Source organism: Pseudovibrio sp. W74 (genome assembly GCF_001623085.1).
Lineage (GTDB): Bacteria > Pseudomonadota > Alphaproteobacteria > Rhizobiales > Stappiaceae > Pseudovibrio.
This window is the reverse complement of sequence record NZ_LMCJ01000003.1, coordinates 57,672-105,007: the sequence shown is the minus strand read 5'-3', so window position 1 is coordinate 105,007 and position 47,336 is coordinate 57,672. Positions and strand designations below refer to the sequence as shown.

General features: G+C 51.9%; 43 protein-coding genes (1 of these 43 only partly in view). 20 read left to right on the top strand and 23 right to left on the bottom strand.

Features of this window, described 5'->3' with window-relative positions; translation table 11 throughout:
* Positions 1 to 511: alpha/beta hydrolase (locus PsW74_RS29225; RefSeq protein ID WP_208987804.1), on the top strand; the 511-nt coding region annotated here is incomplete at its 5' end.
* Between the two features lie 69 nt (positions 512 to 580).
* Positions 581 to 1,450: a thioesterase family protein gene (locus PsW74_RS02845; protein WP_057464956.1), complete on the top strand. Its 870-nt coding sequence runs from the start codon at positions 581 to 583 to the stop codon at positions 1,448 to 1,450.
* A gap of 62 nt (positions 1,451 to 1,512) precedes the next feature.
* Here PsW74_RS02845 and PsW74_RS02840 read toward each other — a convergent pair whose 3' ends face one another.
* The 3 genes from PsW74_RS02840 to PsW74_RS02830 form a co-directional block, all read right to left on the bottom strand.
* A complete protein-coding gene (locus tag PsW74_RS02840; protein WP_063287332.1) occupies positions 1,513 to 2,037 on the bottom strand; it encodes a hypothetical protein in 525 nt (174 codons plus the stop codon).
* Positions 2,038 to 2,180: 143 nt separating this feature from the next.
* Complete coding sequence (locus tag PsW74_RS02835; RefSeq protein ID WP_063287331.1) at positions 2,181 to 2,804, bottom strand: 2-hydroxychromene-2-carboxylate isomerase; 624 nt, start codon at positions 2,802 to 2,804, stop codon at positions 2,181 to 2,183.
* Between the two features lie 300 nt (positions 2,805 to 3,104).
* Complete coding sequence (locus PsW74_RS02830) at positions 3,105 to 3,497, bottom strand: DUF4440 domain-containing protein (RefSeq protein WP_057464953.1); 393 nt, start codon at positions 3,495 to 3,497, stop codon at positions 3,105 to 3,107.
* A 350-nt stretch (positions 3,498 to 3,847) separates the two neighbouring features.
* Between PsW74_RS02830 and PsW74_RS02825 the strand changes: the two genes are divergently transcribed.
* Together PsW74_RS02825 and pdeM are read left to right on the top strand one after the other, a co-directional pair.
* Complete coding sequence (locus PsW74_RS02825; protein ID WP_063287330.1) at positions 3,848 to 6,376, top strand: ligase-associated DNA damage response DEXH box helicase; 2,529 nt, start codon at positions 3,848 to 3,850, stop codon at positions 6,374 to 6,376.
* Between the two features lie 68 nt (positions 6,377 to 6,444).
* Positions 6,445 to 7,116 carry a ligase-associated DNA damage response endonuclease PdeM gene (gene pdeM / locus PsW74_RS02820; protein WP_193775923.1) on the top strand — a complete coding sequence of 224 codons (672 nt, stop codon included), beginning with the start codon at positions 6,445 to 6,447 and terminating at the stop codon, positions 7,114 to 7,116.
* Positions 7,117 to 7,181: 65 nt separating this feature from the next.
* Here pdeM and PsW74_RS02815 read toward each other — a convergent pair whose 3' ends face one another.
* The 3 genes from PsW74_RS02815 to PsW74_RS02805 form a co-directional block, all read right to left on the bottom strand.
* On the bottom strand, positions 7,182 to 7,967 hold the full coding sequence (locus PsW74_RS02815; RefSeq protein WP_063287329.1) for a TIGR02186 family protein: 786 nt from the start codon (positions 7,965 to 7,967) through the stop codon (positions 7,182 to 7,184).
* Positions 7,964 to 8,893, bottom strand: a complete 930-nt coding sequence (locus PsW74_RS02810; protein WP_057465030.1) for a sulfite exporter TauE/SafE family protein — start codon at positions 8,891 to 8,893, stop codon at positions 7,964 to 7,966. Before PsW74_RS02810 ends, PsW74_RS02815 begins: the two co-directional genes overlap by 4 nt.
* Positions 8,894 to 9,050: 157 nt before the next feature.
* Positions 9,051 to 13,637, bottom strand: coding sequence for a peptidoglycan-binding protein (locus PsW74_RS02805; protein WP_063287328.1), 4,587 nt, complete (start codon positions 13,635 to 13,637; stop codon positions 9,051 to 9,053).
* A gap of 477 nt (positions 13,638 to 14,114) precedes the next feature.
* Here PsW74_RS02805 and PsW74_RS02800 point away from each other — a divergent pair, with 477 nt between their 5' ends.
* On the top strand, positions 14,115 to 14,561 hold the full coding sequence (locus tag PsW74_RS02800) for a MerR family DNA-binding transcriptional regulator (protein WP_057464950.1): 447 nt from the start codon (positions 14,115 to 14,117) through the stop codon (positions 14,559 to 14,561).
* 139 nt (positions 14,562 to 14,700) lie between these two features.
* Here the strand turns inward: PsW74_RS02800 and PsW74_RS02795 are convergent, their stop codons facing one another.
* Positions 14,701 to 15,009, bottom strand: a complete 309-nt coding sequence (locus PsW74_RS02795) for an antibiotic biosynthesis monooxygenase (protein ID WP_063287327.1) — start codon at positions 15,007 to 15,009, stop codon at positions 14,701 to 14,703.
* Positions 15,010 to 15,038: 29 nt separating this feature from the next.
* The gene (locus PsW74_RS02790; RefSeq protein WP_063287326.1) at positions 15,039 to 15,359 is read right to left on the bottom strand and encodes an NIPSNAP family protein; all 321 of its coding nucleotides are present in this window, start codon (positions 15,357 to 15,359) and stop codon (positions 15,039 to 15,041) included.
* A 135-nt stretch (positions 15,360 to 15,494) separates the two neighbouring features.
* Here PsW74_RS02790 and PsW74_RS02785 point away from each other — a divergent pair, with 135 nt between their 5' ends.
* From PsW74_RS02785 to PsW74_RS02760, 6 genes are all read left to right on the top strand, one after another.
* Positions 15,495 to 16,175, top strand: coding sequence for a winged helix-turn-helix domain-containing protein (locus PsW74_RS02785; protein WP_063287449.1), 681 nt, complete (start codon positions 15,495 to 15,497; stop codon positions 16,173 to 16,175).
* Positions 16,176 to 16,420: 245 nt separating this feature from the next.
* Positions 16,421 to 18,217, top strand: a complete 1,797-nt coding sequence (locus PsW74_RS02780) for an acyl-CoA dehydrogenase C-terminal domain-containing protein (RefSeq protein ID WP_063287325.1) — start codon at positions 16,421 to 16,423, stop codon at positions 18,215 to 18,217.
* Positions 18,218 to 18,317: 100 nt separating this feature from the next.
* Complete coding sequence (locus PsW74_RS02775) at positions 18,318 to 18,956, top strand: glutathione S-transferase (RefSeq protein WP_057464945.1); 639 nt, start codon at positions 18,318 to 18,320, stop codon at positions 18,954 to 18,956.
* Between the two features lie 21 nt (positions 18,957 to 18,977).
* Positions 18,978 to 20,186, top strand: a complete 1,209-nt coding sequence (locus PsW74_RS02770) for an acetyl-CoA C-acetyltransferase (protein WP_063287324.1) — start codon at positions 18,978 to 18,980, stop codon at positions 20,184 to 20,186.
* 14 nt (positions 20,187 to 20,200) lie between these two features.
* The gene (locus PsW74_RS02765) at positions 20,201 to 22,414 is read left to right on the top strand and encodes a 3-hydroxyacyl-CoA dehydrogenase NAD-binding domain-containing protein (protein ID WP_063287323.1); all 2,214 of its coding nucleotides are present in this window, start codon (positions 20,201 to 20,203) and stop codon (positions 22,412 to 22,414) included.
* A 164-nt stretch (positions 22,415 to 22,578) separates the two neighbouring features.
* Complete coding sequence (locus tag PsW74_RS02760; RefSeq protein WP_063287322.1) at positions 22,579 to 24,087, top strand: DUF1963 domain-containing protein; 1,509 nt, start codon at positions 22,579 to 22,581, stop codon at positions 24,085 to 24,087.
* 56 nt (positions 24,088 to 24,143) lie between these two features.
* On the opposite strand, the gene PsW74_RS02755 is transcribed toward PsW74_RS02760, so the two are convergent.
* Entirely contained in the window at positions 24,144 to 24,653 is a 510-nt protein-coding gene (locus PsW74_RS02755) for a GNAT family N-acetyltransferase (protein WP_063287321.1), read from the bottom strand.
* Positions 24,654 to 24,770: 117 nt separating this feature from the next.
* Here PsW74_RS02755 and PsW74_RS02750 point away from each other — a divergent pair, with 117 nt between their 5' ends.
* Positions 24,771 to 25,577: a hypothetical protein gene (locus PsW74_RS02750; protein WP_063287320.1), complete on the top strand. Its 807-nt coding sequence runs from the start codon at positions 24,771 to 24,773 to the stop codon at positions 25,575 to 25,577.
* Between the two features lie 9 nt (positions 25,578 to 25,586).
* Here PsW74_RS02750 and PsW74_RS02745 read toward each other — a convergent pair whose 3' ends face one another.
* The gene (locus PsW74_RS02745; protein WP_208987803.1) at positions 25,587 to 26,954 is read right to left on the bottom strand and encodes a GNAT family N-acetyltransferase; all 1,368 of its coding nucleotides are present in this window, start codon (positions 26,952 to 26,954) and stop codon (positions 25,587 to 25,589) included.
* A 192-nt stretch (positions 26,955 to 27,146) separates the two neighbouring features.
* Between PsW74_RS02745 and PsW74_RS02740 the strand changes: the two genes are divergently transcribed.
* On the top strand, positions 27,147 to 27,419 hold the full coding sequence (locus PsW74_RS02740; protein ID WP_057464942.1) for a DUF6460 domain-containing protein: 273 nt from the start codon (positions 27,147 to 27,149) through the stop codon (positions 27,417 to 27,419).
* 26 nt (positions 27,420 to 27,445) lie between these two features.
* Here the strand turns inward: PsW74_RS02740 and PsW74_RS02735 are convergent, their stop codons facing one another.
* Positions 27,446 to 28,009, bottom strand: coding sequence for a TetR/AcrR family transcriptional regulator (locus PsW74_RS02735; RefSeq protein WP_057464941.1), 564 nt, complete (start codon positions 28,007 to 28,009; stop codon positions 27,446 to 27,448).
* Between the two features lie 157 nt (positions 28,010 to 28,166).
* Positions 28,167 to 29,006 (bottom strand): histone deacetylase, encoded by an 840-nt coding sequence (locus tag PsW74_RS02730; protein ID WP_063287319.1) that lies wholly within the window; start codon positions 29,004 to 29,006, stop codon positions 28,167 to 28,169.
* Between the two features lie 282 nt (positions 29,007 to 29,288).
* Between PsW74_RS02730 and PsW74_RS02725 the strand changes: the two genes are divergently transcribed.
* Positions 29,289 to 30,620, top strand: coding sequence for an MATE family efflux transporter (locus PsW74_RS02725; RefSeq protein ID WP_063287318.1), 1,332 nt, complete (start codon positions 29,289 to 29,291; stop codon positions 30,618 to 30,620).
* A gap of 73 nt (positions 30,621 to 30,693) precedes the next feature.
* On the opposite strand, the gene PsW74_RS02720 is transcribed toward PsW74_RS02725, so the two are convergent.
* The 4 genes from PsW74_RS02720 to PsW74_RS02705 all read right to left on the bottom strand — a co-directional run bounded on the left by PsW74_RS02720 (position 30,694) and on the right by PsW74_RS02705 (position 34,121).
* Complete coding sequence (locus PsW74_RS02720) at positions 30,694 to 31,731, bottom strand: NAD(P)-dependent alcohol dehydrogenase (RefSeq protein WP_063287317.1); 1,038 nt, start codon at positions 31,729 to 31,731, stop codon at positions 30,694 to 30,696.
* Between the two features lie 127 nt (positions 31,732 to 31,858).
* Complete coding sequence (gene wrbA / locus PsW74_RS02715) at positions 31,859 to 32,458, bottom strand: NAD(P)H:quinone oxidoreductase (RefSeq protein ID WP_063287316.1); 600 nt, start codon at positions 32,456 to 32,458, stop codon at positions 31,859 to 31,861.
* Between the two features lie 214 nt (positions 32,459 to 32,672).
* Positions 32,673 to 33,779 carry a quinone-dependent dihydroorotate dehydrogenase gene (locus tag PsW74_RS02710; protein WP_063287315.1) on the bottom strand — a complete coding sequence of 369 codons (1,107 nt, stop codon included), beginning with the start codon at positions 33,777 to 33,779 and terminating at the stop codon, positions 32,673 to 32,675.
* Entirely contained in the window at positions 33,780 to 34,121 is a 342-nt protein-coding gene (locus PsW74_RS02705; RefSeq protein WP_063287314.1) for a DUF952 domain-containing protein, read from the bottom strand. It lies immediately after the preceding gene.
* A gap of 212 nt (positions 34,122 to 34,333) precedes the next feature.
* Here PsW74_RS02705 and PsW74_RS02700 point away from each other — a divergent pair, with 212 nt between their 5' ends.
* The 3 genes from PsW74_RS02700 to PsW74_RS02690 are packed head-to-tail and all read left to right on the top strand — an operon-like array spanning position 34,334 to position 37,096.
* The gene (locus tag PsW74_RS02700) at positions 34,334 to 34,978 is read left to right on the top strand and encodes a helix-turn-helix transcriptional regulator (protein ID WP_063287313.1); all 645 of its coding nucleotides are present in this window, start codon (positions 34,334 to 34,336) and stop codon (positions 34,976 to 34,978) included.
* A 15-nt stretch (positions 34,979 to 34,993) separates the two neighbouring features.
* The gene (locus PsW74_RS02695) at positions 34,994 to 35,890 is read left to right on the top strand and encodes a thermonuclease family protein (RefSeq protein ID WP_063287312.1); all 897 of its coding nucleotides are present in this window, start codon (positions 34,994 to 34,996) and stop codon (positions 35,888 to 35,890) included.
* 36 nt (positions 35,891 to 35,926) lie between these two features.
* Complete coding sequence (locus PsW74_RS02690) at positions 35,927 to 37,096, top strand: calcium:proton antiporter (protein WP_063287311.1); 1,170 nt, start codon at positions 35,927 to 35,929, stop codon at positions 37,094 to 37,096.
* Here the strand turns inward: PsW74_RS02690 and PsW74_RS02685 are convergent.
* The gene (locus PsW74_RS02685) at positions 37,034 to 37,810 is read right to left on the bottom strand and encodes an SGNH/GDSL hydrolase family protein (RefSeq protein ID WP_082830455.1); all 777 of its coding nucleotides are present in this window, start codon (positions 37,808 to 37,810) and stop codon (positions 37,034 to 37,036) included. The two genes, PsW74_RS02690 and PsW74_RS02685, sit on opposite strands and share 63 nt — an antisense overlap.
* Positions 37,811 to 37,844: 34 nt before the next feature.
* Positions 37,845 to 39,506 (bottom strand): lysine--tRNA ligase, encoded by a 1,662-nt coding sequence (locus PsW74_RS02680; RefSeq protein ID WP_063287309.1) that lies wholly within the window; start codon positions 39,504 to 39,506, stop codon positions 37,845 to 37,847.
* 266 nt (positions 39,507 to 39,772) lie between these two features.
* On the opposite strand from PsW74_RS02680, the gene PsW74_RS02675 reads away from it, so the two are divergent.
* Complete coding sequence (locus PsW74_RS02675; protein WP_057465028.1) at positions 39,773 to 40,186, top strand: tellurite resistance TerB family protein; 414 nt, start codon at positions 39,773 to 39,775, stop codon at positions 40,184 to 40,186.
* 78 nt (positions 40,187 to 40,264) lie between these two features.
* On the opposite strand, the gene apaG is transcribed toward PsW74_RS02675, so the two are convergent.
* The 4 genes from apaG to PsW74_RS02655 all read right to left on the bottom strand — a co-directional run bounded on the left by apaG (position 40,265) and on the right by PsW74_RS02655 (position 43,724).
* Positions 40,265 to 40,657 carry a Co2+/Mg2+ efflux protein ApaG gene (gene apaG, locus PsW74_RS02670; RefSeq protein WP_057465027.1) on the bottom strand — a complete coding sequence of 131 codons (393 nt, stop codon included), beginning with the start codon at positions 40,655 to 40,657 and terminating at the stop codon, positions 40,265 to 40,267.
* Between the two features lie 108 nt (positions 40,658 to 40,765).
* Positions 40,766 to 41,392 (bottom strand): CDP-alcohol phosphatidyltransferase family protein, encoded by a 627-nt coding sequence (locus PsW74_RS02665; RefSeq protein ID WP_057464930.1) that lies wholly within the window; start codon positions 41,390 to 41,392, stop codon positions 40,766 to 40,768.
* Positions 41,393 to 41,545: 153 nt separating this feature from the next.
* Positions 41,546 to 42,346: an ion transporter gene (locus PsW74_RS02660; protein WP_063287308.1), complete on the bottom strand. Its 801-nt coding sequence runs from the start codon at positions 42,344 to 42,346 to the stop codon at positions 41,546 to 41,548.
* A 559-nt stretch (positions 42,347 to 42,905) separates the two neighbouring features.
* On the bottom strand, positions 42,906 to 43,724 hold the full coding sequence (locus tag PsW74_RS02655; RefSeq protein ID WP_063287447.1) for an ion transporter: 819 nt from the start codon (positions 43,722 to 43,724) through the stop codon (positions 42,906 to 42,908).
* A gap of 266 nt (positions 43,725 to 43,990) precedes the next feature.
* On the opposite strand from PsW74_RS02655, the gene PsW74_RS02650 reads away from it, so the two are divergent.
* On the top strand, positions 43,991 to 44,434 hold the full coding sequence (locus PsW74_RS02650) for a DUF1810 domain-containing protein (RefSeq protein ID WP_057464927.1): 444 nt from the start codon (positions 43,991 to 43,993) through the stop codon (positions 44,432 to 44,434).
* Here PsW74_RS02650 and PsW74_RS02645 read toward each other — a convergent pair.
* Positions 44,431 to 46,383, bottom strand: coding sequence for a glycosyltransferase (locus PsW74_RS02645; protein WP_208980480.1), 1,953 nt, complete (start codon positions 46,381 to 46,383; stop codon positions 44,431 to 44,433). The genes PsW74_RS02650 and PsW74_RS02645 overlap by 4 nt on opposite strands.
* A gap of 361 nt (positions 46,384 to 46,744) precedes the next feature.
* Here PsW74_RS02645 and PsW74_RS02640 point away from each other — a divergent pair, with 361 nt between their 5' ends.
* Positions 46,745 to 47,336, top strand: partial view of a transporter substrate-binding domain-containing protein gene (locus tag PsW74_RS02640; protein ID WP_063287306.1) — the 5' portion only. 281 nt of this gene lie beyond the right edge of the window; only the first 592 of its 873 coding nucleotides appear in the window; the start codon lies at positions 46,745 to 46,747; the stop codon falls past the right edge of the window.

The window sequence follows — 47,336 nt, the reverse complement described above, 5'->3', positions numbered from 1 at the left end:
AGGCGCGAGCCAATATGGCTGGGATGCCTTTGCTCTGACCGGGGAAAGTGCGGGTGCGACATTGGCCCTGACGACCGCCCTTCGCCTGCGTGACAAGCATGGGATGATCCCCTTTAAGGCGTTGGTTTTGTTATCAGGTTGGTATGACATCGGACTAACTCCATCTGCCCGCCTTTGGGGTGAAGAGGTGCTTTTTCCGACAACCCGTGATCTTCAGATGTTCAGGAGGCATTTTCTGCTTGGAGAGGAAAACGCGGAAGATCCAGCGGTTTCTCCTTTGTATGCCCGGCTGGAAGGATTGCCACCAACACTGCTAAGTGTAGGTACAGAAGATCCACTACTGGATGATACTTGTTTTCTCGCGTCCAGGTTGAAATCTGCTGAAGTGGAGACTTCACTTGAGGTTTATCCCCATGGATGTCATGTTTTTCAAAGTTTTGATCTTGCTCTTGCCAAGCTGAGCACCCAAAGGATAGATAGTTTTTTTCGGACGAAATTCGGTTCGACCTGACCTAATTATTAATAATTAGTGGGTTATCGCAGTAGCGCTTATGGACCGAGGCTGCACAAAGGGTTGGATATGGCAAGCTTAGAAACACTTCTCTCGTTTGTGAATACATGGGAATGCGACGAGAACGACCATTTGAACGTGCAGTTTTACTTCTCCAAATTTGAAGAAGCTGACCGTCAATTCAGAATGATGACCGGATTTAGCGAAGCACTGGTTGGTGCGCGCCGTGTTCGGCACGTGCGTTACCATGCAGAGCTGGTTGCTGCATCCCTGATTACCGTGAAGTCTTATGTGGCCTTTGACGGGCCGCACATGCTCTCTGTTGTGCATGAAATGATTGAAGGCTCCACCGGGGAAATATGTGCGACTGCCATCGACGGATATACGCCAAATCCTAGTTCTGCAAAGCAGTTGCGGGCGCGCTTCAAAGATGTTGAGGAGAATATCTCCAAGCCAGCGGTTCCACGTGGCATCTCTCCAAGCCCGTTCTCTGGCAAACCAACCATTGATGATTTGCTCAAGAGCGGTGCGCAGATTACTGGCCGCTCAACAGTTCTGCCACGGAATCTGAATGCTGAACAGAAAGCTGAAGACGCATTTGCACTTGCCTGCTTCTCTGATGCAGCGGCGCATGTGTGGGAGCGGACTCCGATGAACACGGCGTGGTTGGATGAGAATGAATATGGCCGGGTTGCGCTGGAGCAGAAGCTTTCCTGGATCAGCCCGCTGAAGCTGGGGGATATGGGTTTGGTGATTTCTACGCTGACCAGCGTTCAGGAAAACACCTTCACAATCCGCCATCATCTGTTTGAATCTCGTACCAAGCGTTTGGCGGCGGTGTGTGATCAGGTGTCTATCAGCATGGATCTGAACAGCCGTAAGACTGTTCCTCTGACAGCAGATTTCCGCACAGCACTGGTGGCCTTACAAACACAGTAAGCTTTGCGATCAACGCGTTAAGAACCGCCTTCCTTTGAAGGCGGTTTTTTTATGCCCGCTTGTTACTGCGCTGGCTGTTCGTTTTCGCCCTTCTGGAAATCGTCTTTCATTTCTTCGACAACAGAGAAGAAACGGCGCATGGCGTTTTCGGTAAACTCCAGTGCTTCTTCCAGTTGTTGCTCTTCTTCGTCGCCGAACCAGCCTTCTTCCTGTTGTTTGGCGATGGAGAGGTCGAGGCCTGCTTTGGGTTTGATGGCGGCGATGCTGGCGTCTTCGGTCAGAGTAGCAAGTGCTTCGGAGATGCGTCTAAGTTCTTGACGCATCTTGTTGTTTTCTGCTTCCAGACGGGTGATTTCGTCCTCGTAGACCATGATGCCGTCAAGGGAAGGCTGGCAGACGAGTTTTTCGGCCTTGGTGGCGCAGAGTGAAACTATCCCCGTGCGGGTGTCGAGGCGGATCAGTCCTTTATCCGTCTGCTGCATTTCAAAGCGAACGGGAACATCCTGCTCACTTTGGGCAAATGCGCTTTGTCCACTCAGCGCAAAGGTGACCGCAAGGATTCCACTGGCCAGATAAGACTGTTTCACGATTTCTTCCCATCTCTGTTTCAAATCAACGACTTAAAGCCTCTGGAGATTGCAGAGCCATACCTGCTTGCAGATATGGCTTTCAGTTTAGCAGCAATCAGAGCGCCTTGACCATCCGATCAGACATAGGCATGAAATGGGAACTACTCGAGGCTTTGATAAGGGCCGCGACCACTTTTCAACGCATCTTCCAGAAGGTCGAGGCGGTCTTGTCCCCAAAATGGCTCAGAGTTGAGCAGATAGGTTGGTGAACCGACCGCATTTGCCGTTTCAGCCATGCGGGAGTTGACTGTGTAAGCTTCCAGCATCTCATCAGACTTTCCAGCCGCGATGAGGTTATCCGCGTCCAGACCGAGCTCATTCAGGATGGCTGTGAGGACGTTTTCATCGGCTGCGTTGAGGTCTTTTTGCCAGACCGCTTCAAAGACTTTCTGGGAATAAGTGCCAACCGGGCCGCCCTGCTCCTGCAGACGAATTGCGATGGAATCTGCCAGCGCGATGTCCGCCGGGAAATGGGCTGGCTTGTAGTTCATTGAAACGCTGCGCTTTTCTGCCCAGCGCTGAAGCTCAATAAACCGATACTTCTGGCGGGCCGGATGGCGTTTGCCCAGAGGCAAACCGCCTGTCAGCGGGAACAAGACAGCGAGATTGACTGGCCGAAAGGTCACTGTGACATCATAGTTTTCCGCGATGCGCAGAAATTCCTGATGGCCCAGATACGCCCATGGCGACAGGTGCGTATAGAAGTAATCGATCTGTGCAGTCATGATTGTTCCCCAATGTATACACTCAGCCTATCCTGTTGCAAAAACAGATAGATTTCAATGAGAAAGCCCTGTGCTGGCGTTCACAAAAACGCGCAGACCGTATGAGCAGCTGTAGAGTTTTGTTTTTACGGCTGTTTATCTGAAAACCGGTCATATTGGAGCGAGACACACATCAGAAATCAGCTTTGCGTTCTTATGTGCGTTGGTTTGCGTTAAAGGCGTTTTTTGTGCGTTGGTTACAAAAAAGCCCCCAAACTTCGCAGTCGGGAGCTTCATTCTTCATTGCTGAGCCGAATTCAATCAGGCAGGCTCGTTCACAATGCTTGCGATCTTCCACCGACCTTCGATGTTGATAAGCAGGTAGTGGCAAGTGAAATCGAAGACTGCTTCGCCTTCGTCATCTTCCTGCTGCCAGTCGAGGCTGACGCTCGCGGTGGAGCCGGAGATGTGAGAGGACACCACTTCGTAGATGGAAGAGGTTACATAATGCTCGCGGTGCACTTCCAAGAGTGCTTCGATGTTCTCGCAAAGCTCAGCCTTGTCGTTGAAGACATGGCCTTCTTCCAGCTGCCAGATTACACAGGGAAATGCAAAGCAATCTGCAATCAGCCCGGCGTCATAATCCTCATAGGCATCTGCATAGCTATCAAACAACTCGGAGAGCATTAGTTCTGTTTCGTCCTGAACACTCATAGTGACTGCCCCTTTTCCCAGCTTATTGATGTGCCAGCATTTTTCACGAAGGTAAGGCTTCTGGAGCCCGTTTTCCCTTATATGCCGTGGATAGGGCTCAGTTTGCCAGTCCTTTTTTCAGAAGGAAACAAATTTCATGGGTATTTTCCGCTTTTTATGCCGATATCCCGACCACCTCACAGAATAAATCTCATGGTTTGACACCAATGGGTTGAGTGAGATCGGTTTATCCCCCTCCCTTCTCCTCTTTGCTAAAATGTTCTTGGTTTGCCCCATTTCTGATTGGCACATGTGATCATTGGTGGCAAAGTGCGCTCAACTGTTTTCAGGATCGGACCTTTTCGTCGTTTATGACAGACACCTCTCACCTTCCCTCAGTCTTTGATAACTGGTTTGGCAGCCGTGGTTGGGCTCCGCGTGCTCACCAGCTGGAGCTGTTCGACAAGGTGACCGCTGGCAACTCCGCCCTTCTGATTGCTCCAACCGGTGGCGGTAAGACACTGGCGGGTTTTTTGCCGTCACTGGTGGACCTGCATCACAAACGTCAGGCGGACAAGCGCAAGGCCGGAGAAGCGAAGGCTGCCGGGACAGGTGGTCTGCACACACTTTACATGTCTCCCCTTAAAGCTCTGGCGACGGATATTCACCGGAACCTTGAGGTGCCAATTGAGGAGATGGGGCTCTCCATCAAGCTGGAGACCCGTTCCGGCGATACGCCCAGCCACAAGAAGCAGCGGCAAAAACGTCTTCCACCAGACATTTTGCTGACCACGCCGGAACAGATCTCACTTCTGCTTTCTGACAAGAACGCCGAGCGGCTGTTTGCTGATCTGCACTATGTCATTTTGGATGAGTTGCACGAGCTGGTGACCTCTAAGCGCGGAGATCTGCTCGCTCTGGCTCTGACCCGTTTGCGCAAGCTGGCACCTAACCTGCGCTGTATCGGGCTTTCGGCCACCATTGCGCACCCTGATGATCTGCGTGCCTATCTGGTGGAACAACCTTTATCGCAACAGGTTCGCCATGCTGAAATTGTGCAGGCCAAAGGTGGGGCCAAGCCTCATATCAGCATCCTGGAGACGCAGGAAAGGCTACCGTGGTCTGGCCATTCCTGCATCTACGCCCTGCCGGAGATCTATGAGGAGATTAAAGACCACACCACCACACTGGTGTTTGTAAACACGCGCTCGCAGGCGGAGCGGTTGTTTCAGGAACTTTGGCGCATCAATGAAGATACGCTGCCTATTGCGCTTCACCATGGCTCGCTGGATGTGGGACAACGCCGCAAGGTGGAAGCCCATATGGCGGCGGGTCAGCTTAAAGCCGTAGTGTGTACCTCCTCGCTGGATCTGGGTATCGACTGGGGTGATATCGATCTGGTGATCAATGTGGGCGCTCCCAAAGGGGCAAGCCGACTGGCACAACGGATAGGCCGCGCCAATCACCGCATGAATGAAGCCTCCAAGGCCATTTTGGTACCCTCCAACCGGTTTGAGGTGTTGGAATGTCAGGCAGCGCTGGAAGCCTCTGAAGCAGGAGAGCAAGACACCCCTCCTCTTCGCGAGGGCGGACTGGATGTTTTGGCTCAGCACATCATGTGCGTTGCCTGTGCTGCACCGTTTGAGCCTGAGCAGCTTTATGAAGAGGTGATCAGCAGTCAATCCTACAGGCATCTGGATTATGATCTGTTTGTGAAGGCCGTGGAGTTTGTGGCAACAGGTGGCTATGCGCTGAAAGCCTATGACAGATACGCCAAGTTGCGCCCGACCGAAGAGGGGTTGTTTCGCGTTTCCCACCCGCAATTTGCCCAGCAATATCGTCTCAACTCCGGCACAATTTTAGATGCGGCAACGCTTAAAGTGCGTCAGGTGAAACCACGAGGAACCAACAGCAAGCGGCCTCTTGGGTTTGGCGGCAAGATGCTGGGAGAGATTGAAGAGTGGTTTATTGAACAGCTTGCTGTAGGTGACACCTTTGTGTTTGCCGGTCAGGTGTTGAAGTTTGAGGGCCTTAAGGAGAGCGAGGCCTATGTGTCCCGCAGTGCTTCGCAAGACCCGAAGATCCCGAGTTATCAGGGCGGCAAGTTTCCGCTCAGCACCTATCTTGCTGAGGGTGTACGCAACTTTGCTTCTGATCCTAACAGTTGGTCTTCTTTGCCAGGTCAGGTTCGTGAATGGTTGGAATTACAAAAAGAGAAATCACAGTTACCAGATTATGAACGTCTTCTGGTAGAGACCTTTCCGCGGAACGATAAGCACTACCTTGTGTGCTACCCGTTTGAAGGCAGATTGGCTCACCAAACGCTGGGAATGCTGCTGACACGCCGTCTTGAGCGCGCTGGCCTGCATCCTCTGGGGTTTGTGGCAACTGAGTATTCACTGGCCCTGTGGGGGCTGACAGATTTGGGCGCTGCCATAAAAAGCGGGCGCTTGAAGCTGGATGACCTATTTGAAGAAGATATGCTTGGTGATGACCTTGAAGCGTGGCTTGCTGAAAGTAGTTTGATGAAACGAACCTTTAGAAATTGCGCTATGATCTCAGGTCTCGTAGAACGACGGCACCCTGGCAAAGAGAAAACCGGGCGGCAGATAACTATAAATACGGATCTTATTTATAACGTACTGCACGAACACGAGCCCGATCACCTGCTTTTACAAGCAACCTGGACGGATGCCGCTACAGGACTTCTGGATATCTCTCGTTTAGGTCACTTTCTTTCTCGTATCGACAAAAGAATCACGCATAGTGCTTTGGGTCGCGTTTCTCCTTTGGCTATTCCGGTTCTTCTTGAAATTGGGAAAGAGCCTATCTTTGGAAGTGCGACAGAAGAGCTGCTGGCGGACGCAGCAGATGATTTATTACTGGAGGCCCAATTGTGAGACTTAACAGTCAGTTGCAGCCACGAGTAGAACCGAGTTATCGTCAACCTATTCCTGTATGCCACGACTTGTCTCTCGCAAGAGAACTTGTTGGCCTTCACGACAGTGGAGCCTTGTGGTGGCCAGATGAGCGGACCCTTGTGGTTTCCGATCTCCATCTGGAAAAAGCAGCCAGCATTGCCGAGAGCAAGGGCCTGATGCTGCCTCCTTATGATACAGCTGCCACACTGGAAAAGCTCTCCGCCCTGATCGATCTGTTCGATCCGCGCCGCGTGATCTGTCTTGGTGACAGTTTCCATGACTGCGAAAGCTCCGAGCGCATGCCTGCGGCGTATCTCGCCATGCTGGCAACCATGCAGCTGGGACGGGAGTGGATCTGGATCACTGGCAACCACGACCCTGAGATTGCCCGGCACATTTGCGGTGAGCGCTATCAAGAGCTCTCCATCAAATCCCTTAGCTTCCGGCATGAGCCGAATGAAGAGGCCGAGCGCGGCGAGATTTGCGGGCACTTGCACCCAGCCGCCAAAGTGCGCAGGATGGGCCGTACCATTCGCAGAGCCTGCTTTGCGACCAACGGCAACCGCCTTGTGTTGCCAGCCTTTGGTGCGCTGACAGGTGGCCTGAATGTGATGGACAGAGCTTTTTCTGATGTGTTTGCCGAGAAGCGGTTCTCGGTGTTCATGCTGGGCAACGGGCGATTGTTCCCATTCACTGCCTCCAAGCTCCTCAGCGAATAATAAAAAAGGGCCTTCTGATTTGAGGGCCTTTTCTTTTGTCTACCATCGATGGACGCTTTCACTTCCTAATCTTTCTTGAAGATCACGCCTGCGAGCCATCCGGTGAACAGGGCCAGAATAATGGCCAGTGCGCCGTAGACTGCCGGATGTTGCCGGGACAGGTTGAACGTCACCTGCTCAAAGCCTGTTTTCGCCACGGTCAGGACTTGCTCCTGCTGGTCCAGCAATACGCCTCCGCTGAAGAGGAAGGTCGTGACCTTGTAGTCCCCTGTCGGGATGGTGGCTGGCAGGTCCACGGTGGTGGAGAACAGGGTCGGGCTCAGGAAGTTGATGGACTTGGACATCTGCGAATAAAGGCCGTGCTGGACACGGGAGCGCAGAAACGCTGCCTTGAACGCATTGCGCTCTAACGCTGGCGCACGGGTGCCCAGGGCTGCAAGCGGCAGGTGTTCCAAACCAATGCGGTACTGTTTGAGCCAGTCGTCTGATGCGATGTTGCGCAGGTCATCCGTTGCATGGACGGCGTAGAAACTTGGGACAGCGATGTAGGTCTGTGAGGTGGCGTTGATCCAAAGGCCGACGATACGGTCCTTACGCCATGTGGTGACGCGTTCCAGCGGGCCTTCCACAACGACGACCACATCCTGATTGCCGGTTCTGGAGACGGTTTCTGCGTCTCTGGCGATCTCTCCGTAAACGAGGATCTGCGTTCCGGTGAAGTTGGAGGTGATGGCCACGTGAGAGGACGAGACGGCAGAAACGAGCTTTTCAGCCAGAGCGGGTGCGCCAGAGATGAGTGCCAGAAAGAGGACTGTCAGCAGTGTTGTGAGTGAGTGGAGCGCTCGTCTCATTTGACTGGCTCCTCAATCACGCTGACGGAATAGAGGTCTTCCGGTTCCACAATCAGATTGAACGCAAAGCGCAGGCCGACGAGCAGCACCAGCAAGCCGAGGCCGAGGCGCAGGTGCTCACCGCGCATGCCCTGCCCCACCTGAGCGCCGAACTGAGCGCCAATCACACCGCCGATCATAAGCGTCAGGGCGAGCACGATATCAACGGACTGGGTGTTGATGGCATGCAGGAACGTTGCCACGGCCATGGTGCCGAGGATTTGCAGCAGTGAGGTGCCAATGACGATATTGGCCGGTACGCGCAGCAGGTAGATAAGCGCAGGTACCATCATGAAGCCGCCGCCGATGCCGAGAACTGAGCCGAGGAAACCAATGGAGCTGCCGATACCGAAGATCGGGATGACGCTCACATAGAGTTTGGACCGGCGGAAACGGACCTTGAACGGCAGGCCATGCACCCAGTTGTGTTGTCCGGGTTTGCGGCCAGCAGGTGCTTTCCCGCTTTTGCGGCGCATGATGGCCTTCATGGATTCACCCAGCATCAACACGCCGATGGTGCCGAGGAAGGTGACGTAGGCCAGCGAGATCACCAGATCCAACTGCCCGAGGCTGCGCAGGATGCCGAAGATCCAGACGCCGATGGCCGAGCCGACGATACCTGAACACAGCAGAACTCCGGCGAGTTTGAAGTCAATGCCCGCTTTGCGCCAGTACGACAGAACGCCGGAAGCCGAAGAGGCAACGATCTGTGTGGTGACGGTTGCAACAGAGACCGCTGGCGGAATTCCGGAGAAAATGAGCAGTGGCGTGAGCAGGAAGCCGCCACCAATGCCGAAAAGCCCTGAGAGGAACCCGACGGTTCCGCCCATGGCGAAGATCATAAAGACATTAATCGGTAGTTCTGCAATGGGTAGATAGATCTGCAAAATGGCACCGCGGGTCACTCAGGTGACCTGACAGTGCGCCCCGAGTCACCTTTTATCCAACAACATTGTAGAGTGTTAAGCGCCATTCCAGACGCTCTGTCAATCTACGCGGAGCAGCAAGTGCAAATCTAACCAGAAATCCCCTAGTAACGTGAAATTATATGGTCTGAGAGGCCAGCGCCGTCATCAGACGCCGGTCAGGTTCACCCGTTGCTTCCATTCCCAAACGCGCTTGCAAACTCTTGATCGCGCGCCGTGTATTAGGTCCCATTACACCATCTGGGTTGCCTGGATCATACCCCATATCGAGCAAGGCTTGCTGTATTTTTTTCACAGATGGAGAACCAGCTTGTGAAACTGTGGTTTTCGGCTTGCCGGACCACTTGGTGTCGATCATGACTTTGTTGGCGGCAGGATCAACCGGCTTCATCTGATAGGTCGCAACTGCTTCCAGAGCCTGTCCATGCTGGCGCTTGGTCAGACTGGCGGCGACTTCGTCGCGTTTTCCGGCGGCGTCATCGTCGCCTTGCAGGGCTGCGAGGGCGAACCACTTGTAGCTTTCCACCAGATCCTGCTTCATGCCAAGGCCACGCGCTGCGAGGATGGCAAGGTTGAACTTGCTGTCTGCTACGCCATGGTCAGCAGCGATGCGGAACCATTTGACGGCGGAGGTGTAATCCGGTTTGCCATCGATGCCTTCTACATAGAGAACAGCGAGGTTGTGCATGGCTTTGATGTTGCCTTGCGCGGCTGCCAGAGAATACCAGTCCCGTGCCTGTGCCAGATCTTTCTCAACACCGCGGCCTTTTTCATAGAAGCTGCCGAGGCGGTATTGCGCTGGCGCCAACCCTTGCGCTGCCGCTTTGCGGTACCAGTCCGCTGCTGCACCCAGATTGGCGGGAACCAGATTGCCTTCGGTGTAGCGGCGTGCGACTTCGAACTGGGCTGCGGCTTCGCCAGTGGTGGCGGCTGTGCGCAGATCAATCGGGCCGATTGCATATGGCAGATCGTAGGCGGACTGTTTTGGAGCAACCTGTTGAACTGGTTGCTGCGGAATGATTGGTGTCACCTGCTCGCCAAACCCAGAAGCGGTTGCCTGTGTGATTGGAACGCTTGCCGTTGTGATCGGATCAGCGGCCACATTGGAGGCAACTTTTTGAGCTGGCTGTGCTTTGCTATTTCCCCCGCCAATGTCGGTTGCCTGACCAAAGATCAATTCTTTGGTTGGTTCGGACGGTGCGGTGGCGGAGCCAGACTGCCAGATGCTTGTGGAACTGACGGGTGAAGGTAACTCTGCCCCAGAGGGCATGGAGGATACACGGCTGACAACATCAGGCGCTGCAATTGCGTCTACACCACCGCTCAGCAGGGAGGAGTTGTCTTTGCCTGGCATTGGTGCATCTGGCGCCATGATGCTTGGCATTGTGTCAGATCCTGCAGTGTCAACGCCGTCTGAACTGGAGAACAGACCTGTGTCGAACACCCGCAACGCGCCGATGGTCAGAAGAAGAGCTGCAGCTGCCAGCATGATTGCACGGCGGCGGTTGGATTTGCTTTCCTTCTTCTTGCCTTTTGTTTCTGTTTCAACTTTGCCCAACTCAACAGGTGCAGCAGACAGATTGATCGGCTCTTTCACCGCAGTCTCTGTCTCGCTTACGATGTCTTCTGAGCTTAAAGAAATAGGCTCTTCGGCTACCTGAAGTTTGCTGAGAACCTCAGCCGTTGCAGCTGCCTTTTTGGCGCGCAGGTTTTCAGGAACCTCAACATGTTTGGTCCGGTTCGGGCTGATGTAATCACGCAGACGGCGTGCCCGTTCTGGTGCTTTGCTCGTGCCGGATGCAGGCTTTTCGTCTTCCTGCTTGGCTGTCTTCGCTTCTTTGGCAGCCGCTTTTGCAGCGCGGCGGGCCGCTGCTATGAAGTCTGCTTTACGGTTACGCGGACCTTCCGGTTCAGCTGCAGCAGCCTGTTCCGCTGAGTTTCCTTTGCGCCCCATATTGAAGGCGCCCAGAATGCTGCTGATCTGCGTGTCGCCAACCAGTTTCTGGTGTTCGTTGGAAATCTCTGTGTTGCCAATGGCGTTACGGATGCTTTCCAGATTTTCCAGACGATGGGAAATGGTGCCCAGCACATCGCGCACATCTTGCAGCGCATGCTGGTCTACATCGTCTTTCTGGCCGGATGCTTCCAGCAGGGACTGCAGGTCGAGACGCAGCGCAGAAATGGCAGCTTCAACAGCCTCCCCCTGCTCGGCGCCATTGCCCAGAGCCAGATTGTCCGTTGCAGCCTTTACTGCATCCTGTGCGATCTGCTGCGCCTTATCCACCATGTCGGTGTGAAGGCCTTTGATCTCTTGCTCGATGGTGCCGAAGCTGTTTTCCAGATTGCCGATCGCGCCAAACTGGGTCTGAGACATATCCAGCTTTTGAGAGAGATTTGCAATCTGCTGTTCCAGACGATCAATCTCAACATCTGAAGACAGGCCAGACGGGCTGGAGATGGTTGCAGCCAGCTCCTGCAATTGGGATTCAATATCGCCTGTGGTTGCCAATGCACCGATGTGGCCACGTAGTTCTGCGATCTCAGCGCGGATCATGGACATTGCTTTGTCGGAGGAACCGGCATGCGCACTGTCTTCAACCATCTGGGTCAGCGTCATTACACGCTGTTCAAGACGGGCAAGAGCCGCACTTTCGTTCTCGTTCAAAGCAACCTCGAAGGAGGTTTCCGTCAGGCGGACTTCAATGTCATCCACTTTGTTGCAGAGATGGTCGAGGCGACCTTCGATGGACGAGAAAGCCTGATCGAAGCCTGTTGTGGCTTCCGGACTTTTCTCCATGCGATCCAGCTTCTGACCGATATCAGAAAGGCGATCTTCCAAGCGGTTCAGCTGATCGTTGTTGCCTGCTTTTTCCGGGCCTTCAGCCAGAATGTTGGAGATGGAGTCCAAACGGCCATGCAGACGGTCAATCACTTCGCCATCTGGCATGCGTGTTTCAACGCTGCTGAGGCGAGACTGGATATCACGTTGAATTGCGGAGAAGTGGTCCAGTTCATCCATACGGGCTGTCAGGAACCGGATGCGCTGATCCACATCATGGATCATGCGGCCTGAATCCAGACGATCAATAACTTGTCTCAGCTGAGCAACTTCATCGCGGACAACTTCCAGGCCAGCGGTACCGGAGCGAAGCAAAACATCTTCCAGACGGTCGCCCATGGAGGACAGACGGTTTTCCAGCGAGTTGAGCTGATCAACACGAGGCAGCTGGCGGATTTGGTTTTCCACCTCGGCCATCCGCTCAGACAGGCTCTCGTAAATCGCCGGATCAACATTCTTTTCTGCCAGTTCCTGCAAGCGAGACTGGATGGATGAATGCGCCATGCCCAGAGCATTGAGGCTGTCCTCAATGTCAGAGCGGGACAGCGCAGACTTCATCTGCTCCAGTTCGTGGCGCAGTTCTTTGAGCAGCAGGCCGTTGCCCTCTTCATCGCGCAGGCGCCCAATAATCTCGGAGAGCTGCGAGCGATTGTCAGAGGTACGATCCATCATTTCGTCACGCAGGCTGTTGAGCTGTGTCTGCATGCCATCATGCAATTGCTCAAAGCGCGCTTCATCCGGCTCGCGCAACGTATCAAGCTGACTGGCCAGTTGCTTGAAGTGGCCGTCAATCATTGTGTTGAGCTCAGAATATTCCGCAGTTTGTGCTGGCTGCGGTGCTGCTGGTCTCTGGCTCTGCCGTGCTTCCACACCGTGCGGCATTGCACCTGCGTTGAAGCGAGGCTCCATCTGCGTGACCGGCGGACGAGCATAATCTTGCGCGGCGGGTGCCCAGTTCTGCTCCATAGGAGCTGGTTTTGGCTCTTGTATAGGCGCAGCATTTTCAGCTTTTGGCGGAACACCCTTCCCTTTTTCATTTTCGTTATGAGCAAGGGAGTTCAAGCGTTCATCCAGGGCGTTCAAGGCATCAAGCACAGAGCTGATGCGCTTTACCTTGGAATTCTCCGCGTTTGGATCTTCGTCCTGTCTGGCCACGGGTGCGGCCCATTCCTGCTTTTCCGGCTGCATAGGGGCAGCAGGATGAGCGGATGGCTGGTGCGCACGCGGCTGCATTGGTGCAGGCTCAGCGTATTGCTGGGCACGGCGCTGCGGCGCATAAGCTTCAGGAGCCTGTGGTAAAGGAGCCTGTTCCTGTCTGCGCATAACTGGCGGGCGCGGATGCAGGAGCGGATCACGAGAAATACCAGCGCGTGCATACAGGTGCTGGTCGGCAGACGGATCGTACTGATCCTCATAGGCATGTGGGCTTGTTGACTGGTCGAGACCGGATCTCAGGTCAGAGCGGTGCCATGGATCACGATTTTGGGGATCACGAACTTGGGTGTCACGAGTATGTGGGTCGCGAGCATGAGGATCACGCGCATGCATATGTTGATCACGTGCACGCGGCTGTGGTTCTGCATGAGCGAGGGGTGTACGGCCTTCAGACTGCATCAGGCGGCTTAGTGCCTGCGCAACTTCGTTCATCGCCGCTTCCTGAGACGTGGGATGAGGTTGTCCGTAAGGTTGCTGCGCCGCTGCACCAAATTCATCAGAATAGGGAGAATGGGCCGCATGCCTTGCTGCTGCAGGATTATGTTGCGCCATTCCACTTTCCTCCAACCACTTAACGTGGTCTGCATCCAGCCCTTCACCAAAGGACTTGTCTGAAGCGGATTTTCCAAATTCTGGTTTATTCCAAGACATGCCTGAAGGGCCTCATAAAACTGTCCGGACCACGCCATGTCGTCTTTCCCTGCCCAAATCACATTATAAAAATAAACGTCAACCACTTTACGTGGTCTGTGAGTGGGTCAAGAAACGAATCACTTTGCGGTTTTGCACCGGTCTTAAAACTCGTAGGACTAGTTTTTTACTCGTTAGGGTAAATAGCGGGTTAATAGCTCGAATTCTGCGTGAAGAGCCCTTAAGGAATGTGAATTACGGCGGTTATCATGCAGATACCCTGCTATTTCAGGGAGTACCGAACAAACTCATGAAAATAATTCGTGTCCCGATTTACTCGAATTAAGGGTTATCAAGCCGCACACGCTGGACCTACGTGTTCTTGCCAATGTATAAACTTGATGGAAATTGCGCGGTGCATCATTTAGCATGTACTTAAGTACGGATGTCGTACATTAGAGGCAGTGTCGTGAGAGCAAAGAAGAACAGGTCAAGCAGATGAGCGAAGCCCTACATATCAATGAGATGATTGTTGATGTTGTTGCCAATGAGCTGGGTAAGGGAAAGAAGACACAGTTTACCATTGGCGACCTGGCAAAAGAATTTGATGTTACCCTCCGCACTCTTCGATTTTACGAGGACAAGGGCCTCCTGAATCCTAAGCGTGACGGGCTTAATCGCATTTACAACCGTCGGGATCGTGCGCGTTTAAAGTTGGTCTTGATGGGAAAACGTGTTGGTTTTTCTCTCACTGAAATCCGCAGTATGCTGGATCTTTATGATCTGCGTGACGGTCAGGTCACCCAGCTTGAGGTGGCGCTGAGCCGCTTTCAGGAGCAGATTAAAGTGCTTGAAGGTCAGCGCGCCAATATTGATGAAGCGATTGAAGACCTGCAGAGAACCGTCACGATTGTTGAAGGTATGCTGCGCGAAAAAAGAGGCTGATTTCCAGTCCGGTCAGGTGGGGCTTTTACCCCACCTTTTTGATTTATAGCCACTTATAGGCACCTGAATTTATTCATGAAGAATACGTTCAATATTTTTCACCTATAAAATACCGGCTTATCTCCCGAACTTTCTTAATTTAATTGTTATCCAAACCATAATCTCGCAAAACGCTTGCCACGCGGATGCGATACTTCTGGAAATATTCATTTTTTCCCAGTTGCTGCGCTTCCTGATGCTTTTCCTGAGTGCGCCAGCGCTTCACAGCTTCTTCGTCCTCAAAAAATGACAGTGACAAAATTTTCTCAGGATTGGTGAGACTCTGAAATCGCTCAACAGAGATAAACCCCGGGATTTTCTCCAGTTCAGGCTTAATTGAGGCAGCCACATCCAGATAACTGGCTTTGTGGTCTGCGAAGGGTTCAACTTCAAAAATAACGGCAATCATGCTGGGAACTTTCACGGCTTGTTTGGCGATTACGGCTTTGCATGCGGCGTGGATGCAAGAGTGAGAAACGTTCTGTCTTCTTTCAGGATGAACTTTTCTCTCATAGCGAACTCATAGTTTTCGCGCCCGAGCGGGTCATTTGCAAGAGTGGCTCTGTATTCTTCATAGTGAGCCAAGCTTTGCACATTGTAGATGCCATAGGCCAATGTGGTGGAACCTTCATGAGGGGCATAGTAGCCAATCAAGTCTGCCCCACAACGCGGGATCGCCTGCCCCCAATTGCGCGCGTATTGTTGGAATTCTGCCTTTTTCGTCGGGTCTATCTGGTAGCGGATGACACAGGTGAGCATCACAAATCTCCGGTTCAGTTCGTCAATGCCACCGGTGTAGCAAGCTGGTCTGCGCTATTGTTTCGATCGTGATCGAACTATCAATTTTGCGTGTGTGCTATAGTCATCGGGCAGAATTCAAGAATGGAGCCCCACATGAAAGAAGGTCCGAATATTGCCGGGATTGCCGCGCTCATTGGAGACCCGGCACGGGCGAACATGTTGCAGGCTCTTATGACCGGCGTGGCGTTGACGGCCAGTGAACTGGCTCAGGAGGCTGGTGTTACGCCTCAGACCTCCAGTTTTCATCTGGGACGGCTGGCGGAGGCCGGATTGATTACCCTGCGCAAACAGGGGCGGCACAAGTATTACAATCTGGCAGATGCTGATGTTGCAGCTTTGCTGGAAGCTATGAGCGGCATTGCCATGCGCTCTGGCATGACGCGTGTGCGGACCGGGCCGAAGGAGCCCGCCCTGCGCAAAGCCCGTATCTGCTACAACCATCTGGCCGGAGAGTATGGGGTCCAGGCCTATGACAGTCTGCTGGCGCGAGAGTTTTTGGTGGAAGATGGTGAGCAGCTTCATCTGACCGGAGATGGCCGATCCTTCCTGAATGAGCTGGGTGTGGCGCTACCGGACAAGGAGACCAAGCGGCGGCCCTTGTGCAAATCCTGTCTGGACTGGAGTGCACGGCGGTCGCATCTGGCAGGAATTGCGGGCACCTCCCTGCTCTCCTTCTTTCTGGAGCAAGGCTGGGCCAAGCGTGTGGACGGGAGCCGCATAATCGAGTTTTCCAAAAACGGCGATTCTCGCTTTCACGCCATATTTTCCCTTTAAAATTGAGGGGCAGACAAAGCTTACCCGTCACTTTCATAGTACCAGAGGCAGGGTCCACTAAGATTTCACAGGGAAGTTATCAGGTGCAAACCCGCAGGATTCCGCGGATACGTACCTACCCCTAAGAAATTACACTTGGGTATAACTTGCCGCAGGCGCGAGGGCGCTCTATATTCCGTCACAAGTTGACGTTTACGCAAACGTTAAAGCCATGCCTCTAGGGTTGGTCGGAAGGAAAAATTGCTATGCCGAGTTATAGTGCTCCCGTCGAAGACACTCTCTTTTTGCTCAAAGATGTTTTGGGTTACGAAAAACATTCCAACTTGCCCGGGTTCTCCGAGGCGACGCCGGATCTGGTTGAAGCCATCTTGAAAGAAGGCGCAAAGTTCTCTGAGGAGATCGTGCAGCCGCTGAACCATTCTGGCGATAAAGCTGGTTGTATCCGCCATGATGATGGCTCTGTGACAACGCCTCCAGGCTTTAAAGAAGCCTACAATGCGTATGTTGAAGCTGGTTGGGGTGGTCTGTCCGTTCCTGAGCAGTATGGTGGTCAGGGCCTTCCGTCCATCTTCTCCGGCATTGTGAATGAGTACATCTGTTCGGCGAATATGGCGTTTGCCATGTATCCGGGCCTGACAGCTGGCGCGATGGCTGCTCTGCATACGCATGCAAGTGACGAGATCAAGGACACTTACCTGCCTAAGATGGCAACGGGTGAGTGGACTGGCACCATGAACCTGACCGAGCCACATTGTGGTACGGATCTGGGCATGCTGCGCACCAAGGCTGTTCCGCAGGCGGATGGCTCCTACAAGATTACCGGCACAAAGATCTTCATCTCTGCAGGTGATAACGATCTTTCCGAGAACATCATTCACCTCGTTCTGGCTCGTATCGAAGGCGCTCCTGCCGGCACCAAGGGTATTTCCCTGTTTGTTGTGCCGAAGAAGTCGCTTGATGCAGATGGCAATCCGGGTGAAATGAACGGCGTTTCCTGTGGTTCCATTGAAGAGAAGATGGGCATCCACGGCAATGCGACCTGTGTCATGAACTATGACGACGCGACTGGCTTCCTCGTTGGTGAGGAAAACAAAGGCTTACGCGCCATGTTCGTGATGATGAACGAAGCGCGTCTTGGCGTTGGTATTCAGGGTCTGTCCCAGTCCGAAGTGGCTTACCAGAACGCAGTTATCTACGCGAAGGATCGCTTGCAGGGTCGTTCCCTGACCGGACCTAAGGCACCAGATAAGCCAGCTGACCCAATCATCGTGCACCCGGATGTGCGCCGCGTTTTGATGACCATCCGCTCCTTTAATGAGGCAGCGCGTGCTCTTTACATGTGGACTGGCCTGCATGGCGATGTCTCTCATCTTTCCGAGGATGAAGCTGAAAGACAGTCTTCTGACGACATCATGGGTCTCCTGACCCCAGTGATCAAAGGCGTTATCACTGATAAAGGCTTTGACAACGCTGTGATGGCTCAGCAGCTTTATGGTGGCCATGGTTACATTCAGGAATGGGGTATGGAGCAGTTCGTTCGCGACGCTCGTATCGCCATGATCTATGAAGGTGCCAACGGCATTCAGGCGCTTGATCTTGTTGGCCGTAAACTGCCAGCAAACGGTGGCCGCGCTATTCAGGCATGGTTCAAAGAAGTTGGCGCGTTCATCAAAGAGCATGAAGGCGACGAAGAGCTGACCGTTTACACCACAGCGCTGAAGCAGTCTTTGAAGGACCTTCAGGCCGCGACCATGTGGTTTATGCAGAACGCGATGAAGAACCCGGACAATGCGGGTGCCGGATCCAACGACTACATGCACCTGTTTGGCCTTGTTGCCCTTGGTTACATGTGGACCAAGATTGCGATTGCAGCAAAAGGTAAAATTGCTGAAGGCGCAAACGGCAAGGAAGACTGGCTGAACACCAAACTGACCCTTGGTACCTTCTTCATGGAGCGTATCATGCCGGAATCTTCTGCTCATCTGGCCCGCATCTCCACTGGTGCGGACACAATGATGAGCCTGGACGCAGAAGCGTTCTAATCACATTACCGTAACTCAAGGGCCCGGGACCTATCCCGGGCTCTTGTCCTGCCCTATTCTCAATCTGATATATTAAGCTGACAGATTTTAGGAGTGCGATATGGCGGAATATGAACTTCAGTGTTTTGCGCAAAGCGGCAATGCCTACAAGGTTGCGCTGATGCTGGAGCTTTCCCAGGCATCATGGACCCCGACTTGGGTTGATTTTTTCAATGGTGCGACCCGCGATCCTGAGTTCCGCAGTGAGCAGAACGAGATGGGGGAAATTCCCGTGCTGATCCACGGGGAAACACGGCTGACCCAGTCTGCCGTGATACTGGAATACCTTTCCCAGCAGCTTGGCACGTTTGGCTGGGAGAGCGAGGAAGAACGCCGGGAAATCCTGCGCTGGCTTTTCTGGGATAACCACAAGCTGACCAGCTATGTGGCGACCCTGCGCTATATGCGAGCCATGGTGAAGACCGGTGAAACCGATGTGACCCGCTTTTTTGAAGGCCGGACCATCGCCACTTTGAAGGTGCTGGACCAGCGCCTTGCGAACAGTGACTTCCTTGTTGGAAATCGCCCGACAATCGCAGACCTTTCGGTGTGCGGATACCTGTTTTGGCCAGAAGAGATTGGTGTGGACTTCGGCCCTTATTCAAATGTGAATGCATGGCTTGAGCGGATTAAGGCCCTGCCCCATTGGGTAGCCCCTTATGACCTGATGCCCGGCCACCCCTTGCCTACACCAGCCTGACCAATTTTTGCGGAGGACAATATGGCAGACGCCCTTATATTCGATCATGTGCGCACCCCACGCGGGCGCGGCAAGAAAGACGGCTCCTTGCATGAAGTTTCGACAGCGCGCCTTGCAGCGAACGCTCTTGAAGCCATCAGAGACCGTAATGAGCTTGATACGAAGCTTGTAGACGACGTTGTGCTTGGCTGTGTTGACCCAGTGGGTGATGCAGGCTCTGACATTGCACGTGCTGCTGTCTTCGCAGCAGACTATGACCGCTCAGTTCCTGGTATCCAGATCAACCGCTTTTGTGCGTCTGGTCTGGATGCTGTGAACATGGGTGCCTCCCAGATCATGTCCGGTCAGAACCAGCTGGTTATTTCTGGCGGTGTTGAAGCGATGAGCCGTGTAGGTCTTGGAGCTTCTGGTGGTCCTTGGCCTGCAGACCCGCAGGTGGCTATTCCTGCCTACTTCATGCCGCAGGGCGTTTCTGCTGACCTGATCTCCACCAAATATGGTTTCTCCCGTGATGACGTGGATGCTTACTCTGTAGAAAGCCAGCGCCGTGCAAAACAGGCATGGGATGAAGGCCGCTTCAAGAACTCAGTTGTCCCTGTACGCGACATCAATGGCCTGACCATTCTGGACCGTGACGAGCACATGCGTCCTGAAACAAACATGCAGTCTCTTGCTGGCCTGAACCCATCCTTTGAGATGATGGGCAGTATGGGTGGCTTTAACGCTGTTGGTATTCAGGCACATCCTGAGATCGAAAAGATTAACCACATGCACCATGCTGGTAACTCCTCCGGTATCGTGGATGGTGCTGCTGCTGTGCTGATGGGTACTAAAGAAGCTGGCGAGGCTTACGGCCTGAAAGCACGCGCACGCATTAAAGCGTTTGCAAACATTGGTTCTGATCCGGCACTCATGCTGACAGGCCCGGTTGATGTGACCGAGAAGCTTTTGAAAAACGCTGGCATGGAAATTGGTGACATTGACCTGTTTGAGCTGAACGAAGCCTTTGCTGCTGTTGTTCTGCGCTACATGCAGGCGTTTGAGATTGACCACGCCAACATGAACGTAAACGGTGGTGCAATTGCAATGGGTCACCCGCTTGGTGCAACCGGCGCAATGATCCTTGGTACAGTTCTTGATGAGCTGGAGCGCCAGGACAAAAACACTGCTCTTGTTACGCTGTGTATTGGTGCTGGCATGGGCACAGCAACCATCATTGAGCGCGTTTAAGGGGAGAGACGAACATGACTTACACACACTTTACCCTTGAAACCGATGCGGACGGCTTTGCAGTTCTGAAATGGGACTCGCCTGAAAAGCCGATGAACGTGTTTGACGAGTCCGTCATTAACGAGCTCGACAAAATCATCGACGACATCACCGCTGATGACGCCATCAAAGGTGTTGTGGTTGCGTCTGGCAAGAAAGCGTTTTCCGCTGGTGCTGACCTTTCCATGATTGGCAAAGCTCTTGCCGGCTTTAAAAAACGTCAGAGCGTTGATCCGGAAGGCGCTGCGAAAGAACTGTTTGAAGGCACTCGCAAGCTTTCTCTCGTGTTCCGTAAAATGGAAACCTCCGGCAAGCCATATGTGGCTGCGATCAACGGCGTTTCCATGGGCGGTGGCACTGAGCTGGCTCTGGCCTGCCATAAGCGTATCGGCGCTGAGGAAAGCCTGAAGATGGCTCTTCCTGAAGTGAAGGTTGGCCTGTTCCCAGGTGCTGGTGGCACTCAGCGTGTTATGCGCCTGGTTGGTGACCTTCAGGGCGGTCTGCAGTTTCTGCTGATGGGTCAGAACCTTGATGCGAAGAAGGCCATGCGCCTGAAGCTGATTGACGCTGTTGCGCCTGAAGCTGAGCTGGTTTCTGCTGCCAAGAAGATGCTGAGCGAAGGTGTTGACCCAGTTGCGCCTTGGGACAAGAAGGGCTTCAAAATCCCAACCGGTAAGGTTTACTCCCCATCCGGTATGCAGTTCTGGCCTGCTGCGAACGCGATTTACCGTCAGAACACCTACGACAACTACCCGGGCGCACGCTACATGCTGCACTCTGTTGTTGAAGGCCTGATGGTGCCAATGGACACTGGCCTGACCATTGAGAGCCGCTACTTTGCCCATGTTCTGCAGAGCAAGGAAGCTGCCGCTATGGTTCGCTCCTTGTTTGGTTCCATGCAGGAGCTGAACAAAGGGGCTCGCCGCCCTGCTGGTGTGCCTGAGACAAGCCTGAAGAAGGTTGGTGTTCTTGGTGCTGGCATGATGGGTGCAGGCATTGCTTATGTCACAGCAAAAGCTGGCCTTGAAGTTGTTCTGATCGACCAATCTCAGGAAGCTGCTGACAAAGGCAAAGCTTACTCTGAAGGCCTTTTGGACAAAGCTATCAAGCGCAGCAAGTCTACCCCTGAGAAAAAAGAGAAGCTGCTGAGCCTGATCACTGCGACGACTGACTACAACGCCCTGAGTGATGTGGATCTGGTAATCGAAGCTGTGTTCGAAGACCGTGAAGTGAAACGCGTTGTGACCGAGAAAGCAGAAGCAGCAATGCCAGCTTCCGCAGTTTACGCATCCAACACGTCTACTCTTCCGATCACCTCACTGGCAGAAGCGTCATCGCGTCCAGCTGACTTCATCGGCATTCACTTCTTCTCCCCAGTGGACAAGATGATGCTTGTTGAGATCATTTTGGGTGAGAAGACTGAGGACAAAGCAACAGCTGTTGCTCTGGACTACGTGAAGGCCATCAAGAAGACCCCGATTGTTGTGAATGACAGCCGAGGTTTTTACACCTCCCGCGTGGTCGGCACTTACGTTCGTGAAGGCATCATGATGCTTTCCGATGGTGTTCCGGCAGCGATGATCGAGAACGCTGGCAAAATGGCAGGCATGCCTGTTGGTCCGCTGTCTCTGGGTGATGAAGTTGCTCTGGACCTTGCCTGGAAGATTAAGGAAGCGACCAAGAAAGACCTTGGCGATGCTTATCCTACCAGCGGTTTTGACACCATTTTGGATGCAATGGTTGTTAAGAACGAGCGCTTTGGCCGTAAGAACACTAAGGGCTTTTACGACTACAAAGGTAAAGACAAGGCTCTGTGGCCTGGCATTACTGACATCACAGGTCCATCCAAGTCTGCCGATGAGTTTGACATTGAAGAACTGAAGGACCGTCTTTTAGGCATTCAGGCTCTTGAAACCGCACGCGTGTTTGAAGAGAACTGCCTGACGGACGTTCGTGAAGCAGACGTTGGCTCTATCCTCGGCTTCGGCTTTGCACCGTTCTCCGGTGGTACGCTGTCCTACATCGACGGCATTGGCACCAAAGAGTTTGTAGAGCGCTGTGACAAGCTGGCTGCAAAATGGGGCGACCGCTTCGCACCAAACAAACAGCTGCGCGCAATGGCAGACGCTGGCGAGACCTACTACGGTAAGTTCTCCCCTGCCGAGGCTGTCGCAGAAGCTGCAGAGTAAGACAGATTTGGCTGGGCTTTACTGCACAGCCGTCTGGTTTAAATTTGAAGCGCCGGTGGGAGAAATCTCATCGGCGTTTTTATTGGCTTACATCACGGAGTTCAGCTTGGAAACGTTTTCAGACAGTACCTTAACCGTTCTCTTTTCTGGTTGGAGTGCCAATAATGACCGTAACTGAGGACACATTTGAGAGTTTCGTAGCGCAAAATACGCATACTGCAATTGCGTTCGAACTCAGGTTGCCAAAAGGTAAAGCGACCAGCTTTTTCGGCGGAAAACCTCTGGCTTCGCCTAATTTTAAATGGCCGAATGATGATGGTAAGCTTGGGCAGTTCGCTGACATGTTTCTAGGGCAAGTTAACATTGGTGAGTTGCCTTGGCTTCCAGAAGGTATGGTCAGAAGCGGTATTCTCTACTTTTTCATCAACGTGAACGCCGCCGAAAACGGAGATGCAGATGCGGCTACAGTAGTTTATCATCCTGTAAGTGATAATCTGATCAAGCATGTTCCTCAGCGCAGCCCGCTCCACTCAAACGCAAGTAATTTCATGCACCACTCTCGCAAGCGTCACATCACCGGAGAGTTTGATGAAGGCTACCTGCGTAAAGTTGAATATGATCCTATTGCCTTCAATACGTTTCGGACTCCTGATTACTTTGAGATCGATGAGTTGCCAGACGGGACACATGAACGGCTTGATAGTTTCACAAAGAATTCACGATATGAAGCGTACTCGTTAGCTTTTGGAAAACAGAAAGCAGATCAGTATTTTTTTGGTAAGCCTGAAACTATTCGGCTGTCAGATTTATCGGCGGCTTACAACACCAAGCTTATGAGCTACACGAATGGTGCGGAGGATGTCTTAAATGATCACTTCTGTAAGGCATTTTGTTCTGATTGGCCGCAAAGATGGGGTTTAGTAGATATCTTTTGCCAAGAACTCGTTCACGAACTGCACTACCAGCCATTGTCACAAAAGCGCAAACGCATGAAATCCAGCCTTTTCGTGGAGTTTCATCAAGAAGTACTTTCCTGGCAGCAGCAAGCATTAATTTACCCTCCTCACGAACCCGTTGCTGAATACAAACAGAATGAGTTTCGCAGCTGGCTGATGGGACGCTTTGACGAGTTTGTTAGTCTGGAGGGTGTTAAGAAATCCTCAGCTGGCAAAGCTAAGCAAAATCCGTTGAGCAACTTCCTTAACTCAATCTTGGGCTTGGGCTCGTCGCACCCACCAAGAATGCAGTCATCAGCACAAAGTGACCAAATCAATCTACTGCGCCTCTTCGATGCCACCAATTCAAACTCGCTCAATGACATGATAAAAGCAGTCAGAAAAACGCTAGGCTCTTGCCTAGGAAGCAAGAGTAAAACCTTTAAGAGTCTTCTTGATGCAGAACGAGTTGGCTTTTCAGAACTGCCTTCAAGTTGCCTTTCAGCTTTCGAGCAAGTGATCAGAAGTAGAACACCGCATCAGATGTTTGGCATAGGAGCGGACTATCAAGGCCATGTTGAGACTGCTCTTTCAGAGAAAAAGCTTCTTCTTCTGCAACTTGAAGATAATAACACAATCGGTTTCTCTTATGGAGCCGGGAACATCCAACTCTGGATCTCACCCGAAGATCTGACCGCCGGAAATTGGGCAGGTGTAACCTTCACCGGTGCTTGTTAAGTCGTACTTGGGAGAGAACTGCTGTCTTAGGCGCTAATGCGTCTACAGTGTGGCAACTAAGCTAAACTACTATCAGATGCAAACTCATACACCTTCTCCTCTTCCCTCTCCTCAATCAGCTCAAACCCATGACGGAGGTAGAATGCGTTGGCGCGGCTTTGGGGGAGGACTTCGAGGCGGATGGGTTTGTTTTGGGCGGTGGCTTGTTGTTTCAGGATATTCAGGAGGTCTGCTCCAATACCTCGACCCTGGGCTTTTGGGTGGAAGTAGAGGCGTTCGAGGTAAAGGTGATCCTGTTTGTTCCAGAGGACGTACAAGCCGAGGACTTCGTTTTCTTCAATGATCTTCCAGGTTGAGGCCGGATCGAAGCTGTCTTTGAAATACTGCTGGTAAAGCGCATGATCGAACAGACCGTTGGCTTCCATATTGTCTTTCATAGCTTGCTGACGGATACCTGCAAGCAGGTCGAAATCAGCGGCGTTTGCAGGTTCTAAGCGCCATGAGGGGCGCTCTAAAAGAGCCTGCTGGTCCTTACCGTGTTTGCCAATCTCGTCCTGTTTCATCATATGCCCCATCCGGTGATGACATTACACCTGCCCCTTGCGATGTGCTGAAGGACACTCGCGAAGCCTGTCAAATCCTATACCAGAGGTTGATGATAATAATGTAGCAAAGATCTCGCGATGCCTATCAATACCCAGAGCCTCACTAATGTTCAGTCCACACATCCGTTGCAATCGGCAGCTGGTGCACAAAACGTGCAAAGCGCCAATAAAGCTGTCGAGGTTGGGCAGTCCTGGAAAGGAAGCCTCAACTGGCAATCAGGGGCGACGCCGCTTGAAGACAACTCCCACTTTCGCGATCACCTGACCAATCAAGCTGCTTTGCTACAGCCCACTGCGCACAGCTGCATGAACTGCAAGGAAGCTGTTCTGCTGATGGGGCTTAAGGCTTATGCGGACACACCGGAGAGCAACCGGGTCATTCGCGAGCTGGAAGACAATCTCAACTACGACATTGGCTACAATGAAATTCTGGATGAGGTTGTCGGGTATGACAACAGCGAGCCAGCAACCTCCTTTGAAGCGGGTGATGTGGTGTTCTTTTTTGCGGACACGCATGTGGCACTGGGAGCGGAAGACGGCAAGGTGCTGAGCCTGTGGTTTGGACCGGGCGATAGCAGCAACCTCCAGGAGGCTGGCCCGGAAGAGCTTTTTCAGCTGACAAAAGAAAATCCAGAGACTTACTATCAGGCAGCTAAAGGCTGGTTCAATGTGGAATCCGGCGATTATGAAATTGAACTCCAGTTTCTAGACGTTAAATCTCAGCTACAGGATGCGTTGGAAGAGAACGGAACACTCTCGGACACTCAGCGCTATGAGTTCAGAGATAAAATTGACGGACTGCTCCGACAAGCAGGCGCTGATCCCAACAATGCCTGGGAGTTCATTACCGTCGCCAAGCAGCCTCTGGAAGTCCTTGGGACGTAAAGACCAGTTTCACGCCTCACTTACTTCGAGAGAGCACTTTGGCGCATACTCATAGTAGTTTATGGAGCCTTCTGAATGGGTCACGCGAAAGCCGTAGCCCTGGTAGAAATCGTTAGCGCGGCTGATGCGGAGAGCGTCGAGGCGGATGGGTTTGTTTTGCTCATCCGCTTGATCCTTGATCTGTTGCAGGACCTTTGAGCCTATGCCGAGACCTTGCGCTTCAGGCAGCAGGTAGAACATGTCCAGATACAGATGATCGAGGTGGTTCAGGACCACATAAAAGCCGACTGTCTTGCCGCTCTTCTGGATCTTCCGGGTCTTCTCAGGTGCGTATTCGCTTAGGAATATCTCTCTGGCTTCGTCGTGATGAAACAGCCCATTGGCTTCCGCGCTTTCCTTCATTGCGGTGTAGCGAATGTGCTGGAGTTCTTCGAAGTCTTCCTGAGATGCGGATTGGAGTTGGAAGGCTGGTTCTGGGGTGAACTCGTAGTAGTTGTTAAAGTCCACGTTGTGCGTGAAGTTGAAGCCTTGCGCCAGATAGAACTTGTTGGAGTTGCTGATACGCAGCGCTCCAAGCCGGATTGGCTTGTTCAGCTGCGTAGCTTGTTCTTTGATGTTTGTAACAATCTGCCCACCGATACCCTGCCCTTGGGTTGTTGGGTGCAGGTAGATCATATCAAGATGGATGTAGTCCTGATATTCATGCACCGCTGTAAAGCCGAGCAACTCTTCGTTCTGCACAATCTTTAGCGTTGCCTCGGACTTGAAGTCTTCAAAGAAATGCCTGCGCGCAAGGGCATAGTCTGTGAGATTATTAGCTGCCCATTCGTCTTTCATCGCTTCATGGCGCAGGTCTGCGAGCTGTTCGATATCTTTGGGTTCAGCTCGTTTCAGAATGAAAGTTGGTGCGCCCTGCGGCATGCTTTCCAGCGGGAGTTCGTAGTAGTTGTCGAACTCTGCGCTGTGGGTGTGCTGGAAACCGTGGCGCTGGTAGAAGGCGTTGGCTTTGCTTTGTTTCAATGCACCGAGGCGGATTGGCTTTCTTTTTGAGAACGCATGCGCTTTGATCCGGGAGATCACGGCGGCTCCTATGCCACCTCCCTGGGCGCTTGGGTGGACGTAGAGGTGGTCGAGCCAGATGTAATCCTTGCGGTCCCGCAGTAAATAGAACCCCAAAATCTGTTGTCCTGAGACGAGTTTGAAGGTGTCTTCACAGACAAAGTTGTTCAGGAAACGTTCGCGCGCGCGGTCAGGGTCAAAACGGCCCAGCGCTTCAAGGCTTTCGCGCATGGACTGGACGCGGATGTTTACGAGGAGGTCTGCGTCTTCCGGTTCCGCAGCGTAGACAATAAACGGCACACCAATAACTTTCAGCAATAACCTGAGCGTACAATTTGGATTTGCATCTATGCAATATCCCTCAGGCTTCCTATATAGAAATCAATGTTAAGCAGTATGCACTAAACTTAGGACAGTCAAACTGCTTTGAGCTTTTATTGCAGTGCGTTTCCTTATCCGAAAAGCGGTTTTCAGCATTCGGGGGTACGCTTTGGTGTAGCGGAGATTTTGATGTCAAACGATAAGTTCAACCGTTTTCTTGGAGACTCGCCAGGGCGCGTTCTCATTCGGCTGATTTTTCTATCTTTGATTGTCGGGATTGTTTTGTCTGCGCTGGACTTTTCACCGCTGAGCCTGATTTATTCCGTGCAGGATTTCTTTGTCAGGATCTGGAATATGGGCTTCTCAGCGATTGAACGCTTTGGCTCCTACTTCTTCCTTGGAGCCATCGTCGTCGTGCCACTGTGGTTCATTACTCGCCTTATGAACTGGCGCGGGCGTTAACCGCGCCTGCTCCGGCGGAGAAACCACTACTGCATACAGATGTTGTGTATGTTGGTTGACAGGTTGTCGAAGATCTCCGGATCTTCGCTCGTGTTGCCAATCAAAACGGCAACTTCCAGTGCTGCAAGCACGAAATCGGATTTCACCAGCGCTTCTTCAGAGGACCAGCTGCCACTGTATTCCAACAGGTCCGCCAACCAGACACGGTTGCGGCGCGCGAAAGTCGCGGCAAGTTCCTGAAGCTCATCGGGCAGTTCTTCATCCTTGTCGCCCAGCACTGCTGAGAGGAACAGCTCACCACCGTCTGCCATGCCTGCCTGAAAGGCGGCAATGTAGGTATCCAGCGCTCTGCGAAAGTGAAGAGTTTGCGTGGCAGGGTCACCCAGGATCTGCAGGAAGCGGTCGATATACCTTTGCAGCACGGCATGCTCTACCCCCTTTTTGGAAGAGAACATTTTCGAGATATCCTGCTCGCTTGTTCCAGTACTGCTGGCAAGCTGGTCGACATCCAAGCCCAACAGCCCGCTTTCCCGGATCATGTAATCCGCAGTATCCAGTACAACGCTTCTATTGGTGACTACAACACCCATATGTGTCTCCTAGCCTTCCGAGGCATTTTATTTGCACTTTACGGAGGGGATACTGCGCATTTTTCATAAAATGGCAAGACACATTTACCTATTCAGTTCTTAATGGTGGAATATTACATTTAACTAAAATTTTATATAAATAGGACTTGTTTTTGAATCATAAGTACTTCGCTGCCACTCGGTACAGATTTGAATGCCGGTTAACCAATAGTCGAAGATTATACGAATAACCACCTCCCAGCACACCTGCAAGTGGAAGCCCCTCATTCCTTACCAGTTTAAAGACCAGTTCCTCTCGTTTTCGCAGTCCCTCATCAGAGAGTGCAAGACGCCCTAAACGGTCATCGTGATGAGGGTCGACGCCTGCATTGAAGAACACCAGGTCAGCTTTGAAACTGGTGAGAACCTGTTTGAGCGTGTCCTCCAGGATCTCAAGATATTCATCATCCTCCATGCCATCGGTCAGGGGTACATCCAGTGTGGAAGCTTTCTTGCGGACGGGGTAGTTCTTTTCTGAATGGAGGGAGAGAGTGAAGACGCTGGTGTCATGGGCGAAGATATCAGCAGTCCCGTCTCCCTGATGGACATCCAGATCAACAATGAGCACGCGGCGTACCATGCGCATGGCCTGTACCGCCCTCACTGCAACGGCCACATCGTTGAACACGCAAAATCCTGCTCCTTGTGCAATGCGGGCATGGTGCGACCCACCGGCAGTGTTGCAGGCGACGCCATGCTCCAGCGCCAGCATTGCCGTGAGTAGAGACCCACCTGTTGCGCATTGCGCACGGAAGGAAACGCTTTGGGTCATGGGAAAGCCGATCTCACGCGCGATGGCGTGAGGTACATTGCAGCTGAGAACCTGATCGACATAGTCTTTTGCATGCACCCGCAGCAGGTCTTGTCTGGAGATTGGCTCCGGCTCGTGGAAATCATAGAGAGCACCGTCTGGATCGGTTTGCTTCAACCACTGAGCTACTTCCGCATATTTGCGCATTGGAAACCGGTGGTTCTCCGGAATGTTTGCCGTGTAAGCAGGATGGTGCACGATTGGGAGCTTCACAGGGGCAGTACCTTCTTAGAATTCGCTTTTACTTTCTCGTTTCCTTATCCGAAAACCGGTTCCCACGTTTCGGAGATACATTCTTATCTATAGCAGTTCTGCGCAATATGGTATGGACAAACGCAGAACAAACAAATATGCAAATGATACTTTGATTATCCAATCCATTTTGAGCTGCTTGCTGGTGCTGCACTCGTGCGTTTGAAGGTTTCCCGCGTGTCTACAAGTTTCAAGGTGACGAACCGCTCTTTCCTTGCGCTCGCCGTGCCTATGACACTGGCGTATATCTCCACTCCTTTATTGGGGCTGGTTGATACCGCGGTGATTGGGCAGTTGCATGATGCTGCTCTTTTGGGTGGTCTGGCTGTTGGTACAATCCTTTTTGATGTGATTGGCGCCTTCTTCTACTTCTTGCGAGCCGGAACGACTGGCCTTGCCGCACAGGCTCTTGGTGCCAACAATGGCAATGAACTGCGTGCAGTGCTCGCCCGTGCCCTTTTGCTGGGTATTATTGGTGGCATTGTCGTCATCTTTTTACAGTGGCCGCTTCTGACGTTTGGCTTGCCCATTATTGGCGGGACGGATGCGGTGCAGGAAGCTGCGGCGACATACTTTGCGATCCGTGCGTTTTCAGCACCGTTTGTGCTTGCCAACTATTCCATTCTTGGTTGGTATCTGGGCCTCAGCAAAGCCGGTATCGGACTGCTCATTCAGACCTTCCTGAATGTCATCAATATGGTGCTTTCTGTTGTGTTTGTGCTTGGGTTTGACTGGGGCATTCCCGGTGTCGCTGTGGCAACCTTTATTGCCGAGATGCTGACATTTGGCCTTGGTCTTTTTCTGATCAAGCGCGAACTCCGCGGCGCAAGCCTGCCTTCGTTTTCTCAGATCATCATTTGGGAGAAACTGAAGCCGATGCTGGCGCTGAACCGGGACATCATGATCCGGTCCATGGTGATGCTGTTTGCCTTCGGCTTCTTTACCTCTCGCAGTGCTGCTCAGGGAGAAGTGGTGCTTGCCGCCAATGCTGTGCTTGAGAAATTCATTCTGATCGCAGCATTCTTTCTGGATGGTACGGCATCAGCTGCAGAACAGGTAATTGGGCAAGCAATCGGGGCTAAACAGAGGACTGCCTTCCGCAAAGCCCTGCGGCTCTCCATCGGCTGGGGCTTTGGGCTGTCCTTTGGTGCGGCAGTCGTGTTGTGGGTGGCTGGCGGACCGGTTATTGACCTGCTGACAACGCATACAGAGGTGCGAGAAACAGCACGTACCTATATGATCTGGGCTGTACTGACGCCGATCATTGGCACGCTGGCCTTCCAGATGGATGGCGTATTTATTGGCGCGACATGGTCTCAGGATATGCGGAACTCTGTTGTGGTCTCCACCATCCTGTTTCTTGCCAGCTATTACCTGCTTTATCCGCTCTACGGAAACCACGGCCTGTGGTTCTCATTGCTGGTGTTCTTCGGGGCGCGTGGTTTGACCCTTAGTTATCTGTGTGTGGTTCGCGAACGCCAGTATTTTGGAGCTCTCCAAAAGGCATAATTTCAGGACTTCCTCAGCTGAAAGCAGATTGTCTTGCCCGATATGCATACCCGGGCAAGACGCAAGTCACATGCTAGGTAATGTCGATGGTGACTTTGCCCATGTGCTGTGCCTGATCCATGTAGGCATAGGCCTCGTCGATCTGGGACATGGAGAAAGATTTGTCTATGAGCGGTTTGATCTGGTGCTTGGAGACAAACGCACACAGGTTCTCAAAATAAGCACGGGAGCCGACCAGAACACCCGACAGCGACGAGTTATTCAGGACAAGCTGGCTGATATTCTCAGGGGCGTGTGCCCAACCAGTCAGAACACCCACTTGTGTAATCAGGCCATGTGCGGCAACGGCACGTATGGATCGCTCCAGCGTTTCCTTACCGCCAAGGTCCAGAACCACATCAGCGCCATGTCCATCTGTCAGTTCTCTCAGTTCAACATCCCAATCTGGTGTTGTTTTATAGTTGATGGTGATGTCCGCTCCCATCTCCTTTGCTTTCTCCAGCTTTTCATCTGAGGAGCTGATTAGAACAACGCGGGCTCCAAACGCTTTGGCGAGTTGCAGAGCGAAGATGGCAACACCACCCGTGCCTTGTATCAGAACGGTATCTTCTGATCGCAAAGCCCTGTGTTGCTCAAAAAGGGCATGCCATGCTGTGACGCCAGCACAAGGGAGTGTCGCTGCTTCCTGAAAGCTCATATGGTCGGGGACATGCACGAGGGTATCCTGATGAAACTTCGCTTGCTCTCTTAAAACGCCCGGCTGATCAGCTGAGCTGATTGCGGAAGATAATGCGCTTGGCTGGAATGAGCCTTCGAGCCAGTCCTGAAAGAAGGTTGGCATGACACGGTCTCCAACAGACCATTTTGTGACTTGCTCACCTACAGCAATGACTTCCCCTGCCCCGTCGGACAAAGGCACAAGATCTGCTGGCATTTCACCGTACTGGCCTTTTCGGATCATCTGATCTCGTGCATTCAGGCTTGCGGACTGCAGAGCAATCTTCACTTCGAATGGTCCAAGCGGTTCTGCAGGGAACCTGTGGGAGCTGAATGTATTGCCGTTTAAAACGATGCCCTGATGATGATTTTGCTCGTGATTAGGAACGGTCATTGAATGATCTCTTAATGAAATATATGAGGCAGGCCTTGGCAGCCTTGAAGGTTTTGTTGAGTTGATGCGCCTGATCACACAACGCAGGCAACGTGCTGCTTGATGTGATCAGGCGTGGCACTTGCTTTTAGCTGGCGAGTTTGCTTGCAATTGTTGCGATGTGGCGCCCCTGGTCTCGGGCCAGTTTCAACTCATCCTCACTTGGCTGGCGAGAGCCATCCGGGCCAGCAATGGTGCTGGCGCCATATGGGGAACCGCCGCGCACTTCTGTAATATTGAAGAGTTCCGGACTTGAGTACGGCAGGCCAACAATCATCATGCCGTGGTGCGCCAGTGTCGACCAGAAGCTGGTGATGGTTGTCTCGTTACCACCGCCTGTTCCAGTGGATGTGAACACCGAGCCGACTTTACCAATCAGCTTGCCACCAGCCCATAACCCTCCGGTTTGATCCAGAAAGTTACGCATTTGCGATGCCATATTGCCAAAGCGCGTTGGGGTACCAAAGATGATGGCGTCATAATCTGCCAGCTCACCTGGTTGCGCGATCGGCGCCTTTTGATCAAGCTTGAAGTGACCGTTTACAGCAACTTCTTCCGGCACAAGTTCCGGCACGCGCTTTACAACCACAGTTGTTCCAGCGACATCTTCCGCCCCCTCACGGATGGCCTCTGCCATGGTTTCGATGTGGCCGTAGCTTGAATAATATAAAACGAGAACTTTGGTCATGGGTCTTCCTTCATGTTGCTCTTACAGTGAAGGTAAAGCACCGACATAAATGAACAATATCACATTAAATAGAATGTCTGTTCATTGTATATTGACAGTTGTAGAGATTTTCGTGCCACTCAGTGGACGGCGGATATCTTTGACTGGTGTTCTCACAGAGAAAAAGGCCAGACTTCCTGCGAAGCCCGGCCTCATTTATCGATAGGTGTGAGCCTCAATTCTCCAGCGATTTATCGGCCCAGATGTCATTGTCGATGCCGACAAGTTCCTGCAAGTTGGCAACCTTGCGGGCAGCAACGAGGCGGGACAGATGGTGGTTGATCTTCTTCACCAGCGTTTGTCCCTCATAAACCATGCCGGAATAAAGCTGGATCTGGTTTGCGCCTGCAAAGATCTTCGCTGCGGCTTTTTCTGGTGTGTCTACCCCACCGACACCAAAGAGCGGCAGATCTGGACCGACTGCGCGTCGGGTTTTCGCCAGTGCAATAGTGGCTCGTTCAAACAGCGGTGCGCCTGACAGTCCGCCTGCTTCTTTGGCCTGCAGCTGATCCTTCAGCGTGGCTGGACGGGCGATGGTGGTGTTGGAGACAATCATGCCATCGACTTTGCTGGCCAGAACGACTTCTGCGATTTCCTTGAGCGCCTCGTCGGTCACGTCTGGGGCGATTTTGAGCATGACGGGCACCTTACGGCCCAGGCGGTCTTCTTGCTCGTTGCGCGCTTCCATAATGGCGGTGAGCAGATGCCCCAGTGCATCCTTCTCCTGCAAGTCCCGCAGGCCGGGTGTGTTAGGAGAGGAAATATTGGCCGTCAGGTAATCCGCCAGTTCTGCAAAGCGCTTTACACCCAGAACATAGTCCGCAACACGATCCTCTGAAAGCTTGTTGGCCCCAACGTTGATACCGAGCACTCCCGGTGTGCGGCCTACTTTGCGGATGCGCTCGTAGACGAGATCGTGGCCGTCATTGTTGAAGCCATAACGATTGATAACGGCGCGATCTGCACTCAGGCGGAAATTCCTAGGCTTTGGATTACCTTCCTGCGGCAGAGGGGTGACCGTTCCCACTTCAACATGGCCAAAGCCAAGTTTCATCAGTGGTGTGATGGCTTCGGCATTTTTGTCGAAGCCTGCTGCCATGCCCACCGGGTTCTTAAAAATCAGATCGCCCCACTTGTATTCGAGAGCCTTGTCCTCGATCTGGCCGAATGTGGGCGCGAGACCTGAGGCCAGCATCTTGATGGTTGCGTTGTGGGAGGTCTCCGGGTCCAGACAATGCAGTGCCCGGATACCGACTTTGTTTATGAGGTTTTCAATCGACATTTACAGCTCCGGAAACTCGTGATTGCCATTTGTATCCAATGGTAAAGGTTTGACCCAGATAGCTTTGGAGGCGGGAAACTTGCCATAGAGATGCGGAAAGAGCGTTCCACCCCGGGAGGCTTCCCACTTCATCTGCTCTTCAGGGAAATCTTCGCTTTCAACGGCAATCAGCAGCAAGTCAGTTTGTCCCGCAAAGTACAGCGCTGCTGTTTCTTTCACGGTCTCGGCGCTGGAAAAGTGGATATAACCATCGGCCAGATCGATCGGTGCACCCGCAAAGAAACCGGCTGCTTCAGCTTCTTGCCAAAGCGCCTTGGGGGCGATCTTGAATATGAGGGACATGGGACTTGCCTTTCAGGAGAGACGTCTACTCAACTGAAGTCATGCTCTTACATCCACAAATCAGTGGCTGGCAACCCCTCTCTTTCGTCTAGAGCTTGCAATAGGATTTTATTCACCACATACAAGATTTCTTTGAGATGCGGGCGCAGTTGGCGTTTTAAGTCATATCTGCGTTCGTTTCAGGTGACGCCGGTGCTGCTGCAGGAGGATATATGCTGGATCACGAACACCTTTGGGCCGCACTTGATAAACTGGCTGCGCAGCATCAACTGACGCCGTCAGGATTGGCGCGCAGAGCTGGGCTTGATCCGACCTCTTTCAATCCTTCCAAGCGGTTCGCTGCAGATGGTCGTCCGCGTTGGCCTTCTACGGAGTCGCTTGCCAAGGTGCTGGAAGTCACCCAGATGTCTTTCTCGGACTTTGCCGCTTTGCTGCAAGATAAAGCAGAGATCTCAAGTACACATTTCAGGTCTTTTCCAGCTTTTCTGTGCACGAGCGATGAGTTGAGAGAGGTTGATCCGCAACAGCTTTCCGATTTTCAGTTGGATAAATTCTGCGATAGCTTCATTTTTCCCAGTTCTCAGAGTGAGAAATTCTTCGCGCTTGAAGTTTCGAGTAATAGTTTTGAACCATACTACAGGGAAGGACAAATTCTCATCGTCTCTCCCGAGGCTTCTTTGCGGCGGCATGATCATGTTTTGATAGCAACCAAATCCGGAGATCTTCATTGCGGTGCTTTGCAACGGCAAACAAACGAGCGCATTGAATTTCGACGGGACACTCCTGACGATAAACCAAGGGTGGTTCAGGTTGCAGATCTGGTTTGGACAGCAAGAGTTTCATGGGTGAGCCAATAAGCAAACAGGGCGCTTATGCGGATTACCAAGACCACAAGTATTCTTTTTGGAGCTTTGCTTCTTGGCGCCGGGTTTTATGCGCTGACAGAATACAATGCAGCGACAGCCCTACGTGGGAATGCGCGCACATTGTACCGCCCTTCCTCGTTTCCTGTTGAGCATAAGCCGACAGCAGAAGAGAAGCAGCGGGAACTGGCAGCGCTTGAAGCTGCCCGAGTTGCAGCTGAGGCAAAAATTCCCAAGACGCCGCCCAAGCATCCTCAAACACTTCGCAATGTTGGCGGCAGTCGCACGCCCCCTCCTCCTGTAACGACGCAGCTCCAACGCGTTGCACATGTTAAAGTACCTCGCAAATCCAAGCAGCCTCCTCCGAAGGAACTCGTGCTGTATCGCCCTGTTGCCGTTGACGGTGCAACTCTAAGTGATAAAAAGAAGAGAATATCCCTTCATCACATTCAGCCTGTACCGCTCAGCACAACATGCCCCAGTGAAGATGGTGAAAGATGGCCGTGCGGTATCAGAGCACGGACGGCTTTGCGTGCTTTTATCCGCCAGAAGCGTGTCACCTGCTCAGATATGAAATCAGTGCAAACAGATGAATATGCTGCTTCCTGCAGTGTGGGCAAACATGATCTTGCCACTTGGCTGATTGAAAATGGCTGGGCCAAGGCTGAACGGGATGCGCCAGATTCACTGAAAGAGATCGCGGCACGGGTTCGGCGGTCTGAGCAAGGCATCTGGCGTTCCAAGCTGGTTCAGCTGAGCGAGGATGAAACCGCAACACTGGTAAACTCCTGGGAGGAGCTGGATGATGACAGCACCTCAACCACACCACTGGTGATGGAAGGAGAGCCTGCAATAATCTGGCGTCCACGCAACAGCGCGACTGCGGAGACGTCTGCCACCGAATAATTCATTTTTTACAGGGCCTTGGAGAATAAAAACATAATGTCAGGGTTTTGGAATACACTTAAACGAGAGGCCTGCTTTCTTGCAGGTGCAGCAACCACAGCCTTCTTCTTTCTGGCTGGGGCGGATCTCTTATTGCCCACCTCCGGTCTCTTTGTGCAGATGTTTTGTTTCATCTGGCTTTTCGGTGTCATGCTGTGGTGCGCCTTTGGCGTGGTGCGCCATGCAGACTGTCTGGCCGTCATTCTTGGTGAGCCCTATGGAACGTTGATCCTGACGCTCTCGGTGATTGGCATTGAGGTCTCCCTGATCGTTTCCATTATGCTGACAGGTGGGACGAATGAGCCTCTGGCCCGGGATACGATGCTGGCGGTGCTCAATATCGTGCTGAATGGCATGGTGGGTATCAGTCTGCTTCTGGGAGGGCTCAAGTACGGGGAACAGCCTTTCAACACACAGGGCGCCCGCTCTTTCCTTTCAGTCCTTATTCCGCTCGCTACTTTTTCTCTGATCCTTCCCCGCTATACGACCTCAACAGCTGACCCTTCCCTTTCGACGGGACAGCAGATCTCATTTGCGGTGATGATCAGCCTGCTCTATGCGATCTTCCTTGCCACTCAGAGCATCCGGCATAAGTCTTTCTTCATTCAGCCTAAACCACACTCTGGTGTGGCTCTGTCCTTCCTAATGGCGAAGGATGAAGCTGAAGACGATAAGCATGCTCACGATGATGATGATCATCATGACCTGGAGATCTATTCAACCAGCTATCACGCGATCTTCCTGATCCTGACCATGCTGCCGATTGTTCTGCTTTCCAAAAAGTTCGCGGTGCTGGTGGACTTTGGCATTGCCAGCTTTCATATGCCTGCTGCGTTTGGTGGTGTTCTCGTTGCGCTTCTGGTTCTTACTCCTGAAGGCTTGGGCAGCTTCCGTGCGGCGCTCTCAAACAGGTTACAACGCTCCGTGAACATCTGTCTTGGATCAGCTCTGGCGACCATCGGTTTGACAGTCCCGGCTGTTCTGATCGCAGCCGGGATCTTTGACATTCACATTGTGCTGGGTGTGAAGGATACGGACATGATCCTGCTCCTCCTGACACTCATTTTGAGTATGATCACGTTTACCGGCAGCCGAACGAACGCCCTACAGGGCGCTGTCCATCTGGTGTTGTTTATCTTCTACTTCATTCTGATCTTCCAGCCCTAGCAGATCACGCTCGACCAACTCGTTGATCACATGATTCACCCAGTGCTGATTACCAATCGGCGCTGCGTGGATTCCGTCCTCGCAAAAGCCTTCTGATGTTATTCCCGGTGTTACGGAGATAGCAATGGCACCGCGCTCATGGCACAGCTGTGTACCGACACGATTGATCATCTGCCGGCGAGGCTCCAGTACAGCGCCTAGTCCCCACGAGAGCGCGGGCACGTTCATTGGTGACATGAGGTTGGACCAGTAAATCCGGGCATGAGGGTACTTGCTACGCAATGCATAAATCAGCTCGCCGAACCCTTTCTTCCAGGCTTTGCCAGAACGGAAGTTCTTCAGGTCATTGAAACCGATACTGATGTAAATGTGTGTGTAATCGGCGTGCGGCAGATTGGGGACGACCACATCACGGATTTGGCTGGAAGTTGCAGAGTTGTTGCCAGCAGCCCGCCATTTAACAGGCCGTCCGGATACCTCTGCCATTTTGTGAGCCATCTTGCAGGTCAAGCCATTTATCGTGTGGTCCAGCCCCACTCCGGCAACGGAGGAATCACCAACAACAAGCAGGTTGATCAACTGGCCCTGACCGGGAACCGCACCAAATTGCGGTCCTGGTGCTGGTGACAGCCTTAGGGAATTAGCACGGGCACGTAAGCCTTCGAAAATGTAGACGGGTAAAAGCGCCCAAGTTAGCCAGCTAGGAAAAGACATTAAAAAAGCCCCCTCGTTTGAGGGGGCTAATTCATCACGCTGCAAGCTCTCCTGCAAGTGCTTTTGCAATCAAACTACGAGTTTCCGGAATACCGTAGAGGGCGATAAAGGAACCAAAGCGTGGACCTTTCTCCTGCCCCAGAAGTACTTGATAAATCGCAGAGAAAAAGGTCTGCGCGACACCAGGGCGTCCATCTGGACCCGGCTTTGCGGTGTTCTGGTAACGCTCAATATTACGACCAATGTCGTAAATTGCGTTTTGGATATCGCCGCCGTCAGTCTCTGCTGGCAGGCCAGCAAGCACTTCATCCAGCTTGGTGAGCATTTCTGTCTCAACTTCATCTGCTGCTTTGAACTGCTTCGTTGGTTTCACGAAGTCGTCGTAGTAGCGGATGGCGTAGCCAACCAACTCATCCAACATCTTATGTGTTGCAGCAGAAGAGCCCGGTGCGTAGCGGGAGATGAACGCCCACAGCACGTCCTTGTTCTCTGCGTTAGATGCAGACACCAGGTTGAGCAGCATTGCGAAGGAGATCGGCATCTCTTCTTTTGGCGGTGTGCCGTAGTGGATATGCCAGACCGGGTTCATCAGCTTCTGCGCTGCATCCATGTTGTCGAACTTGGACAGGAAGGTGCAGTACTCATCAACCGCTTTCGGGATGACGTCAAAATACAGCTTCTTCGCAGTTTTCGGCTTCTGGAAGTTGAACAGGGACAGGCTTTCCTGATTGGCGTACTGGAGCCACTCTTCCATGGTCAGGCCATTGCCTTTGGACTTGGAGATTTTCTGGCCTTTGTCGTCCAGGAAGAGCTCGTAGTTGAAGCCTTCCGGAGCAGGACCGCCCAGAGCCTTACAGATCTTGCCAGACAGGTTCACGCTGTCGATCAGATCCTTACCAGCCATTTCATAGTCGATGCCCAGCGCGTACCAACGCAGCGCCCAGTCAGCTTTCCACTGACATTTGACGTTGCCGCCTGTCACCAGAACTTCAATACGCTCTTCAGTCTCAGGGTCAATGTAAGTCACAGTGCCTTTTTCGACATTGCGATCCACCATTGGCACCTGCAGCACAATACCTGTGCGCGGGCAGAGCGGAAGAAATGGAGAGTACGTGGCCTGACGCTCTTCACCCAATGTTGGAAGAATGATCGCCATGATCTTGTCGTAGACTTCCAGCATGCGCAGGAGCGCTTTATCGAACACACCAGACTTGTAGTAGTCGGTGGACGACACAAAGTCATACTCAAAGCCAAACTTATCCAGAAACGCCATAAGTTTTGCGTTGTTGGCCGCTGCAAAGCTTGGGTATTCGTTGGAGAATGGATCTGGCACGCTGGTCAGTGGCTTGCCAAGAAATGAAGCCATCATCTCCTGATTAGGCACGTTGGTTGGCACTTTGCGGAAGCCGTCCATATCATCTGAAAAGCAGATCAGCTTGGTCGGGATCTTGTCTTCTGTCAGCACACGAAAAGCGGTGCGCACCATGGTGGTGCGTGCAACTTCGCCAAAGGTGCCCATGTGCGGCAGACCAGATGGACCATAGCCGGTCTCGAACAAGACCGGCCCGGTCTTGGGTTTCTTCTCCAACCGTTTGACCAGTTTGCGTGCTTCTTCAAACGGCCAGGCTTTAGATACCTGTGCCGCCTCGATAAATTCTGGGCTGAGATCGAGTTGAGGCAAACTGTTCATAGACATGGATTTTGAGATCCGTATTTGGAGATTAAATTGTAACTGAGTTTCGCTTTCTTCAGCAGGATTTAATGCCGGAAAGCTGCGCGAACTTATGTAAAACTAGCGCCCGCGTCAATGACAGTTCTCGGGTTTTCGGCTCTACCCCCTTGTATGAGGCCGGAAGCCCCCTTACCTTTGCAGTCATTAGCCGCCGCCAGACAATTTGGCAGAGCGAAAAACTAAAGCAAACCAAGAGGCAAAGCTTTTCGCTTTGGGGAGATATGGGTACAATAGAAAGATTACTGAGCGTAGAAGAAGCTCTCATTCATGTGATGGTGATGGTTTCCGCCGCAGATAGCGCGATGAGCGACGCAGAGCTGCGCCAGCTTGGCGATATTGTGGGCATTCTCCCTGTCTTCAAAGATTTTGACGACAATAACCTGATCAAGATTACCCAGCAGTGCGCTGAGCGTCTTTCCGGTGAAAACGGCATGAACGCAACATTGGCGCTTGTGGCAGAGTCATTGCCAACCAAATTGCATGACACCGCTTATGCTCTTGGTGTGGAGATTGCTGCGGCAGACTTGCGGGTAAGCCCTGAAGAAGTGCGTATGTTGCAGTTGCTGCGTGACCACCTGAAGCTGGACAAGCTGACGATCGCAGCGATTGAGCGCGGCGCTCAAGCCCGCTTCCGCACACAATAACTCAGTTCAATCTGATTAGCGGGCAGCACGACTGCCCGCATTCCTGCTCTTTGCGCTGCAAAATATTGTTTGCAGCTGTTAATGCACGGTCTTGACCATATCCGGCAGATCCAGCGAGAAAGCTGGAATTTTCACCGCAAAGGACTCCCCCTTTTCAGTTTGCATACGGTAATTGCCCGTCATGATGCCTGAAGGGGTATTGAGTGGACAGCCTGAGGTGTACTGAAACGACCCACCGGGTTCGATGACTGGCTCTTCACCAACCACACCTGCCCCGTTGACTTCCTGCGTGTTGCCGTTGGCATCGATGATATGCCAGTGGCGAGACCGCAGTTGGATAGTATCAGAACTCAGGTTCTCAATTGAGACCGTATAGGCCCAGAAGAACTGCTCATCTTCGGGAGTGGACTCCTCAGCAAGATAATACGGTTCGACAGTGATCTGTATATTTCGGGTAACGGCACGATACATAGCACAACCCATTTCTAAGGAAAATTCCACTGCAAATACAACAGCAGTACGCATCCTATTTTTAATAAGTCTAGCCTTTCCACCCCGATCTTCGCAAGAGCAGCGATCTCACACCGAAGGATCTGGGTGGTTCAAAACCATATGTCGAACCATAAAAACGCGAGAAATGGCCGAAAGTGTGCAGATCGCAGCAAAAGTCCACGCAACCCATGAGAAGTAAGTGGGGAACAAGCAAAATGCAACGAAGACACCAATGGTTTCAAAGCCTTCAGCGAGCCCTCCCAGATAATAGAAGGACTTCTTGCCTCGCAATGAGGTTTGCATGCCCAACTTCTGTGCCAGTGTTGCAAATGCAAGGAATGTGGAACCGTTAATGTAAAAGCTGAAAAGTAGGGCTGCCGCAGCCAAAGCGTTCTGCTCAGGTGCGACAAAGGCAAAGGCCAGTGGGATTGCACCGTAGAAGATGAAGTCGAATGTGATGTCGTAAAACCCGCCGAGATGTGTTGAGCCCGCCGCTCTGGCGATGGCACCATCCAACCCGTCTGCAAAGCGATTGAGCAAGATAAACAGCAGAGCTGTGTTAAATTGCCCAGCGGCCACCGCCGCCCCCGCCGCAAGGCCAAACCCAAGCCCGACCAAGGTCACTGCATTTGCAGTAATCCCCAGATCTGCCAGCGCTTTTCCCATTCTATTGAGAGGTGGGTCTATATAGCCGCGGAGTTTTGCATCAAACATATCGTATCCTATCAGATATGCTTTTCGTCTTAGGGCTTTTTTTCCAAGGTGCCTATAACAGCCCGCTCGCAATCCACACGCGCGGTGATCAAGTTTACTTCATCAGAACTTGATCATGATCTTCAGCGTAAGTAGTTCTGCCGACGGATAATCTCACTCGCGGTTTTTCCGCAATTTTTCCAGCTCAACCATCAGATCAAGTTTCAGGTCTTTTAGTTCACTCAAGACAACCTTTGTCTCTTCATGCACGTTGATACGATCTTGCTCAATATCCTTATCGTGCTCTTGCTGCATTGCTGCAACGATTATACCGATAAACAAGTTCAGGACGGTGAAGGCGGTGCACAATATGAAGGGAATGAAGAACAGCCATGCATTGGGAAAGACCTCCATAACTGGCCGAACGATCCCCATACTCCAGCTTTCCAGTGTCATGATCTGGAACAACGAGTAGGCAGATGCTCCAATTGAGCCGAACCATTCGGGAAACACCAAGCCGTACAAGCGCGTGGCCATTACGGAGAAGACATAAAAGACGAGAGCCATGAGCAGGACGATTGAGCCCATGCCCGGAAGTGCGAGGATCAACCCACCAATGACACTTCGCAGAGACGGGACAACCGAAATAAGCCTTAAAATCCTCAGGATCCTGAGTGATCGCAGAATGGTTGCCGGACCTGTTGCCGGAATGACTGCAATCGTGATGATGAAGAAATCGAAGAGGTTCCATGGCCCCTTAAAGAAACCCGGACCAAACGCGATGATACGCAGTGTCAGTTCAACAACAAAAATTACAAGGATCAACTCATCAAGAAAGCGCAGTATGGGGCCGTACTTGGCAATAAGCATCTGGCTTGTATCCAAGCCAAGGACAACAGCGTTCAACGCGATTATACTTATGATTGTGAATTCCCATTGGCGGCTTTCAATGATGGATCGCAACTTCGCCCGCATTTCGACACTTGACCTCACATTTCGAATTTGGGCCCACCCTAAGTAATTATCTGATGGTTTCAAGTTGAAAGGGGCCAACAAAATATTGACTGGTATAGATGAAGAAATCGCCAAGAACTTCAGGTAGTAAAGTCAAAACAACACTACCAAAATTAACTTATAGTTTTCATAGGCTTGATCATTTCCACAAGAGCTAACAAAAAATTGCATAAATTTTGTAGAAATCGCGGGCATCGCTCAACATCAGAGTCGAAATCTCCTGAATGTATGACCTGAAGAATTAAGAGGCTGAGATTAACACCTGTCAAACGCATCCAGCTTGAAGCCTGCAATTGCAGCTTCCCCCTCTCCTCACGCCGGTTTGGTACATGGATGATGTTGCTTCTGGCACTCTCTGCAACTCATAAAACTCTGTATGCCTATTGGCAGATACAACCTAGGCTTTTTTGAGAAGCGGCAGAGACGCCTTCTGAAGGACTGCGCACCAAGTGCTGGTGTTGGTGCGCTGAGGTGCCTCCATGTTGCACAAAGACCGTCGTCTACGATCTGGGAGTCCGCACTAAGTCAACTCTGCTGTTTTCTTTTGAGGGGCCTTACGATTGCGTCTCAGTTTCGCAACATCTTGCCGCAAAGTCCTGAGCTCTTTCATGATAGCATTTGCTTCCATTCGCACATAATGGTGATGCTCTTCCACATCCCTCTCATGCTCTTCCTCCATTGCAGCAACAATGACGCCGATGAACAAATTCAGGACTGTTAATGCAGTGGTCAGAATGAACGGTATGAAGAACAACCAGGCATTCGGATAGACATCCATAACCGGGCGGACGATTGCGTCACTCCACCCCTCCAGTGTCATAATCTGGAACAGAGAATAAGCTGAAGCTCCGATCGTTCCAAACCATTCAGGGAAGGTCTCGCCGTAGAGCTGCGTCGCCATGACAGAGAACACATAGTAGACCAGAGAGAGAAGCAACATGATTGAGCCCATCCCTGGCAATGCCAGGACCAGCCCTCCGATCACGCGCCTTAGCGATGGGACGACCGAGATGAGCCGCAGGACTCGAAGGATTCTCAGTGACCGTAGTATCGCTGCCGGGCCAGTGGCCGGAATAAGCGCAATGCTTACGATAAAGAAGTCGAAGAGATTCCAGGCCCCTCGGAAAAAGCGGAAGCCATATGCAAACACGCGAAGAGAAATCTCAATCACGTATATGCCTACTACGATATCGTCCAATGTGCGGAGTATTGGGCCGTAATGTTGTTGAACAGTCTGGCTGGTTTCAACCCCTAAAGTTATCGCATTCAGGGCGATGATAGATATGATTGTGTATTCCCAAGCCTTACTTTCAATGATCGCACGAAGTTTTTTTCGCATCGTCCACATGTCCAGACATTACGTTAGGGAATGACGATTTAAACTCTGAAACCAGTTGTTTTTATGTTTCTTCAATAACGAACTCAGAAAAACATCAGGAAAGAGAACAGTTCATTATGCTTGGGTCTAAAAATATACTTCACTCTTAGACAACTCTGAAGTTCGACTAAGCATTTTTGTTTCTGTCGTACTACTTGGAGAACCAATATGAAAGGCTGATTGGCGGAAGATAACTGCAATGATGGTGACCTGAGAGCGAGTATCAAATGATAAAAACGACCAAGGATGACATAACCCGGTTTGTAATTGCGCAGGACCCGGTTTTCTCAGAGGTGGTGCAGGAGCTCTCACAAGGCCGGAAGACCTCACATTGGATCTGGTTTATCTTTCCTCAATTACGTGAACTGGGCCGTTCCTCAACCGCGCATTTCTTTGGCATTGCCGATCTTGGAGAAGCTCAGCGATATCTTGCCTATCCTCTACTGGCCGCGCGATTACGTGGCTGCTGCGGGTTACTTCTCAAGCATACCGATCTCAGTTCCAAGCAAATTCTTGGCGAAATAGACAGCTTGAAGGTGCGCAGCTGTGCAACCCTTTTTGCATATGTTGCTGATGATCCAATAGTGTTTCATCAGTTACTCGATCAATTCTATAACGGGCAGCCGTGCAATCTCACGATAGACGCTCTCGGGTTGCCTTGGAACGCTTAGTTTCTCTTCGCTCCTATCACTATTGGGCGCTCTTTCTTTCCCCCCCGATGACGCACCATGCCATGCTCTGTTTTTCGCCAGTAATGCGGTTTTATGGCAAATTCAATGAGCGCTTTGTAAGAGGCAAAGCAGCCAAGAACCCAATAGAATGGAATGCTTGCAATCTCCCAGGACCGTGCCCGAAAGCCACGCTTTGCACTACCTTGCAGGACCGTGACAACAGTGCCACCGAGACCAAAGAGAAAACAAAACATGGCATAGATGCTGAAGGCATCAAATGCCTGCAGTCCGGTGTTGTAAAAGTTCAAAGTAAGCTTTCCAAACATGAGCGCAGTCAAGGGAGCTGCCCAAAGGCACAGCATGCCGCCAAAGAACGTTAGGAGCAGTAAAGCAAAGTTTGTCACGCCGAGTTGCTTGTAGGTCAACATTGGATGGCGCAGATGCACAGCGAGCGTTTGTATCCAACCTTTATGCCAGCGTGTGCGTTGATGGAGCCATGCTGTGAGCGTAAGCGGTGCTTCCTCAAAGGTGGAACTATTTAGCGTGCGGGTCTTAAATCCCTGCCGCGCAAACCTGACCGCCAGATCAGCATCCTCAGTCACATTAAATGGATCCCAGCCGCCAACCTTCCGCAATGCACTGACACGGAAGTGGTTGGAAGTCCCTCCCAGAGGCAGCAAAAGGTTTTTGCGGGACAAGAATGGCAGGAAGACATCGAAAAGTGCAGCGTATTCAAAGGCAAACTGGCGGACCAGCCAACTTTCTTCCGCATGATCAATGGACAATGCTGCTTGTAAGCAAGCGACATCATGGCCCTCAAGAGCAAACTGGCAGATGGCTTTTTTTAGTTGCTGTGGCTCTGGCCTGTCCTCGGCGTCAAATACCGTCACAAATTCACCTTTTGTCGCGGCAAGGCCGACGGAAAGCGCGCGAGGTTTGGTTTGAGGTTTTCCGGGTGGCAAGATGATCATCCGCATTGATTTTTTTAGCAGTTTACGGAGATTTTTCTGTGTCAGCTCATCGTCTTGCTCAACCAGAAAGATCACGTCGAGCGCGTCTTTCGGGTAATCCAACGCATCCAATCCATCGACCAGTTGGCGACAGATTGCAGACTCCTTGTAAAGAGGGACAAGGACGGTGTAGTGCGGCCATTTATCCAGCTTTGGGACCGTAAACTCTTGCCGGTCAGAATAAGTGAAAAATGACGCAAGGCGAAGCAACCCTGTGACACCGAGTGACAAAGTCAGCAGGATAAAGAGGCCCCATAAAAATGCATCAAACGCGAAGCCAGCTGCACCGAGGAAGATGATTGGTGAGACTGTCAGCAGCTTTCGTTGCGAAGGCAAAAAGCGATACACTGCCGACATTGAAACATCGTCTTGTGCCAAGGCGTTGGAGCTTGCGGTCGTTACCGTCAACGCCTTTTGGTACTGCGGTGTCACAATCACAATCTTGCTCGTGGCTTCATCGAAATATCCCAGAGCCCGCTCAAAAGCCTCGAGTTGATGACCAAGTGGGGCCGCTGCGAAGACGACCTTTTGATTAAGATCCAGTGCCGGAACGAACAAAATTCCTTCAGTTTCAAATGGCTTTAGCTTCTCATCGATTGGAGCGATTGCTGACAGGCTGCCATCAGATGCATAGCGAATGTTCATTTTGCCGGAAATTCCCCAGTAGAACACTGAGGCATCCAGAAATCCTTGTTCAATCAGGTAATTGCTGATGCACTTGTCTTCCACCGAGATCCTCAACTTTGCGAAGTCAATCAAGGCATCGGAGCAATTGCATTGCAGCAGCACTTCCCGCTCCAGCGCGTTCTTCAGGCGTACAAATTCAGGAACATATCGTTCTTTGAGTGAAGGCCTGGAGACACTTTTGATAAGAGGCCCAGCCCTTTCATCAGGAGAAGGATCATTAGCAGACTGCTCCAGGGGGCTAATCGCTGTCATACGGTTTCGCAGAGCTTGTCCCGCTTCAACAGAACGTGCGCTTTCAATGCGACCAATCGATAGAGCTAAAGAGCGTAAAGTGTTCGCCTGACGCACAGAAAATGGCAGCCCGTTAGCTGCTGATATCTCGCGATATTCTTGCCCTCCCTTTGATACCGTGGCCCTTGTTAATCTAGGAGGCTCATCTTCGGTTACAGGTCTTCCCCTTACGCAGACATTCACTTAGTATCTCCTTGAGAATTTCCCGTTAGGCTTACGCTCTGTTGCAAATTGGATTGGATAACTTTTGCGTTTCCCCGTATTCTTCATATTGCTGATTTTATGTAGTGCCCAGCCGCTCATTTTCGCGGCGTCAAATGCTATGGCACAGAATGCAAATGGCTCGGATAGCTGGGAGGTTTCCCAGAGCTCTCCATTGTTGGGAGGGGGAAACAGTGGCTCGGAAATTGGAGTAAAGTCCCGATCTGATCCGTCATCGGTCGTTATCCCTTTGTTTTCTGGCGGGCAGTCTGGTCTAGCGACAACCGGCAAGGCGCCGGAGCGGATCCGTTTCATTGCTGCAGACAACTTTCCACCCTTCATTTTTCGAGATAGTGAAGAGCGATTGATGGGTTACAACGTGGATCTTGCCCGCGAGATCTGTCAGAGCCTCAAGGCTGCCTGCAGTCTCAAGATCATTCCGTTTAACCACTTGGCCAATACTGTGTTTAATGGAGAAGCAGACGCTGTCATTGCTGGAATGAGCATGACACCGGAAACACTTGAAAAACTGTCGTTTTCTCAGATCTACATGCGATTTCCGGGGCGCTTTGTCGTCGGCAGGAACAGCACACTGGAACCTCTGCCAGAAACACTGGGTGGAAAGCGCATTGCAGTTGTGGAAGGGTCGCGTCATGAAGCATTTTTGGAGCGGTTCTTTACAGATGCAGTTGCAGTTCCGTTTGAAAATGAAG

Coding starts and splice junctions, on each gene's coding strand:
- PsW74_RS02845 (WP_057464956.1), top strand. CDS start 581: ATGGCAAGCTTAGAAACACTTCTCTCGTTTGTGAATACATGGGAATGC.
- PsW74_RS02835 (WP_063287331.1), bottom strand. CDS start 2,804: ATGACTGCACAGATCGATTACTTCTATACGCACCTGTCGCCATGGGCG.
- PsW74_RS02830 (WP_057464953.1), bottom strand. CDS start 3,497: ATGAGTGTTCAGGACGAAACAGAACTAATGCTCTCCGAGTTGTTTGAT.
- PsW74_RS02825 (WP_063287330.1), top strand. CDS start 3,848: ATGACAGACACCTCTCACCTTCCCTCAGTCTTTGATAACTGGTTTGGC.
- PsW74_RS02815 (WP_063287329.1), bottom strand. CDS start 7,967: ATGAGACGAGCGCTCCACTCACTCACAACACTGCTGACAGTCCTCTTT.
- PsW74_RS02805 (WP_063287328.1), bottom strand. CDS start 13,637: ATGTCTTGGAATAAACCAGAATTTGGAAAATCCGCTTCAGACAAGTCC.
- PsW74_RS02800 (WP_057464950.1), top strand. CDS start 14,115: ATGAGCGAAGCCCTACATATCAATGAGATGATTGTTGATGTTGTTGCC.
- PsW74_RS02795 (WP_063287327.1), bottom strand. CDS start 15,009: ATGATTGCCGTTATTTTTGAAGTTGAACCCTTCGCAGACCACAAAGCC.
- PsW74_RS02790 (WP_063287326.1), bottom strand. CDS start 15,359: ATGCTCACCTGTGTCATCCGCTACCAGATAGACCCGACGAAAAAGGCA.
- PsW74_RS02785 (WP_063287449.1), top strand. CDS start 15,495: ATGAAAGAAGGTCCGAATATTGCCGGGATTGCCGCGCTCATTGGAGAC.
- PsW74_RS02780 (WP_063287325.1), top strand. CDS start 16,421: ATGCCGAGTTATAGTGCTCCCGTCGAAGACACTCTCTTTTTGCTCAAA.
- PsW74_RS02775 (WP_057464945.1), top strand. CDS start 18,318: ATGGCGGAATATGAACTTCAGTGTTTTGCGCAAAGCGGCAATGCCTAC.
- PsW74_RS02770 (WP_063287324.1), top strand. CDS start 18,978: ATGGCAGACGCCCTTATATTCGATCATGTGCGCACCCCACGCGGGCGC.
- PsW74_RS02765 (WP_063287323.1), top strand. CDS start 20,201: ATGACTTACACACACTTTACCCTTGAAACCGATGCGGACGGCTTTGCA.
- PsW74_RS02760 (WP_063287322.1), top strand. CDS start 22,579: ATGACCGTAACTGAGGACACATTTGAGAGTTTCGTAGCGCAAAATACG.
- PsW74_RS02755 (WP_063287321.1), bottom strand. CDS start 24,653: ATGATGAAACAGGACGAGATTGGCAAACACGGTAAGGACCAGCAGGCT.
- PsW74_RS02750 (WP_063287320.1), top strand. CDS start 24,771: ATGCCTATCAATACCCAGAGCCTCACTAATGTTCAGTCCACACATCCG.
- PsW74_RS02740 (WP_057464942.1), top strand. CDS start 27,147: ATGTCAAACGATAAGTTCAACCGTTTTCTTGGAGACTCGCCAGGGCGC.
- PsW74_RS02735 (WP_057464941.1), bottom strand. CDS start 28,009: ATGGGTGTTGTAGTCACCAATAGAAGCGTTGTACTGGATACTGCGGAT.
- PsW74_RS02730 (WP_063287319.1), bottom strand. CDS start 29,006: ATGCGCAAATATGCGGAAGTAGCTCAGTGGTTGAAGCAAACCGATCCA.
- PsW74_RS02720 (WP_063287317.1), bottom strand. CDS start 31,731: ATGACCGTTCCTAATCACGAGCAAAATCATCATCAGGGCATCGTTTTA.
- wrbA (WP_063287316.1), bottom strand. CDS start 32,458: ATGACCAAAGTTCTCGTTTTATATTATTCAAGCTACGGCCACATCGAA.
- PsW74_RS02710 (WP_063287315.1), bottom strand. CDS start 33,779: ATGTCGATTGAAAACCTCATAAACAAAGTCGGTATCCGGGCACTGCAT.
- PsW74_RS02705 (WP_063287314.1), bottom strand. CDS start 34,121: ATGTCCCTCATATTCAAGATCGCCCCCAAGGCGCTTTGGCAAGAAGCT.
- PsW74_RS02700 (WP_063287313.1), top strand. CDS start 34,334: ATGCTGGATCACGAACACCTTTGGGCCGCACTTGATAAACTGGCTGCG.
- PsW74_RS02695 (WP_063287312.1), top strand. CDS start 34,994: ATGCGGATTACCAAGACCACAAGTATTCTTTTTGGAGCTTTGCTTCTT.
- PsW74_RS02690 (WP_063287311.1), top strand. CDS start 35,927: ATGTCAGGGTTTTGGAATACACTTAAACGAGAGGCCTGCTTTCTTGCA.
- PsW74_RS02685 (WP_082830455.1), bottom strand. CDS start 37,810: ATGTCTTTTCCTAGCTGGCTAACTTGGGCGCTTTTACCCGTCTACATT.
- PsW74_RS02680 (WP_063287309.1), bottom strand. CDS start 39,506: ATGTCTATGAACAGTTTGCCTCAACTCGATCTCAGCCCAGAATTTATC.
- apaG (WP_057465027.1), bottom strand. CDS start 40,657: ATGTATCGTGCCGTTACCCGAAATATACAGATCACTGTCGAACCGTAT.
- PsW74_RS02665 (WP_057464930.1), bottom strand. CDS start 41,392: ATGTTTGATGCAAAACTCCGCGGCTATATAGACCCACCTCTCAATAGA.
- PsW74_RS02660 (WP_063287308.1), bottom strand. CDS start 42,346: ATGCGGGCGAAGTTGCGATCCATCATTGAAAGCCGCCAATGGGAATTC.
- PsW74_RS02655 (WP_063287447.1), bottom strand. CDS start 43,724: ATGCGAAAAAAACTTCGTGCGATCATTGAAAGTAAGGCTTGGGAATAC.
- PsW74_RS02650 (WP_057464927.1), top strand. CDS start 43,991: ATGATAAAAACGACCAAGGATGACATAACCCGGTTTGTAATTGCGCAG.
- PsW74_RS02645 (WP_208980480.1), bottom strand. CDS start 46,383: ATGACAGCGATTAGCCCCCTGGAGCAGTCTGCTAATGATCCTTCTCCT.